The 57,671-nt window shown below is 40.1% G+C and carries 53 protein-coding genes and 2 riboswitches (2 of these 55 running past the window's edge); of the genes, 41 read left to right on the top strand and 12 right to left on the bottom strand.

Annotated features, from left to right (window positions below):
• The 10 genes from CPRO_RS13520 to CPRO_RS13480 all read left to right on the top strand — a co-directional run.
• On the top strand, positions 1-1,633 hold the 3' portion of the coding sequence (locus tag CPRO_RS13520) for a phage tail tape measure protein (RefSeq protein WP_066052964.1). 338 nt of this gene lie to the left of the window's left edge; 1,633 of the gene's 1,971 nt are visible here — the last part of the coding sequence; the start codon falls outside the window, past its left edge; it ends in the stop codon at positions 1,631-1,633.
• Between the two features lies 1 nt (position 1,634).
• The gene (locus CPRO_RS13515; protein WP_082754326.1) at positions 1,635-2,327 is read left to right on the top strand and encodes a phage tail domain-containing protein; all 693 of its coding nucleotides are present in this window, start codon (positions 1,635-1,637) and stop codon (positions 2,325-2,327) included.
• A 1-nt stretch (position 2,328) separates the two neighbouring features.
• Positions 2,329-3,384, top strand: coding sequence for a BppU family phage baseplate upper protein (locus CPRO_RS13510; protein WP_066051321.1), 1,056 nt, complete (start codon positions 2,329-2,331; stop codon positions 3,382-3,384).
• A gap of 9 nt (positions 3,385-3,393) precedes the next feature.
• Entirely contained in the window at positions 3,394-3,720 is a 327-nt protein-coding gene (locus CPRO_RS13505; RefSeq protein WP_066048777.1) for a hypothetical protein, read from the top strand.
• Positions 3,717-3,854, top strand: a complete 138-nt coding sequence (locus tag CPRO_RS15090) for an XkdX family protein (protein WP_236782342.1) — start codon at positions 3,717-3,719, stop codon at positions 3,852-3,854. The genes CPRO_RS13505 and CPRO_RS15090 overlap by 4 nt, the downstream gene beginning before the upstream one ends.
• Positions 3,854-5,113: a phage tail spike protein gene (locus CPRO_RS13500; RefSeq protein WP_066051318.1), complete on the top strand. Its 1,260-nt coding sequence runs from the start codon at positions 3,854-3,856 to the stop codon at positions 5,111-5,113. Before CPRO_RS15090 ends, CPRO_RS13500 begins: the two co-directional genes overlap by 1 nt.
• A 13-nt stretch (positions 5,114-5,126) precedes the next feature.
• The gene (locus CPRO_RS13495) at positions 5,127-5,402 is read left to right on the top strand and encodes a hypothetical protein (RefSeq protein WP_066051315.1); all 276 of its coding nucleotides are present in this window, start codon (positions 5,127-5,129) and stop codon (positions 5,400-5,402) included.
• Between the two features lie 426 nt (positions 5,403-5,828).
• Positions 5,829-6,134: a hypothetical protein gene (locus CPRO_RS13490; protein WP_066052962.1), complete on the top strand. Its 306-nt coding sequence runs from the start codon at positions 5,829-5,831 to the stop codon at positions 6,132-6,134.
• 159 nt (positions 6,135-6,293) lie between these two features.
• Complete coding sequence (locus CPRO_RS13485; RefSeq protein ID WP_066052959.1) at positions 6,294-7,481, top strand: methyl-accepting chemotaxis protein; 1,188 nt, start codon at positions 6,294-6,296, stop codon at positions 7,479-7,481.
• Between the two features lie 611 nt (positions 7,482-8,092).
• Complete coding sequence (locus CPRO_RS13480) at positions 8,093-9,319, top strand: diaminopimelate decarboxylase family protein (protein WP_082754374.1); 1,227 nt, start codon at positions 8,093-8,095, stop codon at positions 9,317-9,319.
• A 92-nt stretch (positions 9,320-9,411) separates the two neighbouring features.
• Here the strand turns inward: CPRO_RS13480 and CPRO_RS13475 are convergent, their stop codons facing one another.
• Positions 9,412-10,593 (bottom strand): MFS transporter, encoded by a 1,182-nt coding sequence (locus tag CPRO_RS13475; protein WP_066052955.1) that lies wholly within the window; start codon positions 10,591-10,593, stop codon positions 9,412-9,414.
• A gap of 18 nt (positions 10,594-10,611) precedes the next feature.
• A complete protein-coding gene (locus tag CPRO_RS13470) occupies positions 10,612-11,481 on the bottom strand; it encodes a methionyl aminopeptidase (RefSeq protein ID WP_066052952.1) in 870 nt (289 codons plus the stop codon).
• Between the two features lie 262 nt (positions 11,482-11,743).
• Here CPRO_RS13470 and cysK point away from each other — a divergent pair, with 262 nt between their 5' ends.
• Both cysK and CPRO_RS13460 read left to right on the top strand, forming a co-directional pair.
• Positions 11,744-12,673 carry a cysteine synthase A gene (gene cysK, locus CPRO_RS13465; protein ID WP_422664677.1) on the top strand — a complete coding sequence of 310 codons (930 nt, stop codon included), beginning with the start codon at positions 11,744-11,746 and terminating at the stop codon, positions 12,671-12,673.
• Entirely contained in the window at positions 12,673-13,299 is a 627-nt protein-coding gene (locus tag CPRO_RS13460) for a TraX family protein (RefSeq protein WP_066052947.1), read from the top strand. Before cysK ends, CPRO_RS13460 begins: the two co-directional genes overlap by 1 nt.
• 42 nt (positions 13,300-13,341) lie before the next feature.
• Here CPRO_RS13460 and ytvI read toward each other — a convergent pair whose 3' ends face one another.
• From ytvI to ribD, 5 genes are all read right to left on the bottom strand, one after another.
• Positions 13,342-14,412: a sporulation integral membrane protein YtvI gene (gene ytvI, locus CPRO_RS13455; protein WP_066052944.1), complete on the bottom strand. Its 1,071-nt coding sequence runs from the start codon at positions 14,410-14,412 to the stop codon at positions 13,342-13,344.
• A 257-nt stretch (positions 14,413-14,669) separates the two neighbouring features.
• Positions 14,670-15,146: a 6,7-dimethyl-8-ribityllumazine synthase gene (ribH, locus tag CPRO_RS13450; protein ID WP_066052939.1), complete on the bottom strand. Its 477-nt coding sequence runs from the start codon at positions 15,144-15,146 to the stop codon at positions 14,670-14,672.
• A 269-nt stretch (positions 15,147-15,415) separates the two neighbouring features.
• The gene (locus CPRO_RS13445; protein ID WP_066052934.1) at positions 15,416-16,621 is read right to left on the bottom strand and encodes a bifunctional 3,4-dihydroxy-2-butanone-4-phosphate synthase/GTP cyclohydrolase II; all 1,206 of its coding nucleotides are present in this window, start codon (positions 16,619-16,621) and stop codon (positions 15,416-15,418) included.
• Positions 16,622-16,632: 11 nt separating this feature from the next.
• Positions 16,633-17,277 (bottom strand): riboflavin synthase, encoded by a 645-nt coding sequence (gene ribE, locus CPRO_RS13440; protein WP_066052931.1) that lies wholly within the window; start codon positions 17,275-17,277, stop codon positions 16,633-16,635.
• Positions 17,278-17,380: 103 nt separating this feature from the next.
• On the bottom strand, positions 17,381-18,496 hold the full coding sequence (gene ribD / locus CPRO_RS13435; protein WP_066052929.1) for a bifunctional diaminohydroxyphosphoribosylaminopyrimidine deaminase/5-amino-6-(5-phosphoribosylamino)uracil reductase RibD: 1,116 nt from the start codon (positions 18,494-18,496) through the stop codon (positions 17,381-17,383).
• 310 nt (positions 18,497-18,806) lie between these two features.
• Positions 18,807-18,919, bottom strand: a riboswitch (FMN riboswitch).
• 238 nt (positions 18,920-19,157) lie between these two features.
• Between ribD and ispE the strand changes: the two genes are divergently transcribed.
• From ispE to uraA, 19 genes are all read left to right on the top strand, one after another.
• Entirely contained in the window at positions 19,158-20,072 is a 915-nt protein-coding gene (gene ispE, locus CPRO_RS13430; RefSeq protein ID WP_066052926.1) for a 4-(cytidine 5'-diphospho)-2-C-methyl-D-erythritol kinase, read from the top strand.
• Positions 20,053-20,727 carry a GntR family transcriptional regulator gene (locus CPRO_RS13425; protein WP_066052923.1) on the top strand — a complete coding sequence of 225 codons (675 nt, stop codon included), beginning with the start codon at positions 20,053-20,055 and terminating at the stop codon, positions 20,725-20,727. The genes ispE and CPRO_RS13425 overlap by 20 nt, the downstream gene beginning before the upstream one ends.
• A gap of 411 nt (positions 20,728-21,138) precedes the next feature.
• Positions 21,139-22,239, top strand: coding sequence for a G5 domain-containing protein (locus CPRO_RS13420; RefSeq protein ID WP_143148973.1), 1,101 nt, complete (start codon positions 21,139-21,141; stop codon positions 22,237-22,239).
• A 69-nt stretch (positions 22,240-22,308) separates the two neighbouring features.
• Entirely contained in the window at positions 22,309-23,643 is a 1,335-nt protein-coding gene (locus CPRO_RS13415; RefSeq protein ID WP_066052918.1) for a glucose-6-phosphate isomerase, read from the top strand.
• 286 nt (positions 23,644-23,929) lie between these two features.
• Positions 23,930-24,739: an MBL fold metallo-hydrolase gene (locus CPRO_RS13410; RefSeq protein ID WP_066052915.1), complete on the top strand. Its 810-nt coding sequence runs from the start codon at positions 23,930-23,932 to the stop codon at positions 24,737-24,739.
• Between the two features lie 11 nt (positions 24,740-24,750).
• Positions 24,751-26,019 (top strand): amidohydrolase, encoded by a 1,269-nt coding sequence (locus CPRO_RS13405; protein ID WP_066052911.1) that lies wholly within the window; start codon positions 24,751-24,753, stop codon positions 26,017-26,019.
• A gap of 142 nt (positions 26,020-26,161) precedes the next feature.
• Positions 26,162-28,837, top strand: a complete 2,676-nt coding sequence (locus CPRO_RS13400; RefSeq protein WP_066052908.1) for an S-layer homology domain-containing protein — start codon at positions 26,162-26,164, stop codon at positions 28,835-28,837.
• 221 nt (positions 28,838-29,058) lie between these two features.
• Positions 29,059-31,461 (top strand): stage II sporulation protein E, encoded by a 2,403-nt coding sequence (spoIIE, locus tag CPRO_RS13395; RefSeq protein ID WP_066052905.1) that lies wholly within the window; start codon positions 29,059-29,061, stop codon positions 31,459-31,461.
• A 304-nt stretch (positions 31,462-31,765) separates the two neighbouring features.
• Positions 31,766-33,127 carry a tRNA lysidine(34) synthetase TilS gene (tilS, locus tag CPRO_RS13390; RefSeq protein WP_066052903.1) on the top strand — a complete coding sequence of 454 codons (1,362 nt, stop codon included), beginning with the start codon at positions 31,766-31,768 and terminating at the stop codon, positions 33,125-33,127.
• Positions 33,127-33,657: a hypoxanthine phosphoribosyltransferase gene (gene hpt, locus CPRO_RS13385; RefSeq protein WP_066052901.1), complete on the top strand. Its 531-nt coding sequence runs from the start codon at positions 33,127-33,129 to the stop codon at positions 33,655-33,657. Before tilS ends, hpt begins: the two co-directional genes overlap by 1 nt.
• A gap of 225 nt (positions 33,658-33,882) precedes the next feature.
• Complete coding sequence (ftsH, locus tag CPRO_RS13380) at positions 33,883-35,739, top strand: ATP-dependent zinc metalloprotease FtsH (RefSeq protein ID WP_096348660.1); 1,857 nt, start codon at positions 33,883-33,885, stop codon at positions 35,737-35,739.
• A gap of 35 nt (positions 35,740-35,774) precedes the next feature.
• Complete coding sequence (locus CPRO_RS13375; protein WP_066052895.1) at positions 35,775-36,176, top strand: thioesterase family protein; 402 nt, start codon at positions 35,775-35,777, stop codon at positions 36,174-36,176.
• A 309-nt stretch (positions 36,177-36,485) separates the two neighbouring features.
• Positions 36,486-37,466 carry a biotin--[acetyl-CoA-carboxylase] ligase gene (locus CPRO_RS13370; RefSeq protein ID WP_066052892.1) on the top strand — a complete coding sequence of 327 codons (981 nt, stop codon included), beginning with the start codon at positions 36,486-36,488 and terminating at the stop codon, positions 37,464-37,466.
• Positions 37,459-37,809, top strand: a complete 351-nt coding sequence (locus tag CPRO_RS13365) for a DUF6145 family protein (RefSeq protein ID WP_066052890.1) — start codon at positions 37,459-37,461, stop codon at positions 37,807-37,809. Before CPRO_RS13370 ends, CPRO_RS13365 begins: the two co-directional genes overlap by 8 nt.
• Positions 37,810-38,041: 232 nt before the next feature.
• Positions 38,042-38,686, top strand: a complete 645-nt coding sequence (locus CPRO_RS13360; protein ID WP_066052888.1) for an ECF transporter S component — start codon at positions 38,042-38,044, stop codon at positions 38,684-38,686.
• 65 nt (positions 38,687-38,751) lie between these two features.
• Positions 38,752-39,549, top strand: a complete 798-nt coding sequence (locus tag CPRO_RS13355) for a type III pantothenate kinase (protein ID WP_066052885.1) — start codon at positions 38,752-38,754, stop codon at positions 39,547-39,549.
• Entirely contained in the window at positions 39,540-40,307 is a 768-nt protein-coding gene (locus CPRO_RS13350) for a type III pantothenate kinase (RefSeq protein WP_066052882.1), read from the top strand. The genes CPRO_RS13355 and CPRO_RS13350 overlap by 10 nt, the downstream gene beginning before the upstream one ends.
• Positions 40,308-40,608: 301 nt before the next feature.
• A complete protein-coding gene (dusB, locus tag CPRO_RS13345; RefSeq protein WP_066054078.1) occupies positions 40,609-41,616 on the top strand; it encodes a tRNA dihydrouridine synthase DusB in 1,008 nt (335 codons plus the stop codon).
• 661 nt (positions 41,617-42,277) lie between these two features.
• A complete protein-coding gene (gene uraA, locus CPRO_RS13335) occupies positions 42,278-43,534 on the top strand; it encodes a uracil permease (protein ID WP_066052878.1) in 1,257 nt (418 codons plus the stop codon).
• 143 nt (positions 43,535-43,677) lie between these two features.
• Here the strand turns inward: uraA and CPRO_RS13330 are convergent, their stop codons facing one another.
• Together CPRO_RS13330 and CPRO_RS13325 are read right to left on the bottom strand one after the other, a co-directional pair.
• Positions 43,678-44,148, bottom strand: coding sequence for a pyridoxamine 5'-phosphate oxidase family protein (locus tag CPRO_RS13330; RefSeq protein ID WP_157881686.1), 471 nt, complete (start codon positions 44,146-44,148; stop codon positions 43,678-43,680).
• Between the two features lie 244 nt (positions 44,149-44,392).
• Positions 44,393-44,836: a hypothetical protein gene (locus CPRO_RS13325; protein ID WP_066052872.1), complete on the bottom strand. Its 444-nt coding sequence runs from the start codon at positions 44,834-44,836 to the stop codon at positions 44,393-44,395.
• Positions 44,837-45,019: 183 nt separating this feature from the next.
• Between CPRO_RS13325 and CPRO_RS13320 the strand changes: the two genes are divergently transcribed.
• From CPRO_RS13320 to CPRO_RS13295, 6 genes are all read left to right on the top strand, one after another.
• Entirely contained in the window at positions 45,020-45,787 is a 768-nt protein-coding gene (locus CPRO_RS13320) for an EFR1 family ferrodoxin (RefSeq protein WP_066052869.1), read from the top strand.
• A gap of 22 nt (positions 45,788-45,809) precedes the next feature.
• Positions 45,810-46,187 carry an LPS-assembly lipoprotein LptE gene (locus tag CPRO_RS13315; RefSeq protein ID WP_066052866.1) on the top strand — a complete coding sequence of 126 codons (378 nt, stop codon included), beginning with the start codon at positions 45,810-45,812 and terminating at the stop codon, positions 46,185-46,187.
• A complete protein-coding gene (locus CPRO_RS13310) occupies positions 46,160-47,293 on the top strand; it encodes a polysaccharide deacetylase family protein (protein ID WP_066052865.1) in 1,134 nt (377 codons plus the stop codon). The genes CPRO_RS13315 and CPRO_RS13310 overlap by 28 nt, the downstream gene beginning before the upstream one ends.
• Before the next feature lie 157 nt (positions 47,294-47,450).
• Positions 47,451-47,885 (top strand): MarR family winged helix-turn-helix transcriptional regulator, encoded by a 435-nt coding sequence (locus CPRO_RS13305; RefSeq protein WP_066052862.1) that lies wholly within the window; start codon positions 47,451-47,453, stop codon positions 47,883-47,885.
• On the top strand, positions 47,869-48,717 hold the full coding sequence (locus CPRO_RS13300) for a pirin family protein (protein ID WP_066052859.1): 849 nt from the start codon (positions 47,869-47,871) through the stop codon (positions 48,715-48,717). Before CPRO_RS13305 ends, CPRO_RS13300 begins: the two co-directional genes overlap by 17 nt.
• A 28-nt stretch (positions 48,718-48,745) precedes the next feature.
• Positions 48,746-49,318 (top strand): nitroreductase family protein, encoded by a 573-nt coding sequence (locus CPRO_RS13295; protein WP_066052856.1) that lies wholly within the window; start codon positions 48,746-48,748, stop codon positions 49,316-49,318.
• Between the two features lie 300 nt (positions 49,319-49,618).
• On the opposite strand, the gene CPRO_RS13290 is transcribed toward CPRO_RS13295, so the two are convergent.
• The 3 genes from CPRO_RS13290 to CPRO_RS13280 all read right to left on the bottom strand — a co-directional run bounded on the left by CPRO_RS13290 (position 49,619) and on the right by CPRO_RS13280 (position 52,558).
• Complete coding sequence (locus CPRO_RS13290) at positions 49,619-51,661, bottom strand: bifunctional diguanylate cyclase/phosphodiesterase (protein WP_066052853.1); 2,043 nt, start codon at positions 51,659-51,661, stop codon at positions 49,619-49,621.
• A gap of 9 nt (positions 51,662-51,670) precedes the next feature.
• Positions 51,671-51,883: a FeoA family protein gene (locus tag CPRO_RS13285; protein ID WP_066052851.1), complete on the bottom strand. Its 213-nt coding sequence runs from the start codon at positions 51,881-51,883 to the stop codon at positions 51,671-51,673.
• Positions 51,884-52,180: 297 nt separating this feature from the next.
• Positions 52,181-52,558, bottom strand: coding sequence for a metal-dependent transcriptional regulator (locus CPRO_RS13280; protein WP_066052848.1), 378 nt, complete (start codon positions 52,556-52,558; stop codon positions 52,181-52,183).
• Between the two features lie 449 nt (positions 52,559-53,007).
• On the opposite strand from CPRO_RS13280, the gene CPRO_RS13275 reads away from it, so the two are divergent.
• The 4 genes from CPRO_RS13275 to recD2 form a co-directional block, all read left to right on the top strand.
• Positions 53,008-53,730 (top strand): DNA alkylation repair protein, encoded by a 723-nt coding sequence (locus tag CPRO_RS13275; protein ID WP_066052846.1) that lies wholly within the window; start codon positions 53,008-53,010, stop codon positions 53,728-53,730.
• Between the two features lie 14 nt (positions 53,731-53,744).
• On the top strand, positions 53,745-54,251 hold the full coding sequence (locus CPRO_RS13270; protein WP_066054075.1) for a DNA-deoxyinosine glycosylase: 507 nt from the start codon (positions 53,745-53,747) through the stop codon (positions 54,249-54,251).
• A gap of 98 nt (positions 54,252-54,349) precedes the next feature.
• Positions 54,350-54,454, top strand: a riboswitch (SAM riboswitch).
• A 151-nt stretch (positions 54,455-54,605) separates the two neighbouring features.
• Positions 54,606-55,784 (top strand): methionine adenosyltransferase, encoded by a 1,179-nt coding sequence (gene metK / locus CPRO_RS13265; RefSeq protein ID WP_066052842.1) that lies wholly within the window; start codon positions 54,606-54,608, stop codon positions 55,782-55,784.
• A gap of 541 nt (positions 55,785-56,325) precedes the next feature.
• Positions 56,326-57,671 carry the 5' portion of an SF1B family DNA helicase RecD2 gene (recD2, locus tag CPRO_RS13260; RefSeq protein WP_066052839.1) on the top strand. The gene runs 907 nt beyond the window's last position, so the window shows 1,346 of its 2,253 coding nt (coding positions 1-1,346); its start codon is at positions 56,326-56,328; its stop codon lies beyond the right edge, outside the window.

Raw genomic sequence — 57,671 nt, 5'->3', positions numbered from 1 at the left:
TGCCACAGCAATGGCAGAGGTGAAGAATCAAACGGGGCTGGCGGGGGATGAGTTGGAAGATATGACGGAAAATGCCATTGCCCTTCGTGATACTTTTGGGTATGAGGTGCAGGAAAGCACCAGAGCTGCCGACATGATGATGAAGCAGTTTGGTATTACTTCGGAAGAAGCTTTTAACCTAATTGCCCAAGGTTCTCAGTATGGCTTAGACAAAAATGGAAACTTACTGGATAGTATCAATGAATATTCGGTACATTTTGAACAGCTTGGCTTTAGTGCTGAGGACATGTTCAATGTATTCCATGATGGGGCAATGGAAGGCGTCTTTGACATTGATAAAGTTGGTGATGCTTTCAAAGAGTTTGGTATCCGTGTAAAGGATGGTAGTGACACAACAAATGAAGCCTTTAGCATTTTAGGGTTGAATGCACAGGAGATGCAGGACAAATTTTCACAAGGCGGTGAAAGTGCGCAAGAAGCCTACTGGAAAGTTACGGAAGCCCTAAATAGTATTGATGACCCTGTACAAAGAAACATTGCAGGGGTTAATCTTTTCGGTACTATGTGGGAAGATGTGGGCGATAAAGCCATATTAGGCGCAATGGAAATGTCAGATTATTTTAATGGTACAGTGGATACCATGAACCAAATCAAGGAAATTAAGTATGATAGCTTAGGAAATGCCTTCCAAGGTGTTGGTAGACAAATGGAAGTGGGTTTAATGATTCCTTTGGGGGAAAAGCTCTTACCAAAGCTGAATGAGTTTGCTAACTACATACAAGAAAATATGCCTTCAATTCAAGAAACCTTTCAAGGAATTATGGATAATGTAGGAGCTGCCATTACCTTTGTAACGGATAATCTGAATATTATTATCCCTATTTTAGCGGGTGCGGTGGCTGGGTTTGTTGCATTCAATGTGATTAATACAGTAATTCCTTTATTTACAGCAGTGCAAACCGCTATCACAGGTACAACAACGGTACAAGCAGCATTAAATGCGGTTATGGCCGCAAATCCGTTTGGGGTGATAGTAACTGCAATCGGGTTATTGGTTGCCGCTGGTGTTGCTCTGTATATGAATTGGGATACCGTAAAACAGAAATGTGAAGAGTTGTTTGCAAAAATTTCTGAGGTTTGGGAAAACATCAAAACTACAATCTCTACGAAGGTTGAAGAAATAAAGACAGCCATCCATGATAAGATTCAGGATTTCAAGAATGCAGGTAAGGCAATTTTCACAGGTGTTTGGGACGGAATTAAAGAAGTTTGGGAAAACATAAAAAAATGGGTGCAAGATACAGTAGATTGGCTGACTGATAAATTAACATTCTGGAGAAAAAGTAAAAGTGAAATGTCGGAGGACGATGACGACTCAGACGGCAGCCATAGAAACGGCTTGTCCTATGTTCCTTTTGATGGGTATAAGTCTATTCTACACAAAGGGGAAATGGTACTGACACAAGCCGAAGCCGATAGATACCGCAATGGAGAAAACGGTGGAAGCAAGACGGAAAACTTTATTGTAAACATTGAAAAAGTTGAGAACAGCAACGGCAGAACTACAGGGGACTTAATGAGAGAAATGGAATTTTACAGGAAATCTAAGAAATTAGCTACAGGAGGTGTTTAAGGTGTATCAATATTTTACGTTTAAAGGGATAAATTCCCTTGATATGGGTGTGGTTATGCTGAAAGCACCCTCCATTTATAAACCAACAAAAAGGGTAAATGAAATCCAAATTGCTGGGCGAAACGGTATCTTACATGAGGATACCAATACATATGAAAACTATACAAAAGAAGCCGAATGTCAGGTGATGGACAGAAGCCGTATTGATGATGTTAGCGCTTGGCTGAATGGTTATGGCGAAGTTATTTTCAGCAGTGAACCAGATAAAGTATATCGGGCATTCATCAAGAACCAGATACCTTTTAATAACATTCTGCTGAATTTGAATGATTTCCTAGTACAGTTTGATTGTTTCCCTTTTAAATATTCTGTGGATAAAGCAGATGAGGAATTGAGTCTTACTGCACCCACAACGATTTACAACCAAGGAACCATTTACAGCGAACCAATTATCACAGTTTATGGTACAGGGAATATCGCACTTACGATTAATGAAAAAAACTACACGATTACTGGAATTGACGGCTATGTCACTATCAACAGTGAGATTCAAGAAGTTTATAAGGATAGTACAAATAAAAACAATTCCTTTTCAGCGTTGGATTTCCCTAAATTTCAAGAGGGGGCGAATACAATCAGTTGGACGGGAAGTGTAACAAGATTAGAAATAAAACCGAATTGGAGATGGTTATAAGATGGCGCAAGTCTATAAGAAATTAGAAATTGATGTAAATAAAGAAGTAACAAGTATTATTACAGCCGTGCAAAATGATACCAAAAGCCGATATTTAGATGTTATTTTATTAGACGGCAGTACAGCAATTAACCTCACAGGGCATGAGGTTAGAATATATGGGAAAAAGGCTGATGGGACGGAGTTTTATAACAACGGAGCCATTACCAATGCAACCGCAGGAAGGTGCCAGTTTGAATTGACTTCTCAGGCGTTGGCCGTGGCGCAGGACTTGGAAGTGCAGATAATTTTGTACAAAAATAATTTGGAAGTTCTCAGCACACAGCCCTTTAAGATACATATAGTGAAAAGTCTGATTTCTGCAGGAGCTGTGGAAAGTAGTAACGAATATGGCGCATTGGTGGTGCTATATCAAAACCTTTACGAAGCCCATGACTTAATGACTACCATGGTGCAAAATATCGGTGTCCCCGGGGAGATTGCAGGGCAGCTTACCATTGATACCATGTGGGATGCTTGGGAATATCTTTGCAACTATGTTTCCAAGGATTTGACAACATTGCTACAAAATGCAATCAATAACAACTCTGTGGATGGGGTTGTGCAGAGGTTGGGGAATACTGCGGACACAGGTGGAACGGCAACGGCAGGGACGGTAATGGGGAAGCTAAATGCATTAATCAACAAAAAGCAAATGTTTTTATCAAGGAAGATGGCGTCTGTAACTGCAGGAGTAAGCAGTAACAACACAACAGTAATTAATGGGGCTGGTTTATTTTATAGCGTAACGGCATTATCAGTTAATATTTCTGACAGTATAACAATTAGCGTTGATGGTAAATCGTATACTAACACGATGGGTTATAGTTCTGGGAATGCAATGGCTTGGTTGTATTTGACTACCTCGATGAGCGATATGGAAATTCTAAAAGCAAGCTCATATTCAGGATACTCTGGACAACATTTTTCAGTTATAGAATTTAATAATAACTTAACCATAACTTACAACCCCACCTCAACAAGAAACATAAGAATTTTTTATGCTTTATACGAATAGGAGGCTATTATGTATTATAAAAAACAAGGAAATGTACTTCCAGAAATAAAAGCTGGATGCGTATACGAAGAAAGTTATTCTTATGAAGGATATATATTTTTGAAATATGAAGTAAACAATATTCCGTCAGAGGAAATAGTGGAAATAACGAAAGAAGAATACAAAGCAAATAAACCTATTATTCCAGAATTGGAGCCAGACCCAATGGAACTCATAGAAGATGAAGTCCTACAAGCTGAAATGCTGTTAAATCAGCAATTGATTCTAAGCAAGCAGACAGAAATTGATATAACATTAGCAGAATTACTGCTGAATCAACAGGGGGTGGTGAGATGATTTATAAAATTGTAAAGCGGTATTTTGATTCTCAGATTTATTCTGCTGAGAATGTAGGCATGTTCGTAAAAAGTGGCAAAATCACAGCAGAGCAGTTTGCAGAAATCACAGGGCAGGAGTATGAGGTGGTTTAATGATTACCATACATGAAAAGAATAGCACAACATTTGATACTTTGGGCTTGGGGGCATTGCTTCCGAGCCTTTGTACTGTAAAAGAGGAGTTAAACGGCCTGTATGAATTGGAGATGGAACACCCTTATGATGAGTGGGGGAAATGGGAGGACATTGAAAAGGGACGTATTTTATGTGTAAGTACGCCAAGGGGAAAACAGCCTTTCAGGATTTATAACATTAAGCCTACTATGGAAAGTATTGCAGTGAATGCCCGTCATATCTTTTATGATTTACTGGATAACTTTATTCAATCATGCGGTATCACAGCACAGACACCACAAAGCACATTGAATAGCTTGAAATCAAGTTTTAATTATTCTATGCCATTTACATTTAATACCACACTGACAGGCACAGGAAGCATGGCAGTATCTAGTATCAATCCTATAGCTGCACTTTTAGGAGATGGGAAAGACAATGATAGTTTTGTTTCTGTTTTTGGTGGTGAGATATTAAGGGATAATTATAATATTTCCTTCTTACCCTCCATTGGCAGTGATAAAGGGGTTTCTATCCGATATAGTAAAAACCTTATAGGCTTAGTGATTGAGGAAGATATTAGCGAGGTAGCCACAAAAATATTTCCTATTGGTAAGGATGGCTTAATAGGTTCGCCTGTGAGTAGTTCACATATCAATGACTATCCGTATCCCAAAGCAAGAAAGTATGAAGATTCTTCCCTTACCACACAGGCACAACTTACAGCTTTTGCCCAAAGTATATTGAATAGTGGGGTAGACTTGCCAACGGTAAATATTAAGGCTGATTTTCAGCTATTGGCAAAGACAGAGGAATATAAGAACTTTGCTATCCTTGAAGATGTTCAATTAGGGGACGTTGTGACAGTGGTAAATAGTAAGATGAACTTTAGTAAGAAAGCGAAGGTTATCTCTTATGAGTGGGATTGTTTATTGGAGAAATACAGTACCGTTGAATTAGGGGATTTTGTGGCAGATATTACAAGCAGTATTACCAGCGGAGAGAAAAGCCTTTCAACTGCTTTGGGTGCAAGCACTGAGGTAAAACAGGTATTAAACCTTATCAGTGGTAATATTACCATAGCAAACAATACACTTTATATCAGCATGGATAATGTTAATTACACACAGGCAACAAAATTGTTTCGCTGGGGTACTGGTGGCTTGCAATTCAGTAGCACAGGGGTTAATGGTACATGGAAAACAATAATAGATAGTAATGGAAATTTAGTAACATAAAGGGGTTGATGGAATGAATCATGATGAAATGTCAGTAAGAATTGAGAATGTAGAGGTACGACAGGATAAGTTAGAAAAACGTCAGGATAATTTAGAGCAGCTTACAAATGCTTTCGCAAAAATGGAAACTGAGCAAAGTTACATAAAGAAAGATGTTGGAGAAATTAAAGCAGATGTAAAGGCTTTAGCTGAAAAACCAGCTAAGAGATGGGAAAGTATTGTTGAGAAAGCAATTACTTTTATTGTGGCTGCTGTGGTTGGGTTTTTGTTGAGTGGGGGAACGATGTAATAAATTTTAGGGTATATAGTTTAATAGCTATATACCCTTTTTTTGTTAATGGAATATTCTTTACTTTTTTAAATTTATTCGTTATAATTTTATATGTACTTTGATAAGTAATCTAGCGAGTGAAATTAGAAATAATCTAGCGAATGAGTGTTGTAAAGGTTGATTTTTAGGGGTTCTTTGCGGATATTAAATGTTAGAAATTATCGGCTAGATTCAGGTTCTAGTCGGGGTTTCCTGGTGCAGGTTCAAGTCCTGTCATCCGCATCAATGAATAAGTGAACTCAACAGTCGAAAGATATGTTGGGTTTTTTTGTTTTTAAAAGTTGAAACAACGGGAAGCTAATGCAGTATGTTATCAGAATTTAGAGTCAAATTCTTTTAGCGAAAGTAATTTTTCTGAAAATTGTGGAGAAAAAATGTAAAATTATGTTATACTGGTTTATAGATACTTTAGCTTATCGGATGGGGGCGTTGAAAATAAAACGTTTTTTTGAGACATTTGTAATATGTTTTATTATGTGTATAATTCTTCTTTTCTTCGGTGCGCTGATTTTTCAAAGTGTAATTGCAACAATTGCAACAGTTGCTTTGTTCTTTACAATTTTGATTTCTATCTATATTGAATTACAGACCAAAATAGAAGAACTGGAAAATCGAATCAAAGCACTTGAGCCCTTAGAGGAGCAAGACGAAGCAGTAGTAATGCAAGAAAACGAAAATAAACTTGTTTGAGGTTCTGATATTTTTTCAATGAATTATTTCTTGCAATATGGAATGTTATATGGTAATATCTTCAATAAAATATTTTGTCGAGTAATGGGGCTCCTCTCAGCGCAAATTTGTTTACACAATGAAGCGCTGAGAGGAGTATTTTTTTAGGGAGGATTGGTTATGAAAAAATATGGAGTTGTGGTTATTCATGGAATATGGACCCTTGTTTTAGTTCTCTTGTGTTTTGTAGTTGAACCAAATCTATTCAAGGTCGTCAGCATAATCGGTTGTGTTTTCGTGGGGATTATTGGTCAATTCATATGGAATCGAACCTTGATTGAAAATAAGCATGACAAAAATAAATTGTCTCAGGAATTAGCAGTGGTTTCAGGGAGTATAAAATCGGTCTCAGCAGAAATTGAACTTACTGTGGATGAAAGCAATACATATTCAAAAACTCTTTTTCAGCAGTCCACCCAAATGGCAGGTCAAATGACAGAGGTGAATCAAATTATCACCAAATCATCTGCCGCAATTAAAAATTTGGTTTCATTGGCAAGCACCACCAGAGAAATGGCTTATCAGCTTGATGAAAATAGCAGAAATTCCGGACAAACCATCTCCAATAGCAAAACAGAAATCATGAATATTGTTGAGGTGATTGGAAAAATAAAGCTCACAAGTGGCAATGCCGCAAACGCCATAGAAACTTTGAAGGAAACATCAGAGAAAATTTCGGGAATGTTGAAAGAGATAACTGCAATTTTGTCTAATATGAAGCTGATTTCTATTAATGCGTCCATTGAAGCGGCCAGAGCCGGTCAGGCAGGGCAGGGGTTTACTGTAGTTGCATCTGAATTTAAGAACCTTTCACATATGACAGAGGTATTTGTAAAGGATATTGAGGAACAGATTTTGACCATGAAAAGTGATGTAAACAATGTTTACTGTGATATTGCACAAAATAACGAAAGCGTAGATAGGGGCGTAGCTTTTTCAAAATTAATAGAAGAAAATCTCCAAAATATGAGTCAATCCTTTCAAAAAGTGATTATCATGGTTGAAAAAATCAACGCCATTAGTGATGAACAGAATAGAATTTCTGATATGGTTGGTGATCAAATGGAATCTATGGAAGATTTGGTAATTATAACGAGCCAAAATGCAGATGCGGTCTATCATTCTGCCCTAAGTCAGAAGAATAGGGTGGAAAATATTGCAAAGATGAGTATGAAACTGGGCATTGCTTCCGATGAATTATCAGAAATTTCCGATAGCACCATCCAACTGCCTGCGCGATATAAAACGAAAAAATTTACGGAAACCCTTAATGAGACTGCACGAACCCTATTATTCGAAAGAGAATAAACTTTTTGGGGTGATAGGGGTGGACCTTAATTTAAACGGATTAGCCGCGAAGTGAAAGAAATAAAATTTCCCTTTCTTTTAATCTGGAGTAAAAATGCTTGCTTTCTGTGAAACATGCTTGAAAGAGTTTCTCAAGATATAAAGTTTCATCAATGTAGTAAATTCCCAGATGGTATAGAAAAACAGGATTTTTCGTTTCAGAATCTATTTGAGATAATCTGTTGAAAAGAATCACACAAAGGAAAGAAACGCTAGCTTTGGATTGGTATTTCAGATTTTAGTCAAAGCCCCTTTGTGTGGTGGAGAAAAAAAGAAAAATTTTTTTCTAGGAGAAAAGATTTCGTTTCGTATTTATGTTTTTGAAATACATTCATAGTGGGCTTGCTCAAACAATTGAAATAGGAAGTTTTGGTGTCAAAACTGGTTGAAAATAACTGAAGGGACTGAATATTATAAAGATTGGTATTGCGGATTTCTTCTATTGTTGATATAGTTTTCTTCCTTGCATTCCTCTGAGCCTTCTATGTTATAATACCCTTATAATTAGAAAAATCAGGATATCTTGTAAACAGTACAGCTTTACATGCATTTTCATTCAGGAGGTGAAGTAAGTGGAAAATAAGGAAATCATGTTAGAACAGGCAAAAAAATATAATAGCTTTTATTTCTATGATGAGAGGAAAATTATTTCAGCTGCAAATCGATTAAAAGAGGATTTCAAGGGAATCGAATTTCTGTATTCGTTGAAGTCCAACCCTGCACCGGCAATTGTTGAAACCATATTCTCACAAGGGTTTGGTGCAGATGCAGCCAGCCTTGGGGAAGTGAGATTGGCCAAGAGGTTTGGCTTACCGCCCGAAAAGATACAATATTCAGCACCGGGAAAAAGCAAGGAAGATATTGAAGGAGCTTTGGATCTTTCTACAATTATTGCGGATAGCATCAATGAGGTTTCTTTGATTCAGGAAGTGGCAAAGGAGCGAAATATGACCGCTGAAATTGGAATTCGGATCAATCCCAATTTTACTTTTTTTGGAGACGAAGGTGTTTCTTCAAAATTCGGAATAGATGAGGAACAAGTATATGAATGGATTCCAAGGTGGAGGGCTCTATCCCATATAAAAATAGTGGGTATTCATGTGCATTTACGCAGTCAAGAATTGAAGGCACAGGTTCTTGAGGCGTATTATAAAAGGATGCTTTTATTGGCAATTAAGTTTCAAGAGGCGATTGGTTATAGGCTTACCTTTATTAATATGGGTTCTGGGCTGGGGATACCCTATGCAAAGAAAGAATTGCCATTAGATACCAAATATTTAGGAGAAAAAACATCCGCTTTTATGAAAGAATTTCAGGAGAAGTTAGGAGGAGTAAACCTTATTTTGGAAACAGGTCGCTATGTGGTAGGAGAGAGCGGATATTATATTACACGGGTATTGGATAAAAAAGTATCTATGGGAATCACCTTTATTATTCTCCATAATACATTGAATGGCTTCATCCGTCCGTCCTTAGCACAGCTTGTGTTGCATTATGCCAAGGAAAATACTCTTGATGGCAGTGAGCCTTTGTTTACAAGCAAAGATGCCTTTCAATTTGTTCCGCTAACTAACGAAAAGGAAGAGGAAGAAGTAACCCTCATGGGAAATTTGTGCACTGCATCAGATGTTATTTCAAAGAATATCATAATGCCCAAACTCAATGTGGGGGATTTGATAGCAATTTCCAATGCGGGGAGCTATGGAGCCGTTTTAAGTCCCATGCAATTTTCATGGCAATCGCCTCCGCCACAGCTGATTTTGCGTTGTGATGGCTCTGTAGTGGATGCTTACAATTAAGACGTTCAAATACAATAAAAAAGCCCGATTTTGCGTCATTGTATTGACATAAAACGGACTTTTTTTATTTTGAAATTAAAAAGCATGAAAACCTAGACTTGGCAGGCAATATCCTCCCTGGGGGTGCGGTTCACACCCATAAGGAAGAATACCATACCAATGATACATAGTGCTGAGAATAGCCACAACATAACGCCTACGTTGAAAAATTGCAATAGATATCCTCCCACAAGACTGCCAAGGATATTTCCGATGGTGATGCCAATGGTGATTAGAGATTGGCCTTTCACCTGATCATGTTTTTCTAAGGCAGTGCTCACATAATATACAATTGCTGCCGTAAAGGGTGCAAAGGAAATAGCTTGAAAGCTTAATGCAATATACAGCAAGGAGATATTGGAAGCAAGGGTTACACCAACTGCTTTAAACACAAAAAATATGGCTGTAACCTGAAGCAGCTTTCCACAATCCCATTTACGAATGATCTTTGTGCACAAAAGCATGGTTGGAACTTCCAATAGGGCGGTAAATGCCATAATCTGCCCCAAAGCTTCGTTACCTTTTCCGATTCGCTTTAAAATATGTATCATGTAATTATTGATTGCACTATGAGATATAAAAATACAGGCAATGCCCAATACAAGTAAGGCAAAACGGGGATTACTTTTTAAAACGGTAAGGGTACCTCCCTGTATAGGATTTACGGATTTCTGGGAATCCATTTCTGGGAATTGCTTTAAAATAAGCAAAACCACAACGATTAATCCGCAAGCAATCACAGGGATGCACTTGGTGGAAAAAAGTACAGTCAATGTTCCTAAAAAGAAGGTTAATACGGAGTAGGCGAAGGAACCAATGCCCCTTGCAACACCAAAATTCAGGGGAATTCCGTTTTGTATCAATTGCATGCCGAATGCGCTCAGGATTGGCTGCATGGAAAGCCCCAATAGGATAATCAGCCCATATAAGACAGCTACAATAATCATAGGAGGGCTGAATACAGACAGGAGCACAAAAGGTACAATTTGTGCAAGGCACAAAATGACAAAAGCTCCCTTTACCGTAAACCGTGTACCTTTATCCGCCGCTGAAGCAATGATGGGTTGTAAAAGAACTGAGAGAAAGCTGGAAATCGCAATCAATAGTCCAATACTGCCATCGTTAAAGCCTTGGTCTAACAAGTACACCGCAGCAAAGCTGGCGATACATCCATAGCTCATCCAGTAGGTTCCTTGTAGTGCCCCGTAAAAATAGACTAAATTATCCTTTTTCATATTTAAACCTCATCAAATTTAATGGGTAATTATCTCTGCACCATCTTCTGTTACAAGGACGGTGTATTCCCACTGGGCTGATAAAGAGCCGTCCTTTGTGTAAATAGTCCATCCATTTTCTTCATCTTGGAAAAACTCTTCTTTTCCTGCGTTTACCATGGGTTCAATGGTAAAAACCATGCCTGGAACCAAAAGCATACCCTTTCCTCGTTTGCCAACGTGGCAAACATAAGGGTCTTCATGAAAATCATTGCCAACACCATGACCGCCGATATCCCGCAAAACGGTGTAGCCGTTGGCGTGAATATACTCGCTGATGACAAAGCCGATGTCCCCTAAGAAGCCCCAAGGTTTTACTTCTTTTAATGCTAGATCCACGGATTCTTTTGTTACCTGCACTAATTTTTTTGCCTCTGGGCTGACTTCTCCAATGCAGAACATACGGGAGGCATCAGCATAATAGCCATTTAATATTGTAGTAACATCAACGTTAATAATATCTCCATCCTTTAGAACTTCATCAGGGGAGGGGATGCCATGGCAAATGACATTGTTTACGGAGGTGCACACGCTTTTTGGATATCCGCAGTAGCCCAAGGGTGCTGGTGTGCCTCCGTGGGAGATGGTATATTCGTGTACAAGGGTATTGATATCCTCTGTAGACATACCGGCACAAATTTTTTCTGCCACCATATCTAAAATTTCTGTATTTAATTTTCCGGCCTTTCGAATACCCTCAATTTGTTCCGGTATTTTGATGATCTTATGTGAGGGAACGGTTGCCCCTTTTGCTTTGTACTGTGCAATTTTATCATCCATTGCTCCATGGCATTGCTTATATTTTTTACCGCTGTTGCACCAGCAGAGGTCGTTACGACCGAGTTTCATAAGTAGTCAGATCCTTTCTTTAAATTCAATTCGAGTGCTGAACAAATTGCTTCAAGGCTTTTCTTCAAAAATGAGTGTTGAAACATTACAAGAAAAGGATATGAAATGTTATTTTTTTTCAGAACATCGAAAAAAATGATTTACAAATTCATTTTTCATAGTAGCATAAAAGGAAGGGAATAACAATAGAGATATTGCTTGATGAGAATTTGCATCAGTGGTACCATTTGAACAATAAAAGGAAGCAGAAAGGATGAAAAAGATGATTTATCAAAGCATTGAACAGTTAATCGGAAAAACGCCATTATTGGAGTTGACACAATTTGAAAAGAAATATAATCTGCAGGCAAAATTGCTGGCGAAGGTTGAATTTATGAATCCAGGGGGCAGTGCCAAGGATAGAGTGGCGAAGGCTATGATTGAGGATGCAGAGGAAAGGGGAATTTTGCAGGCGGGTGCCACAATTATTGAGCCTACCAGTGGAAATACAGGGATTGGCTTAGCGGTTGTGGCTGCGGCAAAGGGGTACCGTGCCCTTATTGTTATGCCCGATTCCATGAGCATGGAGCGGTGCATGCTGATGAAAGCCTTCGGGGCGGAGTTGGTGTTGACGCCGGGGGCAAAAGGGATGGCTGGTGCCATTGAGAAGGCAGAGGAATTGCAAAAAGAAATCCCCAATTCCTTTGTGCCTGGGCAGTTTGATAACCCTGCTAATGTAAAAGCCCATTATGAAACAACAGGTCCTGAGATTTTTCAGGATACAGAAGGTAAGGTTGATATTTTTGTTGCAGGAATCGGTACAGGGGGCACAATTTCCGGGGTAGGTAAGTATTTGAAAGAGAAGAACCCTGAGGTTCAGATAATTGCCGTTGAACCTGCATCATCCCCCTTGTTGTCTAAGGGTGTGGCAGGTTCCCATGGGATTCAGGGGATCGGTGCAAACTTTGTTCCTTCCATATTAAATACTGAAATTTATGATGAAATTATTGCTGTGGAAAATGAGGAAGCCTTTCGATTTGGAAAAGAAGTAGCAAAAACAGAGGGACTTTTGGTGGGTATTTCTTCTGGTGCCGCGGTTTTTGCCGCAATGAAGGTAGCGGAACGTCCTGAAAATGCAGGGAAGAATATTGTTGTATTTTTGCCTGATACTGGCGAGCGTTATCTTTCCACTGCTATGTTTGGGGATGAGTAATGGAGAAGCGAAATCATTTTACTGCGGCACTGGCGGCGGTTTTGATGCTGATAGATCATATTGGAGCATTGTTTTTCCCTGAGCAGATTGGGTTTCGCCTCATAGGGCGGCTGTCCTTTCCGCTGTTTGCATATGGCATTGCCCAAGGGGTAGAGCATACATCAAATTTTCAAAGGTATCTTTTTCGCATTCTGGTGGCGGCAGTGATTTCTCAGCCCATTTACAGATTGGCCTTTGATAATACCAATTTAAATCCACTTTTCACCTTAGCCTTAGGCGGTGTGGTGTTATGGCTATGGAGAAGAGAGGGCAAAGAGAGGTTTTTGGCAGGAGGATTGCTGATTCTATCCTATTGGGTAAAATGCAGTTATAGCTGGTATGGCGTGGCTACCATTTTTTTATATGGGTTTTATGAATCTGCTCGGGCAGTTTCGTTTTATTGGCAGAGCGTTTTACAAGTAGCGTATGGCTATGTTACAGGAACCTGGTTGCAAGGCATATCCATTCTTGCTTTTCCTTTGGCTGGGATGGACTGGAAAAAAACAATACATTTACCTAAGTATTTTTTCTATGTTTTTTATCCATTGCATCTGATGATTTTAGTTGGAATAAGAGAATTGATTTAAGTTAGCTCCGGAAAAAAGGGTGTCGACATAGTCGACACCCTTTCAATGATTAGAAGATAAGTCACGGTTATTTTTTTGTTGAAACAAAAGGATGGTTCGTAAAACAACAGCAACAATGGGCCCAAGAATCAGCCCCCAAAAGCCGATACAGCGATATCCAAAGTACATGGAAAATAGAGCCAGCAATGGATGCATTCCAATTTGGTCACCAAGTATTTTGGGTTGCATCAACTGACGTACAACTTGAACGACACCGTAAATAACAAGATAACCGATTCCTAAGACGTTATTGCCCAATACAAAGTGAAATACTGCGCCAGGCCAAAGAATAAAACCACTTCCAAAGAATGGGAGAGCGTCTATGATGGCGATGGCTACACTCAACAACAAAGCATAAGGGGAATGAAAAAGATATAAACCAATGATACTAATGAGAAAAATATAGCCCATGAGTATCAACTGTGTTTTTGCATATCCCCAAAGGGAGGTGGCTAAATCTCGCTTGGTAGCCTCTAAAGAACCTCCCAGAAGTGGTTCAACATGGGTTTTAAATGCCCTATGAATGCCCTCTTTATCCTTCGTGAAGAAAAAAGCAGAAAATAAGGCAATGAAAAACCCCAGCAAAATCTTTGGAACGGCGGCAATCATTGAAACAGAGCCACTGCTTTGAACCAAGGAAAGCAAAATACTAAATATTCCATCTTGTAAGTTTGCGGTTATGTTTGTGAATTCATCAGGCAAATCCATAAGAAGGTTATTTATCTCTATCCAGAATAGAGTCAAGCCTTCCTCCATCTTTTCTAGATAATAGGGTAGGTCATTCAGTAGGTTTTGAAGCTGTTGGTAAAGCTGATTCCCAGCAAAATACCCTAAAAACCCTAGGATAGAAATAAAAATAAGAATTCCCACAAGAGCCCCTGCCCAACGGGGAATGTGATATTTCTCCAACTGATCCGCCAGAGGAATAAACAATAAGCTTAATAACCAGCCTAAAATAAAAGGCAAAAAAATCGGAAATAAATAGCGGAAAAACAGAAAACAGGCCAGTATTCCCCCGCAAAGGATGATTAAGTTTTGTACTGCTTGTTTATTTTTTATATAAAAATCCTCCATTGAATCCCTCCCATCAGGATAAATTGTTGTATTATGTATATTGATTATAATACAAAAATACGATTCAATACAGATTTTCTAAATAATTAAAGAAAATTTAACCATTGGCGGATTTAGAGATAAGGCTCTCTAAAAAAGGCTGTTTGATTTGTAATCCGGTATCTGTTGGTTTATTTTAAAAAGGGGATTCATATGGCAATTCTCAATGAAGAATCCATTCCTGTTTGGAAATCCCCTTATTGATTCTAAGGGTGAATTTATTTTCCTATCTTTTTCATTTCGCCAGAAAGGTTTACCATTTCAATGGCTGCCAATGCGGTATCATATCCCTTATTTCCGGCTTTTGTTCCTGCCCGTTCAATGGCCTGCTCAATATTTTCCGTGGTAACAACACCAAAAAGAACAGGAGTGTCGGTTTCCATGGAAAGATGGGCGATTCCTTTGGACACCTCACTGCAAACATAGTCATAATGGGTGGTTGCGCCGCGAATGACAGCACCCAGGCAAATAACCGCATCATATGCACCGCTGTTTACCATAAGCTTTGCCGCAGGGGGGATTTCAAATGCCCCTGGAACCCGCACCAATGAAATGTTGTCTGGGTCAACACCGTGACGTAGAAGCGCATCCTCCGCTCCGTCTATGAGCTTTCCAACGATAAAATCATTAAAACGAGATGCCACAATGGCCACCTTCATATCTGTTGCAATTAAATTTCCTTGAATCAATTTCATGGTAGTATTCCCTCCTAATATAAAATATTCCGTAGTACAAATTTTTATCTAGAGCACATATTACTTGTAGTTATTACTAGTAGTTATTACTTTTCCCTTTTTGACAGTACTGCATAAATGAATGACAGTTTCTGTTTATAAAGCTTGGGTTATGCCTTTTCAATTGTACCTTCCAAGATTGTTGGATACAAACGAGTAACTCACGAGGAGCTAAAGTGTTGCCCCTTTGCAGTGCTTGGGACAGTGTATCAGGAATTTATCCTGAAATTTTAAAGAATAGTGGAAAAAATATGTCCCATCTTTTCTTGCTTTGTTCTTAAATACTCCAAATCGTATTCTTGGGGCTGGATTTCGATGGGCACCCGCTTCGTAATTTCCACGCCAAAACCCCCCAAACCATAAACCTTTTCAGGATTGTTTGTAAGAAGATGTAACTCCTTGACACCTAAATCCTGCAAAATTTGTGCACCAATCCAGTATTCTCTTAAATCAGGTGCAAAGCCAAGGGCAATGTTTGCCTCTACTGTGTCCTGACCCTGTTCTTGCAGAGCATATGCCTTTAATTTATTGATTAAGCCAATGCCTCTGCCTTCCTGACGCATATATAAAAGAATCCCTCTGCCTTTTTTCTCAATTTGTCTCATGGCGGCGGCAAGCTGCTGACCGCAGTCACAACGGCAGGAGCCAAAAACATCTCCGGTTAGGCATTCTGAGTGCACACGGCACAGGATGTCCTTTCCATTGCCGATTTCCCCTTTCACTAAGGCAACGTGATGCTCCCCGGTGATATCGTTTACATAGCCATAGATTTTAAACTCTCCATAAGGAGTCGGCAGGTTTGCCACTGCTTCGCAACGTACATGTTTTTCATGGCGGCGGCAGTAGTTTTGCAAATCATGTATGGTAATAAATTTTAGATTATGTTCCTTTGCAACCTTCCACAGCTCTGGTGTCCGCATCATGGTGCCATCCTCTGCCATAATTTCACAGCAAAGACCACATTCCTTTAAACCTGCAAGACGCATTAAATCCACTGTGGCTTCGGTGTGACCTTCTCTTTTTAAAACCCCGCCTTTTCTGGCAATTAAGGGGAACATATGCCCCGGTCTGCGGAAGTCCTTAGGTTTTGCATCCTCCTCCACACATTTAAGGGCTGTGATGGAACGTTCTGCGGCTGAAATTCCTGTGGTGGTATCCACATGGTCAATGGATACGGTGAAGGCTGTGGAGTGATTGTCTGTATTTTCCGATACCATTTGGGGCAGGCCTAGTTTATGCCCCAATTCCTCACTCATTGGCATACAGATTAAACCTTTACCGTATTTCGCCATAAAGTTTACATTTTCCTGGGTGGCAAATTCTGCGGCACAGATAAAATCTCCTTCGTTTTCACGGTCTGGGTCGTCAGTGACAAGAATGATTTTTCCTTGCTTCAGTTCTTCCAATGCTTCTTCAATGGTGTGATAATTGTACATTTTTTCTCCTCCTAAAATCCATTCTCTCTTAGAAATTCTAAGGTTAAAGGTTTCTCCTGATGTTGACTGTTGTTTTCAAAAAAACGTTGTATATATTTGGCGATAACATCTGTTTCCAGATTTACGCTATCCCCGATTTTTTTATCCAATAAAATGGTCTGTGTACTTGTATGGGGGATAATACCCACGGAAAACTGGGACTGTTCCACGGAAATGACTGTTAGGCTGACACCATCAATGGCGATAGAGCCTTTTTCAATCATTTGTCGCAAAAGCGGTGTATCTGCGGTAATGAAAAGACGGATTGCATTTCCTTCCTGCTTTTTCCCCGAGATTATGCCCGTACCGTCGATATGACCGCTCACCATGTGCCCGCCAAAGCGTCCGTTTGCCGCCATCGCACGTTCCAAATGAACAGGAGAACCTTTTTGCATTTTGCCAAGATTACTCCGTTTTAGGGTTTCCGGCATAACGTCGGCAGTAAAAGAAGTTTTCGTTACATTGGTTACAGTGAGACAAACGCCATTTACTGCAATGCTATCTCCCAGTTTTGTGCCTTCCTGTATTGTTTTTGCGTGAATCAACAACTGACCACTACTATTTTGTGAAGTTATTTTTTCGATATAACCGATTTCTTCAATCAAACCTGTAAACATACAGCATCTCCTTTTCTTAGGTTTACTCTCGGGGAATTACACTGCAACAAATCCAAGAATATTCGTCCACTTTATGCAAGAATTTTTCAAAGGGTGAAGAAGGTTAGAAAATTGCCTTTTTGTTCCCTTGTTTTGATTCTATTTCATATTCTAATAAAATGTCCCCATTCAGCACTTGACTATGCAAAAGTTTTAGCCTGAAGGCATCATCCGGGTGAATAATACCTCTTCCTCCCACAGGAGTTTTTGCATCCTTACCACCAAAGATTTTAGGGGCAAAATAAATATATAGTTTCTGGGCTAGGTGAGACTGCAAAAAAGAAAAGTGTATACTTCCGCCACCTTCAACCAAAACGCTGTCAACGCCATTTTCTCCTAATTTTTTTAAAAGATTGGGCAAAGATACCTTGTTGTTTTCATCAGGCAACTGCCATAATGTAAGACCAAGGCTCTCTAAAACGCCTTTTTTTCCCATGGTATCATTAGCATAAGCGATAATGGTTTCATATACTTTTGCTGTTTTACAAATTTGACTTTCCAAAGGTATACGCAGGTGACTATCGCAAATAATACGGATAGGCTGTACTGCATGTTCGAGTCTGCAATTTAGCAAAGGATCATCCTGCAAGACCGTTTCGATGCCCACTAAGATACTGCTGTACTGATGGCGCAACTTGTGCGCGTGTTGTCGCGAGGCCTCATTGCTAATCCAACGGGAAGCACCTGTTACAGTAGCAATTTTGCCGTCGGCAGTCATGGCATATTTCAGTGCCACATAGGGCATTTTTGTTGTGATGTAGTGAAAAAATACTTGATTTATTTCGTCACATTCCTTTTGTAAAAAATGAGAGGTTACAGTGATGCCCCGTTCACGCAATGTTTTTATGCCTTTGCCCATGACTAAAGGGTTGGGGTCAGAAGATCCGATGACCACATGCTGAATGCCTGCTTCAATAATGGCATCCGTGCAAGGGGGCGTACGCCCTTGATGGCAGCAAGGCTCTAGCGTGACATAAATCGTTGCCCCTTTTGGGCTTTCCTTACAATCAGCAAGAGCCATGCGCTCGGCATGGGGTTCGCCGGCTTTATGGTGATAGCCTTCGCCAATGATTTTATTGTCTTTTACGATAACTGCTCCTACCAATGGGTTTGGACTGGTATAGCCCAGTGCTTTTTTTGCCAAAGTGATAGCGCGTTTCATATATTTTTCATTTACCATAGGGATAACTTCCTTTCCTTCAGGGGAAAGGCGGGAAAGAGTTCCCAAAGAAGTGGATAGAGAAAGAGACCTCTGTATAAGAGGGGAAATGCGATTCTTTGTATTCAAAGTACACACAAAATGAAACCGCAAATTCACAATAAAAAGCCCTGTATGTGCCAAAAAAGCTCATACAGGGCATATCAAACATTTTGAAACAGCAAAAGAAGCTCCATAAATCCATGAAAAGGAATTTATGGTATGCCAAAAAGGCATAGAAATATTGCTGTAAAAAGGGGCAATCGAAAAGAAATAAATTGCCATTTTTATGTTTGCTCTTCTTCCATCCAGACTATACTGTCGGTTTTGGAATTTCACCAAATCCTGCTTTCGCTCGCGGACTTTACCGCCGATCGGGAGTTTCACCCTGCCCTGAAGAGGTATTATGTTTTACGACACCATTATACACCACTGTCTTTAAATTGCAAGAGGAATTTTTCGGAAAGGGACTTGTCTAAATTATAAGGAAGAAAGGATCAAAATAAGCCATTATTTTTTTATTAGCGTTTTTCATAGTGGAGTTACCAGTTTTTTTGTATAAGATGGCAGTTGTAACTTTGTCGAAAATATTGTACAATAAAGAAGACAATGTATACAGTATTATTATTCATGAGGGTGTATTTTGAAAGACATTAGATTAAGAGCAAGAGCAAAAATCAACTTAACATTGGATGTAACAGGCAAGCGTGAGGACGGCTATCATCTTATTCAGAGCATTATGCAGACAGTTAGCTTGTACGACGGAATTTACATGAAGCGAATCCAAAAAGATGAAATTATTTTAAAAAGCAACCTCTCTTGGTTGCCCACGGATAACCGCAATTTGGCGTACCGTGCGGCAGAGCTGATGAAGGCCAAATACGGCATCACGGAAGGCGTTTTTATCGAAATTGATAAGCGCATTCCTGTGGCTGCAGGCTTAGCAGGGGGAAGTGCGGATTGTGCGGCTGTATTGGTTGGAATGAATCGCTTGTTTGATTTAGGGCTTTCCATGAAAGAATTGGAAAGCTTGGCTTTTCTTTTGGGGTCAGACATCCCATACTGCGTTCAAAGGGGAACAGTAGTATCTGAGGGTGTTGGAGAAATCTTGACGCCGGTGAAATGCCAATGTCCTATGTGTTATGTTGTACTGGCGAAGCTTCCTGTCAGCGTTTCTACGGCGACGGTATACCGTGGATTGGATTGGCAGAGTGTCCAGGATCATCCCGATACAAAAGGGATGATACAAGCTATGGCTGAGGCGGATATTACAAAAATGGGGAGGCTTCTGGGAAACGTTCTGGAGACTGTGACTATACCCATGCATCCGCAAATTGCTCAGCTAAAGGAGGAATTGGTTCATCTTGGTGCGGAAGGTGCCTTGATGAGCGGGAGCGGTCCTACGGTTTTTGGGCTGTTTAAGGAAGAAGAGAATGCAAAGAAGGCGGCATCGGCAATCCGGAAAAAATTCGGTTTGAAGGAGGTTGTAGCCACCAAGATTTACCACAGTGACAGTGGTAAGAGAGGAGAACAAAGAAATGGAAGAAACAAAATTTAATATTAATACCAATGAGTACCTGCCACTTCGGGACGTAGTTTTTCATACCTTGAGAGAGGCAATTTTAGTGGGGAAATTAGTTCCCGGCGAAAGACTGATGGAGAATCAGCTGGCAGATAAGCTTGGTGTTAGCAGAACTCCCGTCAGAGAGGCATTGCGTATGCTGGCATTGGAAAATCTGGTGGAGCTTGTGCCCAGAAAGGGAGCCCAGGTGCTGGATATGAGCGAAAAGGATATTGTTAATATTCTTGAGGTTAGAGGGGCTTTGGAAAGTCTTGCCACCAGCATTGCCTGCGTGAAGATGAAGAAAGAAGATCTTCAACAGTTGAAGAAGTTGGAGGGCGAGTTTGAGCGTGCCATTGACGAAAATGATTTGGAACGAATTATTCAGCTTGATGAGGATTTTCACGACCTGATACTAAAGTCAACAGAAAATGACAAATTAGCTCAGATTTATCAGAATTTACGTATTCAGCTTTACCGCTATCGTATGGCACATTTAAAGGCAGACAGTTCAATCCCTGCCGTTGTTGCCCATCATAGAGGGATATTACGAGCAATCGAAAATCATGATGCTGATGAAGGTGCAACAGTTGCCCATGGTCACATCAAATATCACACAGAGTTTATTTTGCGTTCTATTCGCAATAAATAATTAATAATGCTCCCGGAGAGCATGGAGGAAGGGTGTCGGCAAAGCCGACACCCTTTAAAATTCAATTTCTTTTTACCTTTCTTTCGTGTAAGAAATTTTTTATATCTAAATAGCAGTGGCTCTTGAGTGCATTGCTTTCCTTAGTTGTATAACAATCACTTTGTCCGGCATTAAAGCCATAGGGAACCCTATGGTTTTTTATATGCCTTTGCAAATTATGAGCCGGAATTCGGAGTTTACAAAAGGCAATACTTACTTTTATCAAGGAATACTATTCTAATAGCAGAGTAATTTTATCGTTGGGGCACAGTTTTTCGGTTATGCTGTCTTTTACTTGCAATCCGCTGTTGAATAATTTACAATAATATTAGTTTTAGTCGAATGAGATAAGGGAAAGTGGGTGGTACCAAGGTGATTGATGAAAAGGAAAATTTTCCCCGCAGAGATGAGCGGGTAATATACGGAGTAAAAAAGAGAAAGGCATCGAAGCAGAATAACGAAAATCGAACAAAAAGGTTGCAAAAGCCCCAAAATGGGCAAAGGAGAAGGCCCAAAAGTCGAATATCATTGCCTAAAAAACAAATGCTTTTGGGGATAGCTGTACTGATTTTTGTGGTGATTTTGTTTCTTTTTGTGCGAAAAGATGGCACTGAGGTTTTCGTTGGAGCAGAAAGTGTTGGTGTACTGGAGGGGCGTGGGGTGAGCGCAAAAACCATTACGGGCACAATTGAAACGCAGCTTGCAGGGATTGTTGGTGCCCAGGTTAAGCTAAACGAGGAAATAAAAACAGTTGGCATTCATATTGGAAGCAGCCGAAAAAAGGATGTCTGCACCCTGGAGCATTTGATACCGAAAATTCGGAATATGGTTACATATAAAGTCAATGCGGCCATTATTATGATTGATGGAGGCAAAGGAGTTGTTTTGGCCAATGAGGAGCAGGCAAACAACGTTTTAAAGGCCATAAAGGAGCCTTACCTTCCTGCTGAAGGAGTTGAGGCAAAGACGGAGTGGTTGGAAACTGTTACTGTTGCCACCGACTATGTGGATTCTGATGAGGTTCTTTCAGAAAAAGATGCCATAGCATCCCTGCAATCCACCACAATGGTTACAGGGACTTATACCGTAGTATCGAATGACGCATTATTTAAAATTGCCAAAAAGTATGAATGTACTTTGGAAGATTTGCTGAAATTAAATCCAGGGATGACCGTACAAACAGGCATCCATGTGGGTCAGGTGCTTAATGTTCCCATCAGTAAGCCCAAAATTTCTGTAAAGACAATAGAAACTCAAGTTTTAACCACAGTGGAACCCAAAACTTATGAATATCAAACGGACAACACCCAACCCAAAAGCTATCAAAAAGTGAAGCAACAGGGTCGCGCCGGACAGAAAAAGAGCACAATTCAAATTACGAGGATAAATGGCTTTGTTCAGGAAGAAAAAGAAATTTCCAAAGAAATTATCACTCAGCCTGTTCCAGAAATCATCGTAAGAGGAACCTTATAATATACTGCAAAGAGGGCATACTTTCCAAGTCAGGAGGTATGCCTTTCACAGAAAGAAGGAGGAATTTAAATGGGAATTAAATTCACAGTGCAAGGGGAAGCAGTACAAAAAACGGAGATTTTTGCTCTTTCGCCAGAGGTTCGCCGTTGTCATGAGGCGCTCCACAATAAAACAGGCAGAGGAAATGATTTTGTTGGTTGGGTTGATTTACCGGAAAATTATAATAAAGAAGAGTTCGCCAGTATCAAAAAGGCCGCTGCAAAAATCAGACGGGATAGCAGTGTGCTGATTGTGGTTGGCATTGGCGGCTCTTATCTGGGGACAAGAACTGCCTTGGAATTTATCAAAAGTCCATATTATAATCAACTGAAAAGGGATACACCGGAGATTTACTTTGCAGGAAATAATATCAGCTCAGCTTATTTGAACGACATCTTGCAGATTTTAGGGGATAGGGATTTTTCTATCAACGTGATTTCAAAATCAGGAACCACAACGGAGCCGGCTATTGCCTTTCGCATTTTCAAACAGCTTTTGGAGAAAAAGTATGGAAAAGAGGAAGCAGCTAAACGCATATTTGCCACCACTGACCAGACAAGAGGTGCACTGAAGGAAATGTGCAATGAACAGGGGTATGAAACCTTTGTAATCCCCGATGATATTGGCGGCAGGTTTACAGTGTTAACGGCGGTGGGTTTATTGGCTATGGCTGTGGCTGGCGTGGACATTGATGCAGTGATGGATGGTGCAAAGGCGGCAATGGAGTCATATAGTAATCCAAATATTCAGGAAAATGAATGCTATCAATATGCAGCAATGCGTCATTTGCTTTATAAACAAGGGAAGACCATTGAAATTTTAGCAAATTATGAGCCCCATCTGACCTCCTTTGGAGAGTGGTTTAAACAGCTCTTTGGGGAAAGTGAAGGAAAGGAAGGTAAGGGTATCTTCCCTGTTACAGCAAATTTTTCAACGGATTTGCATTCTTTTGGTCAGTTTATTCAAGAGGGAGGAAGGTATTTCTTTGAAACGGTTTTGTGGTGCAAGGAGCCGAAAACCCCTGCAATCATTCCATATGACGAAGCAGATGGGGATGGATTGAATTTCTTGGCAGGAAAGGAAATGCAATTTGTTAACAATAAGGCTTTTGGAGGAACCATGCTTGCTCATATGGATGGTGGGGTACCCAACATGGTTATCCAGATAGACCGTATGGATGAATGGCATTTTGGTGCACTGATTTATTTCTTTGAAAAAGCCGTTGGCATCAGCGGGTATCTCTTGGAAGTAAACCCTTTTGATCAACCCGGTGTTGAGGCTTATAAGAAAAATATGTTTGCTTTGCTTGGTAAGCCTGGTTATGAGGCGCTAAAGGTTGAGTTAGAGAAGAGACTCGCTGATTAATCTATATAAATTAACATCTAAATGGAAAAAAGTTTCGAAAAGAGTGCATTTTTTTGTACTCTTTTTTTGGGATACGGGTTTTTATATAATGATAGTTATGGTTGGTTCAATAATAAATAAATGGAAAAATATAAAAGGCATTTTTCTAAGAACATTGCAGAAAAAAGTAGCAATGCAGGAACTTTTTTTCAAAAATCTTCGTCACAATAATGTATGGCTTACCTATCCTTGTGTTTCTTTGATACTTCACGTATAATGGTAGGGAAAATAAGGAAGGTGAGATACGATGCGTGTAACTGTATTGATGGATAATAATACAAATATTGACGTTTACTATTTAGGGGAGCCGGGGGTTTCCTATTGGATTGAGGCAGAGGGAAAAAACTTTTTGTTCGATGTTGGCTATTCTTCTGCATTTTTAAAAAATGCTTTGGATATGTCCATTGATGTGACGAAGGCAGATGGAATTCTTCTGTCCCATGGCCATAATGACCATACAGGGGGCCTGGTTCCTCTGTCCGACATTTGTGAAAAAAGCAAACCACGGCTTATTTGCCATCCATCAGCGCTGAAACATCGTACTTACGATGGACTGTCTATCGGATGCCCTTTGAATAGAGAAATGGTTCAGGAGCATTTTTCTCTTTTTGAAACCAAGGAGGCATATTGGCTTACGGAAAACCTTGTTTTTTTGGGGGAAATTCCCAGAACCCTTTCTTTTGAAGAGCCGTACCCCATTGGAGTATTGGAAGAGGAAGACGGCAACCAAGAGGATATGATTCTGGATGATACAGCGCTGGCATATCGTACCCAAGAGGGAATCTATATTATTACAGGCTGTTCCCATGGAGGAATTTGCAATATCATCGAGAATGCTAAAAAAATTACGGGAAAAGAAAAGGTACTGGGGCTTTTGGGCGGCTTTCATCTTTTTGAAATCAATAAGAGAACAACGGAAACCATTTCCTATTTGGCAAAGGAACAGATTAAAAATTTATATCCTTGTCATTGTACCTCTTTTCAGGTAAAGTCTGCACTGCATCAACACAACCCTGTGAAAGAGGTTGGCGTTGGCTTGGTTCTAAATTGGGAATAGGGGGTGATATAATGATTACAAAGGAAGAACTTCTGCAATATTTAGAAAAAGAAAGGCAGGCTATTTTCCAAAGAGGCGATGCATTTTTTCAATGTGCTGAATTAGGTTTTCGTGAGGTGGAGACAGCAAGGAGAATTACGGATTTATTGGAAGAATGGGGCATTCCTTATGAAAAAGAGGTTGCCCTAACGGGCGTAATTGCCACCCTTGGGAAGGGAGATGGCTATCATATTGCCTTTGTTGCCGATATTGACGCCCTGCCCAGAAAGGATGGCAAAGGAAACATTCATTCCTGCGGGCATAGCATTCAGACGACCATGGGATTATCCCTTTTAAAGGCACTGCATGATTCGGATATGTTGGAGCAGACTGATTGCAAGGTTCGCTTTTACTTTACACCGGCAGAGGAATATATTGATTTTGAATACCGAGATGAGTTAATTGCCGCAGGAAAACTGGAATTTCGTTCAGGAAAACAGAATATGATATCCTTAGGCTGTTTTGACGGGGTGGATTGTGTACTTTCTGCTCATGCCAATGGTGATGAGAGAACAAAATTTGATGTGAGCTCTACCTTGGCTGGATTTATGGCAAAAAAAGCGGTTTTTATGGGACGTGCTGCACATTCTGGAGCGGCACCTCACTTAGGAAGGAACACCTTGCATGGCGCAACTTTAGCCATGAATGCCATTTCTTTTTTAAAGGATCAGTTTGCTGTGGAAAAGGGATTAAGACTAAATCCGGTTTTGACCATAGGTGGTGGTAGTGTGAATACCATTCCTGATGAAACAGTATTGGAAACTTATGTGAGAGCCAACGACAACGAAACACTATTTGAGGCTTGCCGACGGTTTGATGGATGTGTGGAGCACTGTGCCAAGGCTTTGGATTTGGAATATAAGATTTCAAACACAGCGGGTTATTTACCATTGGCCCAATCCAAGGGATTAAACAAATTGGTGAGGGAAAATATGCTTCTCCACTGTTCTTCGGAAGAAATTGTGGAAAGCCCTGTTTCTGGGGCTTCAGGGGATGTGGGAGATTTGGGTTTCCTGATTCCCACAATACAATTTGGGTTTTCAGGTGTGAGAGGCAGATTTCATGATGATAGCTTCGAAATATCCGATTATGAAAATTGTTATATTACCTCTGGGAAGGTAATGCTGGGGACAATTTACGATTTGATTATGAAACCCAATTGCCGTGTGCAACAGAATAAGAAGAAATATGATGTAAAAAAGTTGGAATATTTTGGATGGTTGCACCAAAAACCTGAATAAAAAGGAGAAAATTTTAGTAAGATTAATATTTTTGAAAAGATTTTTCAATTTTTCTATGATATAGTAAATTTGGTAACTATAGTATAAGTATCTTTTACTTGTACGTTTTTAATGAATATAAGTTGAATGGGGGCATTTACTTATGAAAAGATTTTTAGCGGTTACATTGGCCGCAATGTTCACTTTTGGAAATATGGGCGTAACAGCCTTTGCCGCTAACTTTGCGGATATAAATAAAGTACCTTGGTCCGGGGCGGCACAATTTATTAATCAAGCCCAATCCTTGGGATTAATGAATGGTTATACAGAAAATGGTAAGAAGTATGCTAAGCCAAGAAATAACGTGACTTTGTGCGAATCTGTGCAGATGATTTATTCTATTATGAAGGTATACACCAAGCAGGATGTTTCATCTGACACTGTAACAAAATGGTCTACGGTAATGAGTGCCTATAATATTCCCACATGGGCTTATAGCGCCACAGCTTATGTGCTGGAAAATAAAATCATTGAAAACAGTGACTTGGTGAAATTGAAAAATGGAACACAGAATGCCACCAGAGAAGAGGTAGGCTTGATGTTCGGTAAGGCACTGGCCACAATTTATACAGCAAACAACAGCGCAACACTGTCTTATAAAGACAGTAGCAAAATTTCAAGTGACGCTGTACCTTATTTGGCCCTTTTAAACAGTAAGAACCTTATGGTTGGGGATCCCAATAATAAATTTAATCCCAGTGCAAAAATCAACCGTTCCGAAATGGCTGTGTTGTCAGTTAAAACTTATAATTTCTTAAATGATTCTAAGTCACAAACACCAACCACACCCACTACACCAACTACGCCCACAGCACCCACCTCGGGCACTGTAAGCGGAACTGTTGTAAACAGTATGGTGTTGTCCAATGGGGATGTTTTCTTAAGTGTGGCAACGGATAATGGTTCAGGGGTGAATCTTTTTGGAAAGAAGTCTTCCGTAAAGGTAACTTTTGAAAATGAAACCGTAGCGCTGAAAGATATCGGCAACGGGGATACCGTTACGGTTACATATGCAAATACAGATATCAGTACGGTAGTCATCAATAAATCCAAGGCAGGAATCATTTCTACAAAGGTTTTTCCTTTGAAGAAATTAACCAGTAGTAAAATTACTGTGAAAGATGGCAGCAACGAAACCTCTTTCCGTTTGTCAGATAGTGTTAGTGTAACAATTGGCGGAAGTAAGTCCTCCGTTTCTAAATTAATGAGTGAAATGGAAGACTATGATTATACCGTAACACTTACCTTTGATAAATTAAATGAGGTTACAAAAATTGAGGCTATGAGCAGCAAAAACAACCCTCTGGCTGGCAAATTGACCTATATGAGCAATTCAAAGCTAAGGATCCAGGTGGGTAGCAAAGACTACGAATATCCTCTTTCTGATGCGGATGTAACAATAAAATATGATGGAAAAACAGTGCGTTTCTCTACATTGTTAGACGAGTATAAAAGCAATAACTATACAGTAACCCTAAAGCTGGATAGCAAGGGTTATGTTACAACGATTACGATAGACTTCATGGAAGATGAAACCCATGGAACCTTATCGTTTATTAACAGCCGTCGTCTTGATTTGAAGGCTGCCGGTAAAACCTATAGCTACTATCTTGATCCGGATGTGGAGGTTGAGATAGACGGAAAGAGCAGTAAACTGTCCACGTTAACTGAAAAATATGACAGTACACCTTATTCTGTGGCTTTAACCTTAGACAGATATGATTCGGTTACGAAAATTTCCGTAACTTCTAAGAATTCTGGTTTGTCAAAAGGTACTTTAAAAGAAGTATCTTCTTCTACAATCAAAATTACTGTTGACGGTAAGAGCTACGAATATGATTTGAAGGATCCCACAATAAAGATTGACAATAAATCAGTAACGCTATCCTCTTTGAGAAGCAGTTATAAGGACTATACCTATACTGTGGAGTTGACCTTTAACAGCAAAGGCGAGGTTACTGATATTGTAGGTAAAAATACCGCGGCAACAAAGGGTACGTTAAGATATGTTGAGACGAAAAGGGATCAGATTGCTATCACTGCCGGCGACGTAAATTATACCTATGATTTGGATGAGGATGTGAAGATTACGTTAAATGGCAGTACCACAACGGCTTCTAAATTGGATAGTGAAAACGAAACTGCAAAGAACTACAAAGAGAAGATTACCGTTACCTTGACGTTGAACAGCAAAGACAAGGTTACAAAGGTTGTGGCAACTACAGAGGATGAGAGCTCCAGCGAGACCAAAAAAGGAACACTAAGTAGCCTTGATAGATGGTCCATTAGAGCGAGGATTGATTCTAAAACCAAGGAATATAATTTTACTTCGGGTGAACCAACGGTTACACTGGATGGTAAAAGCAGCAGTGTGGATAAGCTTATCTCGGCATTGGATAATCTCTACAGGGATGAGAGTATTACCGTTACCCTTTATTTCAATTCCAAGGATGAAGTTACAAAGGTTGTTGCAAAAATTGTGAATGGTGATGAGAGTGAAGATAGACCGAAAGAAGGAAAGTTATACAGTGTTTCTACTTCCAGTGACAAGATTGAAATAAAAGACAAATCTGGAAATAGATATACATGGTCTGTAGATTCTGATGTTACCATTTCTTATAACTTGGGCAGAAGATATGATTCGAGTAACTACAGTGATAGTTTGAGAGGGTTGAAAAATCTTCTTGAGGACTGTGAGGACAAGGGAAATACTTGTTATGTTACCTTAAAAGTCAACAGCAAAGATAAAGTAACAAAGATAACTGCGGAAGACCAATAAATAGCAGTGGAACTTCATTTTTACAGAATCTTAACAGAAAGGATTTGTAGTCTATGGACGGCAAATCCTTTTTTATATGTTTTCAACGCGTTGACCTGGCCGATTTCTAGATAGAGGAATATTATAAAAGAATTTGCCGAAATAAACTATACGATACCTCCAGCAAATGACAAAAAAAGCAGTCATATTTTCCTACAATAAGGAATATGGAGGGAAGACGCATGGAAAAAACAGAAATCATCTTAGAACAAGTAGGACAGGGCTCTGGGGTAACCCCTGAGTTGCCACTTTATGGGGAGAAAACGCCAAAGCTGATTTGTGGCAAAGATATTTTAAAGTTTGCGCTCTTATGTGGAATGGGTGTTTGCTGGGGTAAAGCAGAAATGCTGCAGTTTTTACGCCCCATGGGCATAGCATATATTTCTTTGTTTTTTGGCGAAGGAATTTTATTCTGGGGCGCATTGATATCTGTGGCAGCGGCCTGTATTGTGGATATGCCTTTGAAGGCAGGGGCAGCACTGGCGGCCGCATGTGCGATTCAGTTGACCTTGGGAAGATTTACAGAGCGGGAGGAAATGCTGAAAAAAGCTATTCTTGGCGCTTTTGCCATGGCGTTGGCCGGTGTTTTTTATGCAATCAGTAAAGGTGGTTTGACATTTTATTATGTTGTCGCCGGTGTGGAAAGTGCTCTGGTCATTGGAATTTCTTTATTGGCACAAAAGGGAGCTATGTTTTTATGGGAGAAAAGGCGAGTTCCGGTGCCTAGTAGAGAGGAAACCTTAGGGATGGTACTGCTCTTAGGGGGAGCCTTAGCCGGTCTTTCGGGTATGGAGATGCCATATTTACGACAAGGTCTGCTTCCGTTTTTTATAGCGTTCTTTTTAGCCGCCTGTGCATGGCGTGATGGAATGGGAGGCGGAGCCGCAGCAGGGACGCTGTTTGGTTTTTTGCTTTATCTTTGTGGAGGTATTGATTTGTTGCTTTTTACGGTTCTTGGTGTTAGCGGGCTGATTGCAGGGTGCCTGAAGGATATTGGTAGGTTTCCCCTGGTGCTTGCGCTGATTTTATCTCCTTTGCTGTTTTTGTTTTATACGGATGCTTCTTTAATCGTGCCTTTATGGGCAGCGGGGTGGGCATTAGGAGCCACCACATTTTTACTTACTCCAAAAAGCTGTCTCGTTTGGTTATCAGGCGGTTTACGTGAGCAGGAGGGAAGCAAAGACAAATACATCAGAAAGAAAGAACTGCTGGAAGAGCGACTGCTTGGTTTTTCTCAGGCCTTTGCGGCTTTATCAAAGACTTTTGTTCAACAGGAGGAAGTACAGGATAAGAAGGATGTTTCTAAATTGGTGGACTCCATTGCGGAAAAAGCTTGTCAGGGATGCGGTATGGCTCATTATTGCTGGAATGAGGAGTTATATCGTACATATAGCATGACATTCTCTGCATTGTCCTATTGTGAGGAACGGGGGCACATTACATCGGCACAGCTTCCTGATTATTTTTGTCAGATGTGTGCTAGAAAAGAAACTTTTGTGGATGCGGTAAACCAATCCTATGAGGGTTACCGTAGAGATCGCCTTTGGCTGGGGCGCTTAGCAGAGTGCAGGGAGCTGGTCAGCCAGCAAATGACAGCGGTAAGCGATATTTTAATGGGTCTTTCCGGTCAGCTTGAAGTAGGTTGCGTCTTTTTGGAGCAGGCAGCGCAATTGTTGAAGGAGGAATGTGCAAAAGAGGGCATTCGCTTACGGGATGCGCGTGTCGTGGAAGAGAAGAATCGATATGGCAGACAGGTTCAACTTTCCTTTCGTGGATGCGGTTGTCGGGGTGTTTGCAAAAGCAAGCTATTGCCATTAGTGAAACGTACCATGAATCGTCCCATGATTTTAAAGGAGCCAAATACCTGTCATTGCCAGAAAGACGGTATTTGTACCCTTTGCTTTGTGGAAGTACCCTCTTTTAGTTTGACAACGGCAACTGCCTTTTCTTCAGCCGAAGAGGATCAACCCATTGGAGATAGCACGGCATTTTTGGAAACGGATAAGGGAATTGCCATGATGGCACTGTCTGACGGCATGGGACAAGGCAAGGGTGCTGCTGAGGAAAGTCGAACTGCCATTGAGCTCTTAGAGCAATTTACAGAAGCGGGGTTTGAACGGGATTTAGCGGTGAAAATGATTAATTCCGCCTTGCTGTTACGAAAGGGAGCAGAAACCTATGCGACCCTGGACATTTGTGCTGTGGACTTATTTGATGGACGAGCGGAATTTATAAAGCTTGGTGCAGTTTCATCTTATATAAGTCGTGGCGGACGTATTTTAACAATCACCTCCCACACCTTACCGGCAGGAATATTACAGCAAGTTCAGATTGTAAAAAATGAAATGCTATTAAAGGATGGGGATATGGTATTTTTGCTCAGCGATGGCATCACGGAGGCTTTGGGTGGGGAAAATATTGCAGGAGGATGGTTAAAAGATAAATTGGAGAGTATGGCTCTCTCAAATCCTCAGGATGCGGCGGATTATATTCTCAAAGAAGCTCAAAAAGAAATAAAGGATGTCCCGAAGGATGATATGACTGTGGTTGCAGGGCGCTTTTGGAAAAAGAGGAAAACTGCATAAAAATGGCTGTAGCTTGGTATAGATATGAAGGAGAAATGGGAGAAGATAGGTAAACAGAAATGGGCATCAAAGAAGATGCAGAACCTTCCTTAGCTTAAAAAGCTGGGAAGGTTCTTTTTTGATTGATGATTGCAATAGAAGAATTGTGTAATCTATCGTGTGGATATTGCTATTACATAAAATTTCGTGTAAAGTGAATACATATTTGTTTTTGATACAAGAATTACAAGGTATATTTCATAGATTAGTTTCCCCTTGATATAGGGGCTCATAATAGCAATAGTTTTGAATTGGAGCGTTGCATATGCAAAGTAAGGTTTGGCAGACCATTGAAAAATATCATATGTGCCCACAAGGCGCTCATATTGTGGTAGGGGTTTCCGGTGGTGCGGATTCTATGGCATTACTGCACTTATTAAATGGGTTTGCCGGTGAGCAAGGCTGGAGCATTACCGCTGTCCATGTGCATCATGGTTTGCGGGGAGAAGAAGCTGATAGAGACAGAAACTTTGTACAGGAGATTTGTCAAGAATGGAAAATTCCCTGCAAGGTTTATTATTTTGATGTGTCAAAAGAAGCCAAAGCCCGCCGATTGGGAACGGAGGAAGCTGGTCGACTGTTGCGGTATGAGGCTTTTGAGCAGGAAAGACAGGGAGGCATGATTGCCGTCGCCCACAACAAAAATGACCAAGGCGAAACCGTATTAATGCGCCTTTGCCGTGGAGCAGGTGTTTCGGGATTAACAGGCATACGCCCTGTAAGAGAGTTTATTATTCGCCCTTTATTATTTTGCACAAGAAAAGAAATTGAAGAGTATTGCCAAGATAAGGGGCTTTCCTATTGTGAGGACAGCACAAATCGGGAAAACAACTATACCAGAAATCGCATTAGAAATCAGGTTTTACCTCTGCTTGAGGAAATCTATCCAAAAGCCACGGAGCATATTGCCCAAACAGCGGAGATTATGACAGAAGAAGAAGAATTTCTGCAAGAACAGGCAAGAGTGTTATTTATCAAGGCTTTGAAAAAATCTGATGAGAATGAAATCGTTCTGGATGCGGAATGCTTAAAGAGCATGCATCGGGCTATGGGAAAAAGAGTATTGGCAATGGCTTTTGATGCGTTGGAAGGAAAGAAAGATATAGGCTCTGTTCATTATGAATTGTTGGTAGGTTTGTTGGGGCAAGAAAGCGGAAAAAGCTTGTATTTACCCAATCATATTATAGCTGAATTAAGCTATGGTGCACTCATTCTGAAAAAGGTACGTGAAATGAGCAGCCATTTTTCCTATCCCTTGCCTTTGAATCAGGAAATTTACGTTCCTGAAGCAAAGCTTTTTGTAGGAACCTATCTTTGTACAAAAAAAAGAACACAAAAAAGCCAAGATAGCTGTACGAAAGTATTTGATTATGATAAAATAGGCTGTGCACTTTTTTGTCGAACCAGACAAAATGGAGATCGCCTTGCCATTAAAAACGGACGAAAAAAGCTGAAGGATTTTTTGATTGATGAAAAAATTCCAAGGGAAGAGCGGGACAGGCTGCCCCTAATTGCCACCGAGGACGATGTTCTTTGGGTGGTGAATCAGCGGGTTTCTGCGGCATATCTGCCGGATGAAAATACGAAAAAATTTTTAACAGTTCAGATACGGAGGTTCATTGAATAATGAAAGAAAGAGTAGAGGTAATGATCAGCGCTGATGCAATCAGCAAAAGATTGGAAGAAATGGCAGAGCAGATTTATGAAGATTTTGGTGGAGAACAGGTTGAGCTGGTTTGTGTTTTAAAGGGCGCGGTAATGACCTTAACAGAGCTTTCCAAAAGATTGAAAATGCCCGTTACAATGAGCTTTATGGATGTTTCCAGTTATGGGAATGGCACAGAAAGCACCGGAAAAATCAAAATTTTACGGGATTTGGATGAAGATATTTCAGGAAAGAATGTCCTTTTAATTGAAGATATTATTGACAGCGGAAGAACACTGAGCCATTTGAGAGACCTTTTATTGAAAAGAGAACCAAAAGCCTTCAAAATTTGCACGCTGTTGGATAAACCCGACAGACGTGTTGCAGATGTTCCTGTAGATTATGTTGGTTTTACCATTCCTGACGCTTTTGTGGTAGGTTATGGCTTAGATTATGCACAAAGATACCGTAATTTGAATTATGTAGGCGTATTACACTTTGACGAAGAATAGAATGAAAGAATGAGGAGGAGTTCTAGTAAGGAATTCTTCTTCTTTTTTGTAGGAAAAGGCAGTGTTTTTGATTAATCTTTTCTAATCCTGCGTTGCCTTTTCTGTGGAAATGTGATAAAATTATAAACTGATACGAATTAATTAGGTGAAAATTTATGACTGAATTATGAATCAACAGGAGGGAATCGATTGAATAAATACTGGAAGGCCATTGGGCTGTATGCGATGATTTTTGTTCTGATTTTGGCTGTACTGGCCTTCAATAGCGAGGCAATCACCGCTCCCCAGAAGGAGCAAAAGGCGTATAATTATACTAATTTGTATAATGAGCTAGAAAATGACAATATTAAAGAGCTGGAAATTACCAGAAGTAAAGAAGTTGGAGATTTTGGTTCTGCAGAGGCGACGTTGAGTGATGGAAGTGTGATTACCATAAATCTTCCCAGCGTTTCTACATTCCAGAAGCTTGTAGATGAAAAAATAGCCCAGGGCAGTAAGATTGAGGTTACAACGAAGGATGTGCAGAAGGAAAGCTTGCTTTCCACAATACTTCCTTCTCTGATTATGATGGTTGTTATGGTTCTGTTCTTTATCCTGCTGTTTAACAAACTTCAGGGTGGCGGCGGAAAGATGGCATCCTTCGGTAAGAGCAAGGCAAAGATGAGCGTTGAAGGGGAAAATAAAATCACCTTTGAGAACGTAGCGGGCTGTGATGAGGAAAAAGCGGAGCTGGAAGAACTTGTGCAATTTCTTCGTACACCACAGAAGTTTACAAATTTAGGTGCAAGAATTCCTAAGGGTGTGCTTTTGGTAGGCCCTCCGGGAACAGGTAAAACGTTGCTTGCAAAGGCAGTTGCCGGCGAGGCTGGCGTTCCTTTCTTTAGCATTTCCGGTTCCGATTTCGTTGAAATGTTTGTTGGTGTGGGTGCGTCGCGTGTAAGAGATTTGTTTGATCAGGCAAAAAAGCATGCGCCAAGTATTGTTTTTATAGATGAAATTGATGCCGTAGGTCGCCGCAGAGGTGCTGGTCTTGGTGGCGGGCATGACGAAAGGGAGCAAACCTTGAATCAGTTGTTAGTTGAGATGGACGGTTTTGGGATTAATGATAGTGTTATTATTATAGCGGCTACCAACCGTGCAGATATTTTAGACCCTGCTCTTTTACGTCCCGGTCGTTTTGATAGACAGGTTTATGTTGGCAGACCAGATGTTAGGGGTAGAGAGGCAATTTTGCGCGTACATTCCAAGGGCAAAATCTTATCTCCGGAGGTAGATCTGAAGGTGGTTGCTCAGACAACAGCCGGCTTTACCGGGGCTGACTTGGCGAACCTTTTGAACGAGGCTGCTTTATTGACTGCAAGAGTGAATAAAACGGAAATTGATATGGAAGAAATCCAAAAAGCGTTGATAAAAATTGGCGTAGGAACGGAGAAAAAGACGAGAGTTATTTCCGATAAGGAAAAATATATCACTGCTTACCATGAAAGCGGTCATGCAATTTTGTTTGAAGTTTTAAGCGAGTTGGATCCTGTGCATAGCATTTCCATAATTCCCACAGGAATGGCAGGTGGTTATACCATGCCTTTACCTGGCGAGGATAAAATGTATTACACAAAGCTTTTTATGGAGCAAGAAATTATCAGCTTACTGGGTGGTCGTGCTGCCGAGTTCATTGTAATTAAAGATATTACCACAGGTGCCTCTAACGATATTGAACGGGCAACGGCAATGGCAAGGAATATGGTTACCAAGTATGGCATGAGCGATATTTTGGGTCCTATTCAGTTTGGTGGAGAAGAGGGCAATGAAGTATTTATCGGCAGAGACTGGGGACATCAGCGCAATTACAGCGAGGCTGTTGCCACAACCATTGATAAAGAAGTAAACCGTATTGTGACCCAAGCATATGAAGAGGCGATACGTATTTTGAAAGAAAATATTGAAGTTTTGCATGCTTCTTCCAAGCTTCTTGTAGAAAAAGAGAAGGTTACAGGGGAAGAATTCCGCAAATTGTTTGATCAAGAGGTGCGTAACGAGGTTTTAGGCATCTCAAATGATGTAACAAAGGGATTTATTGATTGATAAAACATAAGAGAAAATAGAGAGGAGTAAGTATAATGGAGTTTAACAATATTGTACCCGGCATTACCTTTGAGAGAGAATATTTCGTAGAGGAGGCAGATACAGCCACAGTATTCGGTAACGACAACGTTCCTGTTTTTGCCTCCCCCAGGTTATTATCTTGGATTGAAGGCACCTCTATTGGTGCGGTGAAGCCCTTTCTACCCGAAGGTTGGGAAACAGTTGGTACTTCTTTTGACTTTAAACATATGGCAGCAACTCCCGTTGGAATGAAGGTTCGGGTAGTTGTTGAGGTGACAGAGGTAAACGGTAAACTTTTAACCTTCCAGATTAAGGCTTATGATGAAGTGGATAAAATTTGTGAAGGAACCCATGGCCGTGCAATCATTGATTTGAAAAAATTTATGAGCCGTGTAAATAGTAAGTCAAAAGGATAAAATTAACTTAGAGCGTAAGCAAACCTTAGTGGTTGTCCAACCCACTAGCTTTTCAGCCTTGTGTTCGCTGAATTTTGCCATTGTGGGTATTTGTGGGCAAGTCCAAGATTTTGACTTATCTTTAAGCATAGGATAAATAGATACGTTCTTGTGACCAAAAGGTCATGAAACGTCCTATTTTCCTTGAATGAGCAAAGCCTATTCTGAAGGATTTTGCTTGGGGAACCAAGACCTTCCGTTTTAAAAATAGGTTTTTCGACAGTCTAAGAGCGTCTCACAGGCGCTCTTTTTTTAGCGGAGGCTATGATTATGTATCGAATTTTAGAATTTTTACGTCAAGAAAAAGGTTTTATATCCGGTGAGGAAATTGGAAAGAGATTGGATATTAGTCGGGCGGCAGTCTGGAAAGGCATTAAAAAGCTAAGGGAAGAGGGCTATGTCATTGAGGCGGTCACCAATAAGGGATACCGTTTGATTTTACATGATACCATGTATAATGAAAAAGAGATCGCCCAAGGGCTGGCTACAAAGAAGCTGGGGTATCCTGTATACTTTTTTAAGGAAACAGATACTACCAATGGTCGTCTGCGGGATATTGCCGCAGGGGGTGAAACTGAGGGTGCCATTGCCGTTGCGGAGCAAATGACTGCGGGACGGGGGAGACGGGGGCGACCTTGGGAAGCACCGGCAGGTTCCGGCATCTGGATGAGTATATTATTACGCCCCAATATTTTTCCTTCCCAGGCATCGGTTTTAACTCTTTTGGCGGGACTAGCCGTTTGTCAGAGCATTGAGGAGGAAACAGGTCTTACCCCTTCCATAAAATGGCCCAATGATATTATGCTCAATGGAAAAAAACTGGTTGGCATTTTAACAGAAATGGAGTGCGAGATGCAACAGACCCATTTTGTCATTGTAGGTATTGGAATTAATGTCAATACTACAGAATTTCCAGAAGGACTTATGGATGTTGCCACATCTCTTTATTTGGAAAGTGGACGAACCTTTTCCAGAAAGAATATTTTGCAACGGGTGTTGTTAAACTTTGAAAAGCTGTATATGGAGCTTTTGGATTCCCATTGCAGTTTTGCCCCTTTCCTTGATCGGTACAAAGAAAAATGTTCTACCATTCATCAGGAGGTTAAGGTTTTGGGGAAGGAAACCTTTTTTGCCCAAGCGGTGGATATCACTCCTGAAGGAGAATTGGTTGTAATTAGAAAGGACAATGGAAAAAAAGAGGTTGTTTTTTCCGGAGAAGTATCTATCAGAGGAGGAAAGACCAGTGAATGATTTGATTTTGGCGGCGGCTAGCTATGAAAAGCAGAAATACTATTTGGAACAGAAATTTCAGGCACTTCCTGAGGCGATTCAGGAAGATGTGCGTATCATTTGCGTTACAACGGCACAAAAGCTTGGCTGTACTTTTTTAATGGGTTTTCATCAGGACGGGGAAATTTACTTTGAAACGGTAAAACAGGAAGATGATTTCAATTTTGACGAGATTGGTGCAGAGTTGGAGATTAAAGAAATTATTCGTACCCAAAAAGAGCTGATTGGCGCATTAAAGGTATGGTATACTGTGTTTTTTACAGAAGACGGGGAACAATTAAAAGATACACTCCTGAATGGGTAAAAAATGACGAAACATTGTACAAAAATTAACGAAAATCACAAAAATATATTGTAATTCTCTCATTAACTGATATAATGGTGCATGGCAACCTTTCTGGGAAAAGCCATTAAAGATGTCATGGTAAAAAGCCAGATATACTTGAATGCTTGGAGAGTCTGCCAAATGAAAACCTAGTAATCTTATATCTTCCGCAATGCGGGGCATAAGAGTGAGAATGAAAGGAGCAATTACAATGAGTGAACAAGCAGTGGCAGTAAAAAGCGGAGAAAGGCTTTCAGTAAAGGATTTAACCACCACAGGGATGATGATCGGCATTATTTTGCTGATGTCCTTTACCCCTTTGGGATATCTGCGAACGGCAGGACTGGAGGTTTCTTTGATTACCATTCCCGTTGCCATAGGTGCAATGATTATCGGGCCCAGAGCTGGATTGCTATTAGGCACAGTTTTTGGATTAACCAGCTTTTATCAATGCTTTGGGATGAGCCCTTTTGGTGCGGCTCTTTTGGGAATCAATCCTTTTTTGACATTTCTTGTTTGTGTGCCTACAAGAGCCATTATGGGATGGCTTACAGGTATCTTATTTATTGCAGTTGAAAAGCTGGATCGTTCTAAAACAATTTGCTTTTTTGTAGGCGGTATCATTGCCGCAATATTAAATACGTTATTGTTTATGGGGGCATTGATGCTGTTTTTCTGGAATACGGAATATATTCAGTCTATTAATGCCGGCATCGGCAATTTGAGCATTTTTGCGTTTGTACTTACTTTTGTTGGTGTGAATGGTTTGTTGGAAATGCCGGCAACCTGTATTGTAGGTGGCGTGGTTTCTAAGACACTGAGAAAAGTATTATATAAGAAGATTCGATCAAACTAAGGGAAATCACAAGGGTACGGGTTATCCCGTACCCTTTTAGGCTTTGGTTTTGAGGAGAGGGCAAAATGATATTAGTAATTGATGTGAGCAATACCAATACAATAATGGGTGTTTTTGATGGAGAAGCCCTTGTGGCGAATTGGAGATTATCCACGTTAAGCACTCGAACTTCTGATGAAACAGGAATACTCATCCGCTCTTTATTTCAGCATTCCGGAATTTCGGTGATTGAGATTGAAGCAGTGGTTGTTTCTTCTGTTGTTCCAAATGTAATGTATTCCCTGACAAACGGTATACGCAAATATTTAAAGCGAGAAGCCATGATTGTTCGTTCGGGGATGAAAACCGGAATTAACCTTCGCATGGAAAATCCCAAAGAAATGGGTACAGATCGTATTGTGAATTTGGTTGCGGCCTATGAGAGATATGGTGGCCCCGCCATTGTAATAGATTACAGTACGGCTACAACCTATGATGTGGTGAATGAAAACGGCGAATTTGTAACAGGTATTACAGCACCGGGGCTTCAGGTTTGTGCCGAGGCCTTGTACCAAAGGGCAGCAAACTTGCCTAAGTTTGAAATTATCGCCCCCGATAGCATCATTACCAAAACAACGATTGAGAGTATGCAAGCAGGCCTTGTGATTAGTCATATTGGCGAAACCATCTACATGATTGAATGTATCCGTGAGGAGTTGGGATTTCCCGATTTAAAGGTGATTGCCACAGGTGGTCTTGCAAGAATCATTGATGAAAAGGAAGAGATATTTGATGTTTATGACCCTGTTCTTGCACTGCATGGGTTACGGCTCATTTACGAAAAGAACAAGAATAGGCGACAGGGGGAAAGTAAATGCTTTTAGTAATTGATGTTGGGAATACGAATTATGTTTTGGGAGTATATCATGGTGAAAAGCTGGTGAAATGCTGGCGTATGGCAACAGGCAGTAATAAAACCGCCGATGAGACAGGAATTTTCTTGTATAATCTTTTTGAAGCATCAGGTTTTGACGTGAGTCGCATTGAAGCTGTGATTATTTCCTCTGTTGTGCCAGATATTATGTATTCTCTGACACAGGGAATTCGAAAATATTTTAATATTGAACCGATGATTGTCACTGCCGGTATGAAAACGGGTATTGTCATTAAACGGGACAACCCTAAAGCGGTAGGGGCAGATCGTATTGTAAATTTGGTTGCGGCAAATGAGATTTACGGGGGCCCTGCGGTAGTCATTGATTATGGAACTGCCAATACCTTTGATGTAATTAACGAAAAATCAGAATTTATCACAGGATTAATTACGCCAGGCATTTCTATCTGTGCTGAGGCATTATATCAAAGGGCGGCACAGCTTCCCAAAATAGAAATCAAAAAGCCCAAATCAATTATTGTGAAGAATACTGTGGGAAGTATTCAGGCGGGATTGGTCATTGGGCACATCGGGCAAACAAAATATATCATTCAGCAATTAAGAGAACAGCTAGGCATTCCTGACATGAAAGTGGTTGCAACAGGGGGGTTGGCTAGAGTGATTGACCCCAATAAGGAAATATTCGATATTCTTGACCCTGTTTTGACCCTAAAGGGGCTGAAAATTTTATATCAGAAGAATAAATAATTTCAGCGGCGAGAACCCCATTTTAAAGACGAATTACTGGGAAAGGTACCAAGGATATTTCGTTCCTATTGAAAAGGTCCCGCTAGCTTCTAGAGTATCTCAAGACCTTTGGTGACAGATGCCATTCATTGTAATATGCAAAAGCTTATTTAATTAAGCAATAAAAGGGTGTCGAGTTTATCGACACCCTAACACGGGCTTGCCCGTTTTTTTATTGCATATAAACCATGGGCTTTACTTTCATGATAACTGGAACAAACCCTAAGAATAGTTTTCCTTGCAACAAATATAAATGTTTGGTATGATAATAAACCGAGAAGGATTTGAGGTGTTTATCGTGAAAATTGGAAATGTGGAACTTATGAATAATGTCTTTTTAGCGCCAATGGCAGGGGTGACAGATTTGCCCTTTCGCTTGCTGTGCAAAGAAATGGGCTGTGGCTTAGTCTATTCCGAAATGGTAAGCGCCAAAGGCATTTTATATGACAATAAAAACACAACGGAGCTATTGACGGTGGAAGCGGCAGAACGTCCCACGGCAATACAGCTTTTTGGTTCGGATCCTCAAATTTTAGGGGAGATGGGGCGGAAAATTGAAGAGTACCCATTTGATATTATTGATGTTAATATGGGCTGTCCTGCCCCCAAAATAGTGAAAAATGGTGAAGGCAGTGCGCTGACAAAAGATCCCCTTCGGGTGGGTGAAATCGTGAAAGCTTTGGTGGAAGGGCAGAAAAAACCTGTTACCATTAAATTTCGCAAAGGTTTCGATGATATGCATATTAATGCACCTGAAATTGCAAAAATTGCTGAGGTAAACGGTGCTTCTGCGGTGGCAGTACACGGGAGAACCAGAGAGCAATATTACAGTGGCAAGGCTGATTGGGATATCATTCGTCAGGTAAAGGAGTCTGTGTCTATTCCTGTAATTGGAAATGGGGATGTATTTACTCCTGAGGATGCAAAAAGCTTATTTGAGCATACCGGTTGTGATGCCATAATGGTAGGACGGGGGGCTCAAGGTAACCCTTGGATTTTCCAAAGAATTCTTCACTATCTGAAAACAGGGGAGCTGCTACCAGAACCTACTGCAAAGGAACGGGTTGAAAAGGCCTTGCGTCATGGCAAAATGCTGATTGATTATAAAGGGGAATATGTGGGCATCAGAGAAATGCGTAAGCATATGGCATGGTATTTAAAGGGGTTGCCCGGTGCTGCGGAGTTCAGAGGGAAGTTAAATTATACGGAGAGTTTGAATGAAATGGAAAGCCTGCTAAAGGAATATTTAAAGAAATTTGGAGAACAGTGATCTGTAGAATTGAGGATATCAAGAAGATATACGTTTGGGAATGAACTGGGAACAGTAAAAAGGATTTTTGGATTTTTTATGGGTATTCAAGATAATAGAGCCGATTTAGAAACAGTGTTTATTCAACGTTTTTAAAATTGAGTATGAATGGGATAAAAGCAGTACATCATCAAACAGATTATTTCTTATCCACTTTCCAAGGAAGAGTTAGACCTGAAAAGAGGCTTCCTGAGGGAAAAAGCGGTATAACGGCAAACTATGTGTTGTTGTTTTAATGGGAACAATAGAAAATAGGAGCTCCCTTTTTTGAATGGTCTTTTTTGTTAGAAAAGGGTTTGTTTTTTTATAATAAATTAGGAAGTGAAGTACCAAGATTAGGTAAATGTTTATCTTTGCTATGAAGTTTATAAATATTTGCTTATAAAATTGTTGTAGAAAAATCACCATATCTTTGTATTTTTTTTGAGATTTTACAGCATATCGACAATTTCGCATGTATTTCAATTCTTTTCATTGCAAGGGAAAAAAGAGAGTGCTATAATCTTTCAGGTGCTAAATTCTAATTATTGGTTTCCGACCAATAATTTTTTTTGGAGTTTTGTACCGAAAGGTCATTATACTGTTATGATTCATTTCATTATTACTAAAGGAGGTCATTATTTTGGAAAACCGTAAGATTATTCAAGTGGATGAAAAGGTACCTTTTTCTCTTCTTGCACCCCTATCTTTACAGCATATGTTCGCTATGTTTGGCGCAACGGTGCTGGTTCCATTCCTTTTTGGCATCAATTCAGCTGTTGTTCTTTTTATGAATGGTTTCGGCACACTACTCTTTATTTTCATTACAAAAGGTAAAGCCCCGGCTTATTTAGGATCCAGTTTTGCGTTCCTAGCACCGGGACTTTTGATTATAGAGAGATTTGGTTATGCCTATGCATTAGGCGGTTTTGTCGCTGTTGGCTTTTGCGGCTGCATTGTTGCCTTAATCATCAAGAAATTTGGTTCTGATTGGATTAATATCATCCTTCCTCCTGCGGCAATGGGCCCTGTGGTTGCTTTAATTGGTTTGGAATTGGCGGGCACTGCAGCAAATACAGCGGGACTTTTGGCGGAAGGCGGCCCCTCCAGTGCAGATGTTACTGTATTTATGGTTACTTTAGGCGTAGCTGTTTTCGGTTCTGTATTATTCCGTAAGTTTTTTGCGGTTATTCCCATCTTGATTGCCGTTGTTTGCGGTTACATTACATCCTATTTTGTGGGACTTGTAGATTTCGGCGCTGTTGCAGAGGCAGGCTGGTTTGCACTTCCTAATTTCTCTACTCCCAAGTTTAGTCCAGAGGCAATCTTAATTATGCTTCCCGCTCTTTTGGTTATCATTTCTGAACATATTGGTCATCAGATTGTTACAAGCAAAATTATTGGTCGTGACTTATTAAAGGATCCCGGTTTACATCGTTCCTTATTTGCGGACAACTTCTCCACTATGCTTTCAGGGTTTATTGGTTCCGTTCCAACAACAACCTACGGCGAAAATATTGGTGTTATGGCAATTACGAAGGTGTACAGTGTTCGTGTTATTGCAGGTGCGGCAGTTCTTTCTGTCATTTGTTCCTTTATTGGGAAACTGACTGTACTAATCGGCACAATACCCGGTGCGGTCATTGGGGGAATTTCCTTCTTGCTTTACGGTATGATTGGTACATCCGGTTTGAGAATTCTTGTTGACTCTAAGGTTGATTTTGATAAATCCAAAAATATTGCTTTAACATCCGTTATCTTTGTGGTTGGTTTATCCGGAATTTCAATTAATCTAGGCACAATTGCATTAAGAGGGATGTCTCTTGCGGCTTTGGTTGCTATGGCATTAAGCTTACTCTTCTATGTTTTTGACAAAATGGGTATAATGAACGATAATTAATTACAGAGGGAATTTAGCAAGTATCTATGCATATAAAATGTATAAATTTAGGTCTTTATTCATTTGTAGTGATTGAATCTCGAATATAAAAACCGGCGGTTTCTTTGATGGAAGCCGCCGGTTTCTTTTCATATAATTAAGTACTATCTGCTATTTACTTTTCCTGAAATATGTTCAATATCAATGCGGCATACACCGGTGCGCTTTAGTCTGGGTTGGATGTAGTCTAGATGATTTTCAAGCATATCAGGGCTGTAACGCTGGCAAATTAATTTCAGAGCAAACAGTTTTTCGTCTTCATCTTCAATCATTTTGGCCATTCCTTCCGCAACAGCGCTTTCAAATCGAACGGTATAATGCTCTTGTTCAACATCGGCTTTACTGACGAAGCTCATGGAGACCTTAGGGTTGTCTTTTATATTTTCAAGCTTTCGTCCTTCCAATGCACAGTGAAAATAAATACAGTTTTCATGCACAACATGACTGACAGCAATTGCATAGGGATACCCGTCGGAACCTACGGTACACAGCATGCCATATTCGCTTTTCTGCATAATTTCTCTTGCGATATCTTCTGTAACTAATCTGTCTTTACGACGCATTTCTTTTCTCATAAAATCCCTCCTTGTCTCCATATCTTAACATAATAAATATATAAGTAAAGTCGGTTTTCTGAGAAATTTTCAGAGAGTAAAAATAGATCAAATTGAATCATGCCCAAAGCATCGAAAAGGGGGTATATTAACTGCATAAAAGGATTAAATGCCAAACAGACAGTAATCCTTTTTTCATCAAAAAAGTCATAAGCTAGTGATATTACGCTAAACCTAAATTGAAGAGTCTAATTTCTTCAATGCTTCAGATGTCATTCAAGGCCCAGTTTTTCTGGGCTTCCTCCAAAATCAGCTTAGCACGCAAATATCGCTCCAATCTTTGAAAATCTTTAGGGGTTAAGCCTGGCAGGCGGTTTAAGTCCATATTATCCGCCAAATCGGAAAGCTTAACAGTGGTAGCCAGAGGGTTTTTTGCAACCTCCTTAATGTGTTCCATATAGTCTTGCCCTATTTTTCTGGTAAGACAAACTACAGCATCAACAACTTCTCTTGGGAAGCCTTCCTTTAAAAGATCATCAGCCGTTAAATTGCTATCTTCTAAGGTATCATGAAGCATTGCCACAGTTTTTTCCGTGAGGCTATTACATCGAAGCATAACACGTACAGGATGCAGAATGTATGGATTTCCGCCTTTATCAAGCTGACCCATATGGGCCGTTGCAGCTAGGATCATTGCTTTTTCAAGCATAATATGTCTCCTTTTTGTAATTTTGGTTAAAAAAAGTGTAACATAAGGAACAAAAGAAAACAATAAAACCAAGCATAAAATGGAAAAAATCGTCAGCGAAATGTTACAAAATTTAATAAAATCTTCAATTACTCCTTATAAAAATATGTTATGATAAAACAAACAACAAAAGGGGGCAAGGAAATGATTTTTTATTTCAGCGGAACAGGAAATTCCTATGCAGTTGCTCGTTTTTTTTCCGATCATTTGAATGAGGATTTGGTTGATATTGCTCAGGCCATGAAGAATAAAGAAACAGAATTTCAGTTGCGAGAGGATGAGAAGCTGGGGTTTGTGTTTCCTGTGTATGCGTGGGCACCGCCCAAAATGGTCCTTGATTTTATAAAGAAGTTGGTAATCAATTGTGACAAGCTGCCTTATACCTATGGGATATGTACCTGTGGTGGTACAGCTGGGAATACCATGGATATTTTAGAGGATGCTTTAAGCCAAAAGGGCATAACCATGGATAGTGGATATTCCGTGGTTATGCCGGATAATTTTGTGATTATGTTTAAAGTAGACTCCTTGGCAAAGCAGAATGCTTTTTTGCAAGAAGCACAAAAAACCATGGAGCGAATTTTAGATTCGGTGATACAACAAAAACGAAAGTTCTATCGTATAAAAAGGGGTAAGGTAAGCAGACTTTTAACTGTATTGGTTAATCCAAGCTTTCAGCGTTATGGAACAAAGACAAAACCTTTTTATGCCACCGATGATTGTATTCACTGTGGCCTTTGTGAAAAAATATGTACAGCAAATTGTATTGAATTAATCAATGGGATTCCTCAATGGACGAAAGCGCAATGCAATATGTGTTTGGCTTGTGTGAATCGATGTCCAAATGGTGCCATTCAATATGGCAAAAAGACAAAAGATAAAGGACAGTATGTTCACCCTTGCTGGAAATAAAGTTTAGATGGGAGAATGAAAAATGAAGAGAAGAAAATGGACAATTTGCCTTTTGGCAATGGCGGTTGCCCTAGGGGTAAGTGGCTGTGGACGTGGAAATACTGTTGCGGCAGCCGAACCGCTGATGTTACAGGCCGGGCCGATACAGCCTGTGGAACCCAAAAGGTCTCAACTTATTGGTGAGAAGGAATCGACAATTGAATATGCAGCACCCCTTGCTTATGTTTTAGCATATCCTCATTTGTCTAATGAAGTCATTGATAATCAGATTCTACAATTTATTGATGGGCTTAAGACGGATTTTGCACAGAAGTATGACCTGAAGGATGAGAAGGAAAAAAGAGACTATCACAGGAAGACTGTAATTCCTTTTTGTATTTGGATTATGATAGTTACATAGTCAGTGAAGATAAAATCTGTATTATTTTTTATGAAACACAAGAGTTGGAGCAGAAGATTTCTCCCACAGAACAGAAAACCAATACGGTAGAGCGTGTTCACATTTTCCATTTTAATACCAAAACAGGAGAACGGATTAGTGAGGATTCTTTGAGAAAAGATGGATTTTTAGAAGCCGTTTCTGCATATGTCATACGATATTTTACAGAGAATGAGCCTTACAAAGACAGAATTTTTGGCGATTATAGAAAAACCTTGGCACCGGATGCTGGGCGTTTTAATCGCTTTGCCTTAAATGATAAAGGTGTGTTATTGTTCTTTGAACGTTACGACATTTTTCCAGGGAGTCTTGGTAGAGTTGAGCTTTTGGTTCCCTACAGTGAGCTGGCAGGTTTGCTGAACGGAGTTGGCATAGAGGCACCGCCTGTGGTGGAGGAAAAGGAACCTGAGGTAAAGGAGCCCACAGAAAAGATTGATCGGGTTATTGATCCTACCAAGCCTATGGTTGCATTGACCTTTGACGATGGCCCCAAACCGAGTTCTACCGAACGGATATTAGACGCCTTGGAAAAAAACCATGCCGTAGCTACATTTTTCGATTTGGGCAAACTTGTTGAGGCATACCCAGATACGGTAAAAAGGGAGCTGGCATTGGGGTGCGAGGTGGGGAGTCATTCCTACTCCCACAAGAACTTCAATACGCTATCCCCAGAGGCGATAAATGAGGATGTAAAGAAGACAGCAGCAGCATTTCAAAAAGCCGTGGGCTTTGAACCTACCTTATTCCGCCCTCCCTATGGCAATTGCAACGATACTGTGAAGAAGCATATTCCTATGGCCATGGTAACTTGGTCTATTGATACACTGGATTGGAAAACAAAGAGCCCAGATGCAATTATGAAGTTAATCCGCAGTGAAGGGAACTTAGATGGAAAGGTTATTTTAATGCATGGGATTTATGAAACCAGTGCCGAGGCCACAGAAAAGCTTGTGCCCTATTTAATAAAACAGGGATATCAACTTGTGACAGTTTCTGAAATGGCTAAATATCGCCATGATGGTAAGCTGGAGGACGGTAAGCTCTATGGATATTCCTATTTTCAATAGGCAGAAGAGATAATATAGATGAAATAGCCGCCGTAAGGCGGTTATTTTTATATAGATGGATAATCTAAATAAAAATAGAGATAAATATAAAAAGGTATTGCAAATTATCTCTACATAGAGTATTATATATCTACATAGAGATATTAGAGGTGAGAAAATGGCAAAAGCAGAGTTGAAAATCTTAATCGGTCTTCATCGGGCAGTAAACTATATTGACCGCCAATCCGCTAAGATTTTCACAGAGTATAAGCTTTCCATGGGGCAGTTTGCCGTATTGGAGGCTTTATACCACAAAGGTGATGCAACGGTTGGAGAAATTCAGGAGAGAATATTGAGTTCCAGTGGAACCATGCCTCTTATTATAAATAATCTTGAAAAAAGGGGTTACCTTATTCGAGAAACAGATAGGAAAGATAAAAGACGATGCATCCTTCATATTACTCCTCAAGGAGAGGAACTCATTTGTGAGGTTTACCCAAAAAATGAGGCCAAAATTTTTGAGATAATGTCCTACTGGACGGAAGCAGAAAAGGACCAATTGGTCACTTTATTAAAAAAGTTTGGAGATGAGATCAATGGAGAGAAAAGTTAAGAGACAGATTACAGGGTTTCCAACACAGGATGGAGCTGGGGTGAAGTTGGTTCGGGTTTTGGGTTTAGAGACAACAGCGGAATATGACCCTATTTTGATGTTAGATTCCTTTGATAGCACAAATCCCCAGGATTATATTGCCGGATTCCCCATGCATCCACATAGAGGAATTGAAACCATCAGCTACATATATCGTGGGAAGATGGTGCATAAAGATAGCTTAGGAAACGAAGACTCTATTTCTGACGGAGAGGTTCAGTGGATGACAGCAGGCTCAGGTATTCTTCACGAAGAAAGGTTGCCAGCCTCGGAGAGAATGCTCGGGGTACAGCTATGGCTGAACTTACCTGTAAAGGATAAAATGACAGCTCCAGCCTATCAAAGCATCAAGAGTCATGAGATTGAGGAAATTGCAATTGAAAATGGAAAGCTGAGGCTCCTTGCAGGGCAATTCAAAGGCAAACAAGGTTTCAGCAGTAAACATTTACCTATAGATTATTATGATATTCATCTTTCTCCCAATGCTTCTATATCCATTGATACTGAAACAGACCGCTCGGTTTTGGTTTTTACATTAGTGGGAGAGGTTACAATAGGCGGTGAGTTGGTGAAGGAGAAAACAGCGGCAAAACTTACCTCTGGCGACAACGTAGAAATAAAAAGCGTCGACAAGGACGCCCAAGTATTATTTATCAGTTCAAAGGCATTGGAAGAACCCATCGCTTGGGGTGGTCCTATTGTAATGAATACAAAGGATGAATTGCAAAAAGCATTTGCAGAATTAAGACAAGGAACTTTTTTGCAACAAGAAATGAAATATGACAAAAAATAAGATATTAGAAAACCAAGGAGGAATTGACATGAGTATGATGCAAGCATTGGAAAAAAGAAGAAGTTATTACAACATCAATAAAGAACTTCCCGTTGATAGTGGAAAAGTAATTCAAACAATTGAAACTTTAACAGAGCTGGTGCCCGATGCATTTAATATGAAGAGCTCTCGAGTGGTGGTAGCCTTAGAAGAGAAACAGAATTTATTGTGGGATACAATCTATGATGTTTTTGAAGGTAAGGTTCCCAGAGAAAAAATTGATAGTTTTAAAGCAGGCGCCGGTACAATTCTTTATTTTTACGACCAAGAGGTGGTGAAGGGGCTTCAGGAAAAATTCCCCTTGTATGCAGCAAACTTCCCTTCATGGGCAATGCAAGCCAGTGCCATGCTTCAAATTAGCATTTGGAGCGAGTTGCGGGAGATGGGGATCGGTGCATCTTTACAGCATTATAATCCTGTTATTGACCAAAAAATGCGTGAACTGTTTGATTTACCTGAAAGTTATTTGTTGATTGCCCAAATGCCTTTTGGTGGCATTGGTGAGGAACCTGCACAGAAAGAAAAAGAAGATATCTCTAAAAGAGTAAAAATAGTAAGATAGTATTTAATTAGGGAAAAAGCCTCAATTCTAATATAGGATTGAGGCTTTTAGTCTGTCAAAAGAGAGTTTTTTATAACGGAAGGTTTAGGAAAAGAGAGGCTTTCCAATGGAATTCTAGGATGAAATTTGTTTATCTCAGGCAAATATGGTGATTTAACGCCTTTTAGGGTAGAAACATATTATTTGACCGTAAGAGCTGAGTTATTTTCAAAGGGTGTCGATTTTATCGACACCCAAAGTATTCAAAAATGACGATGTTTTCCTATGTGTTTTTTCGGGAAAGAGAACCATGGATGAAGCTTATAGGCTTGGGGCAGCCTGTTGGGATAAATAAACAGATTCCAATTCCTCAATGGGGAAAGGCTTGTGATAGAAATAGCCTTGGAAAATATCGCACTGGGATTGATCTAACAATGCTACGTTTTCGGCGGTTTCCACGCCCTCGCAAACCACAGCAGTATTCAAACTTTTCACTAATTTAATGAGTTGGAGCAAGAGCGTGGCTTCTTTTTTTGTGATATCTGTTTTTAAGAAAGCCCGGTCGAACTTTATTTCATCAAATATCATAGGAGAAAGTGCCTTTAATGAGGAATAACCACTACCAAAGTCATCCAGAGAAACACGATAGCCCTTTTCGTGGAGACCAACCACAAACTTTTCGGCGGCATCAATTTCTTGGATGTAAGCACTTTCCGTTAGCTCAAAAGTAATGAGGGAGGGTGGAATGGGATAAGCTTCCTCTAGGCTGTGTAATTTTCTCCAAAATAAATCCAAGTCATAAAGATGCAAACGAGAAACGTTGACAGAAATAGGAAGGTAGGATTTACCTGCAAGCTTTCTTTCATGAAGGTAGGCGAATACCTTATCATATACATAATGATCCATCTCAACAATATCCCCTGTTTCCTCTAAAATAGGAATGAAGGCATCAGGGGAAAGGAATGTTCCATCGGCATTTTTCCAGCGAATCAGTGCCTCTGCGCTGCAAATTTTTTTGTCAGCATGGAGAACTTTTGGCTGAATATATACATGGAATTCCTGATTTTCTAACGCTGACTGGAACGAATGGATAATTTCCCAGCGCTTTTTTATGGATTGATTGATTTCATGGGAAAATACTACAATATTGTGGTAGGGCGGGAAGGAGGACTTTCGGGCACAATCCGCATTTGTAAGCATTTCCTCCACCGACATATTGGTATTGCGAATAAAATAAATTCCGCTTTTTAGTACAAATCTGCTTCCTGAATAAGCGCTGTTAAGCTGTTGGGAAAATTCTGTGTTCCAGTTTTGGATAACCTTTTCTGCCTCTTCCTCAGAATATTCAGATAAATCTGCCAGAAAAGCAAAGTTATCTGAATAAAGCCGGCAGGAGCATAGGCAAAAAGGTTCTTTGCCCAACGCATAGGCAAATTGTTTCAGGATATTATCCCCTTCTTTATGACCATATAAGTCGTTGATGTACCTGAAATGATTCATTCCTGTGCAGACAAGGGCAAGGTGGGTTTTTTCTTTGTAAAGGCGTAGAACCTTTTCCACGGTTGCAAGAAAGGCGTCAAAGGTTAGCATCCCTGTCAAGGAATCCCTTTCCCCAAGGCCTACTCTTTCTAAATCCAGCATTTTACTAATTTGTTCTATCTCTAATAAATTACCCGATTTTATCATACGTTTGTTTTCATACATTCGTTTGTCCGCCTCCTGTAGGAGCTCGTCCATTAGGTAATAATTTTCTCGGGTACTGATGGCGTACCCCTGGGCATAGCTAATTTGAATATCTGCAAGCTTATTTAAGGCTTCCGTCGCGGAACGAATGCGTTCTAAAAATGCTTCCATCAGCTTCACATTGCAGTTTTGTATAATTACGATAAATTCGTCACCGCCAAAACGGCCTAAAAAGAATTTTTTCTCCGCACTTTGACGCAATAGTATTACAAATTGCTGGATAAGCCGATCTCCTTTCTCATGGCCGTAAAAATCGTTTACTTTTTTCAAGTTATTTAAGTCAAACATGGCAAGGCCAATATGTAAGGTGCTATCCCGACAATCTAATATGCTCATTTGCTCCAAACAAGCATGCTTGTTCATAATTCCCGTGATGTCTGTATAAGCATTTTTCTTGAGCATTCGATTTACACCTAACTGGAAGAAGAAAATGATAATTGCCGTCAGTGCTAAAATCAGAGCGGCTACGTGGCTGCGGTAGGAGAGGCTATTCCATTTAAGAATATTGTTTTGCCTTGAAAGGGTGGCATTTTCCAGTAAAATATAAAGTTCCACGGCACCAATGAGGACAATGATGGCAGCGTTTATATATGATAAAATAACAATACGTTTCTTATTCATGGGATAACCTCACTTTAAAATAACTTTCTTTGCCAAGTCTTCTCCAATTCCGATACGGGAATCTTTTACGTTGATTAAAATGTAATTGTTAAATTTAGATACAACTGTAATCACAGTATTGGGGATAAGTCCTAAGCTTTCCAAATGGTGGCGTTCCTTTTCCCTTCCTGCAATGCGTACAATTATGTAAGGAATATCGATTTCTGCTAAAAGTAACGGCATAATACCCCTCCTACTGATTATTAGTTAGTTTATACTAACTTCATAGGCAATTGTATCACGCCGCTTTATAATATTCAAGAGAAGATTTCCTATAATAACCAAAATATTTTTTTGCTTTCGTTGTGCTAAGTTAAAATTAAAGTCGCCTAAAAAAGAAGAGATCAGACAAAAAGTGAGGGGGAAGAGTCTGAAGAGATACGATTTACGAGAAATAGTAAAGGGTGCCAATGTATTTGGCACCCTTTACATCTATTGGTTGTCCCAAAGTGTAGTTCTTTTCATTTGGGATTGAAAAACCTATTTGTTCGTGTTTTTTGATTTTAGGTAATTCTTTAGGCAGTGAAAGGTTTCCTCGCTAATGACGTGCTCAATGCGGCAGGCATCCTCCAAAGCGGCTTCCTTTGAAACCCCAAAAGAGACCAGTAATTCGGAAATAACACAATGTCTGGCATAGGTGCCCATTGCAACTTCTTTCCCTTTTTCTGTCAACCTGATGCTGCCCCGCTCTTCCATTTCAATATATCCGTTAGATTTTAATTTTTTCATAGCGTTACTGATACTGGGTTTGCTAAAACCTAGGGCGGTAGCGATATCGATTGAGCGTACATAACCTGTTTGCTTTTCCAACACATAAATTGTTTCTAGATAGTCTTCCATTGATTCTTGAACCTTCAAATGGATCTCCTCCCTAAGCTGTTTTTTATTATGGTAACAAAAAAAAAGAAAATTGACAATGGTTTTAGTAAATTCGCCTAATTATTGTAAAAAAATTTAATTTGAAAAATTTTTCATTGACAAGAACGGAAAAATGAGGCAATATAAATGTGTGGCTACGACTAGGGCGTCGCAAGACAATAATATGTTTTGACGCCTTTTTTAGATAGTTTGCCGTTTTTGGCAAAAATTGGTTTGCTTGCTTCTGTAGTTTGATGCTTTCTCCTAACGTCAAACTATTTTGAATCAAACTTTTCATCTCTTCTTGTTGTTGCCTTACCGAATATAGCGAAAACGCCCCCCAATTGTTTTCGTTATATGGCAATGACGACCCTTAAGGACAAGCGGCTTTCTCCCACAAGAAAGCCGCTTGTTCTTTGTATAAAAAAATAAACGGAAAGGGTGGTTTTATGACTGAAACAAAATGGACAATTGAAAATTATGAGGCTTTTTACAAGGAGTTATTGGAATTGCAGGATGATAAATATCGTTTGTTTCAAGAAAAGCTCCTGCGCACTTCTTTGCCTGTTATTGGAATACGTACTCCCCTTTTACGTCAAAAAGCAAAGGAAGTGGCAAAAGTGGCGGGAAGGAATTTTTTTGACACATGTGGGAAGAATACTTATGAAGAGCGCATGTTATATGGAGCAGTAGCAACGGAAATTCCCATGGAGTTTGAGGAGTTTTTGGGCTATTGTGACACCTTTTCCTATGAATTTGTGGAAAACTGGGCTCATTGTGATGGATTTTGTGTTTCCTTAAAGAAAATTGCAAGGAAAAATGAAGAGGCCTTGTTTGCTCATGCAAAAGGATATTTTTTAGCAGAAAATCCTTGGGTTGTACGGGTGGGGCTGATTATCATGCTGAATTATTATTTAAAAGAGCCTTATTTGCAGGAGGTTTTACAGTTAGTGGATGCTGTGACTTCTGATTTCTATTATATAGAGATGGCACAGGCTTGGCTATTGGCAACGGCATGGGCAAAGAATCCAGAAAGGGTACGGCAATATCTGGGGGATACGAAACTATCTTTTTCAGTTAAGGCGAAATTTGTACAGAAGGCCTGCGAGTCTTTTCGGGTTTCCCCTGAGGATAAAGCATGGTTACGAGAATGGAAAAAAGCACAGGTGTAAAGGGAGGCAGGCAAATGAAAGAAATTCCGTGGGAGCGGGTAACTCAAAAATTTTTACCTGTTTGCAATCAAAACAGCAAGGTACTGATTCTTGGAACGGCACCTTCTTTGAAATCTCGGGAAAATCAATTTTATTATGGGCATCCTCAAAATCGTTTTTGGAAGGTTTTAGCAGGGGTAACGGGAGTTGCGCTCCCTCAAAGTAATGAAGAGAAAAAGGCTTTCTTGTTAGCACAGGGAATTGCCCTTTATGATGTAATTCTAAGCTGCGATATTCAGGGGAGCAGTGACAGCTCCATACGCAACGTTGTTCCTACGGATTTGAGCACCATTTTCCAAACTACAGGAAAGATTCCTATATTTGGGAATGGAGGGACAGCTTTTCGTTTATATCAGAAGCATCAGCAGAAAATAACAGGGATTCCAATGGTTCAATTACCATCCACCAGCCCTGCCAATGCAACTTGGAATTTGGAGCGATTAATAGAAGCTTGGGGGAAGGAATTGCAGGTATTTCTGTAATTCATATCAAAATGATAGGAAATTTAATTTTATGGTCTCATTCTTATTGACATATGTTAAAAAGGATGCTATAATCCGGATTACATAAGTGAATAGAGAACTTATCAAGAGTGGTTGAGGGACAGGGCCCTATGACACCCGGCAACCGGCGTTTCGACGCATCGGTGCCAATTCCCCCGTTTGGTTCAAACGGAAGATGAGAATGTAATCACAAACCCTGTTTAGGGTTTTTTTTATACCAAAAATTTGGTAAGGCATGCGACTTTTGTTGAACGATTGTTTGTATAGCCAAGCATCTCTCCCTGCACTCTATTCACAAAGACAATTATTCATATTTAACAGGAGGGAATAGAAATGAGTAGAAGATTATTTACATCCGAATCAGTTACGGAAGGGCATCCCGATAAAATTTGTGATCAGATTTCCGATGGTGTTTTGGATACGCTGTTGGCAAAGGATCCTAATGCCAGAGTTGCCTGCGAAACAGCAACAACAACAGGTATCGTTTTTGTAATGGGTGAAATCACCACAAGTGCATATGTTGATGTAGAAAAAATTGTTCGGGAGACCTTGAATGAAATTGGTTATAACCGTGCAAAGTTTGGTTTTGACAGTGAAACCTGTGCGGTAGTTACCTCTATCCATGGTCAATCCCCTGACATTGCAATGGGTGTTGACAAGGCTTTGGAGCAAAAAACAGGCGAAGATGACAGCGAATTTGACACTGGTGCCGGTGATCAGGGCATGATGTTCGGTTTTGCTTGTGATGAAACAGAGGAATTGATGCCTTTGCCCATCTCTTTGGCACATAAGCTGACAAGAAGATTAACAGAGGTAAGAAAAAATGGAACGTTGAAGTATTTACGTCCTGATGGAAAATCTCAGGTTACCGTGGAATATATTGATGATAAGCCTGCTAGAGTTGATACAGTGGTTATTTCCTCTCAGCATGACCCTGAAGCAACCAACGAGCAGATTCGTGAGGATATTATTGCTCATGTTGTGAATAAGGTAATTCCTGCTGAGCTTTTGGATGAGAAGACAAAATACTATATTAACCCTACAGGTCGTTTCGTAATTGGCGGCCCCATGGGTGATAGCGGTTTGACAGGCAGAAAAATCATTGTGGATACCTACGGCGGTTATGCAGCACACGGCGGCGGCGCATTTAGCGGTAAGGACCCCACAAAGGTAGACCGTTCCGCTTGCTACGCAGCAAGACACGTTGCAAAAAATATTGTTGCTAGCGGTATTGCGAAAAAATGCGAGGTTCAGCTTGCTTATGCAATTGGCGTGGCAAAGCCTGTATCCGTTCTTGTGAATACCTACGGAACAGGTAAAATTTCTGATGAAGAAATTACAGAAATTGTTCACAAAAACTTTGATTTGCGCCCTGCGGCAATCATCAAAAATTTTGATTTAAAAAGACCTATTTATAAGCAGGTAGCGGCTTACGGTCATTTTGGTCGTACCGATTTAGACCTTCCTTGGGAACAGTTGGATAAGGTTGGGGTTTTCAAAGATAAGTTTTAATAAATTAAGATTTTAAGGGTTAATCCTATAACTTCAAAGGGTTTCCTACATGAAAATCCACTTGCTTTATATTTATTAAGGTTGGATTATTAAAAACGCTTCACCACATTCTGTTAATTTGGTTGGGCATGGATGTTGTAAGGAATGAAAATAGTTATGTTCTAAAGGATGCTGACAAAAACGGCATCCTTTTTTATGGAAAAATGTAGGAACGGAAGTTCCCTTTTTATTTTTGGTGTGATATACTAAAAGATATTTGTAAAATAATTTCTTCAGAAAAAGTATTTGAGGATTTCAAATTTGAAATTAATATAATCGAATGTTTAAGATGTAATGTAAAACTGCATTATAGGCGTGGAAGTTGAGCGTTAATCTGATTCAATAAACCTAAAAAATAAAATAAGGTTCTGAAGCACTTTCAAAATGATACCACTAAAGGCAGGGTGGTTGCGAACTTACAGCTTTTGCAGAGCAAAATACTTGCAAGGTTGGGATAGAATTCTGAAATTTAAACTTCATTTCACAGAAAGGAGGGGTGCGTATGGAGGATATTCTTTTAAAGGGTGAGGTTGGAGACATTATTTTTCAAAATAAGGAAAACGGATATACGGTTTTTACGATGGAGATACAGGAGGAAGAAATCACCTGTGTTGGCGTGGTTCCGCTGATTCATTCGGGAGAAAGCCTTTCAGTCAGAGGTAGCTGGATTAATCATCCTGTTTATGGAAAGCAATTGCAGGTTCAGTTTTATGAAAAATTCATGCCCACCTCTCAAAATGGTATGGAGAAATATTTGTCCTCGGGCTTAATTAAAGGGCTGGGGCCAAAAACATCAAGAAAAATTGTGGAGCGTTTTGGTGACGCCGCTTTTTATGTAATTGAGGAAAAACCAGATTTACTTACAGAAATAAAGGGAATTACCCATGAAAAGGCACAGCGGATTTCGGAAATATTCAGAGAACAGCATGAATTGCGAAAGGTTATGATGTTTTTACAAGGCTTTGAGGTTTCTCCAGCCTATACCATGCGGATTTACAAACGGTACAAAGGCAGAACCTTTGATATCGTGAAAACAAATCCCTATCGCTTGGCAGATGATATTTTTGGAATCGGCTTTAAAATGGCGGATAAAATGGCGGCAAATGCAGGAATCGCTGAGGATAACCCTAACCGAATTAAGGCGGCGGTGAAATATGTTCTAAATCAGGCAGCTTCAAACGGAGATTGCTTTTTGCCAAAGGATAAGCTGATTGCAGAGTCTGTAGAACTTTTGGAATTACATCCTCTAGCCGTTGAAAATGCCATCAGGGAATTGCAGGTGGAAAGTCAAATCTGGCAGGAAAATTTGGCAGGATTGGACGTTGTTTACCTCAATTTTTATTATTATGCTGAAATGGCAGTGGCAAAGCGTTTTATTGAACTATCCATGGATTGTGAGGAAACAGACCCTGAAATCCTTGAGAGACAAATTAGCCAAATGGAAAAAGAGACGGGTGTGCAGTTGGCACCGGAGCAACGGCAGGCTGTGCGGGAGGCTATGAGCGGCGGTGTTTTGATTATTACAGGTGGCCCCGGTACAGGAAAGACCACTACCATAAACACCATTCTACGTTTATTGGAAAAGGAAGAGAAGGAAGTGGTTCTTGCCGCACCCACAGGCCGTGCCGCAAAACGAATGACTGATGCAACAGGGGTTGAGGCAAAAACCATTCATAGGCTGTTAGGCACAACCTTTGTCAGCGATGACAATCGTAGGCAGGTTTTTGATAAAAATGAGGATGATCCTATTGAAGCCGACGTGTTGATTATTGATGAAACCTCTATGGTGGATTTGCATTTGATGCATGCACTTCTTCGAGCCATAGAAAACGGTACATCTGTGATTTT

It is taken from the genome of Anaerotignum propionicum DSM 1682, assembly GCF_001561955.1.
GTDB lineage: Bacteria > Bacillota > Clostridia > Lachnospirales > Anaerotignaceae > Chakrabartyella > Chakrabartyella propionicum.
This window is presented reverse-complemented; position numbering and strand designations above follow the sequence as displayed.

What these genes read in the sequence shown, in the direction of transcription:
- CPRO_RS13415 (WP_066052918.1), top strand. Translation starts at nt 22,309, where the DNA reads ATGGGAATTAAATTCACAGTGCAAGGGGAAGCAGTACAAAAAACGGAG.
- CPRO_RS13505 (WP_066048777.1), top strand. Translation starts at nt 3,394, where the DNA reads ATGTATTATAAAAAACAAGGAAATGTACTTCCAGAAATAAAAGCTGGA.
- ribH (WP_066052939.1), bottom strand. Translation starts at nt 15,146, where the DNA reads ATGAAATTGATTCAAGGAAATTTAATTGCAACAGATATGAAGGTGGCC.
- hpt (WP_066052901.1), top strand. Translation starts at nt 33,127, where the DNA reads ATGAAAGAAAGAGTAGAGGTAATGATCAGCGCTGATGCAATCAGCAAA.
- CPRO_RS13495 (WP_066051315.1), top strand. Translation starts at nt 5,127, where the DNA reads ATGAATCATGATGAAATGTCAGTAAGAATTGAGAATGTAGAGGTACGA.
- CPRO_RS13270 (WP_066054075.1), top strand. Translation starts at nt 53,745, where the DNA reads ATGAAAGAAATTCCGTGGGAGCGGGTAACTCAAAAATTTTTACCTGTT.
- CPRO_RS13410 (WP_066052915.1), top strand. Translation starts at nt 23,930, where the DNA reads ATGCGTGTAACTGTATTGATGGATAATAATACAAATATTGACGTTTAC.
- ytvI (WP_066052944.1), bottom strand. Translation starts at nt 14,412, where the DNA reads ATGGAGGATTTTTATATAAAAAATAAACAAGCAGTACAAAACTTAATC.
- CPRO_RS13300 (WP_066052859.1), top strand. Translation starts at nt 47,869, where the DNA reads ATGGAGAGAAAAGTTAAGAGACAGATTACAGGGTTTCCAACACAGGAT.
- CPRO_RS13490 (WP_066052962.1), top strand. Translation starts at nt 5,829, where the DNA reads ATGTTATACTGGTTTATAGATACTTTAGCTTATCGGATGGGGGCGTTG.
- CPRO_RS13400 (WP_066052908.1), top strand. Translation starts at nt 26,162, where the DNA reads ATGAAAAGATTTTTAGCGGTTACATTGGCCGCAATGTTCACTTTTGGA.
- CPRO_RS13285 (WP_066052851.1), bottom strand. Translation starts at nt 51,883, where the DNA reads ATGCCGTTACTTTTAGCAGAAATCGATATTCCTTACATAATTGTACGC.
- cysK (WP_422664677.1), top strand. Translation starts at nt 11,744, where the DNA reads ATGATTTATCAAAGCATTGAACAGTTAATCGGAAAAACGCCATTATTG.
- CPRO_RS13320 (WP_066052869.1), top strand. Translation starts at nt 45,020, where the DNA reads ATGATTTTTTATTTCAGCGGAACAGGAAATTCCTATGCAGTTGCTCGT.
- dusB (WP_066054078.1), top strand. Translation starts at nt 40,609, where the DNA reads ATGATAATAAACCGAGAAGGATTTGAGGTGTTTATCGTGAAAATTGGA.
- CPRO_RS13325 (WP_066052872.1), bottom strand. Translation starts at nt 44,836, where the DNA reads ATGCTTGAAAAAGCAATGATCCTAGCTGCAACGGCCCATATGGGTCAG.
- CPRO_RS13375 (WP_066052895.1), top strand. Translation starts at nt 35,775, where the DNA reads ATGGAGTTTAACAATATTGTACCCGGCATTACCTTTGAGAGAGAATAT.
- CPRO_RS13315 (WP_066052866.1), top strand. Translation starts at nt 45,810, where the DNA reads ATGAAGAGAAGAAAATGGACAATTTGCCTTTTGGCAATGGCGGTTGCC.
- ribD (WP_066052929.1), bottom strand. Translation starts at nt 18,496, where the DNA reads ATGGTAAATGAAAAATATATGAAACGCGCTATCACTTTGGCAAAAAAA.
- CPRO_RS13355 (WP_066052885.1), top strand. Translation starts at nt 38,752, where the DNA reads ATGATATTAGTAATTGATGTGAGCAATACCAATACAATAATGGGTGTT.
- tilS (WP_066052903.1), top strand. Translation starts at nt 31,766, where the DNA reads ATGCAAAGTAAGGTTTGGCAGACCATTGAAAAATATCATATGTGCCCA.
- CPRO_RS13460 (WP_066052947.1), top strand. Translation starts at nt 12,673, where the DNA reads ATGGAGAAGCGAAATCATTTTACTGCGGCACTGGCGGCGGTTTTGATG.
- ribE (WP_066052931.1), bottom strand. Translation starts at nt 17,277, where the DNA reads ATGTTTACAGGTTTGATTGAAGAAATCGGTTATATCGAAAAAATAACT.
- CPRO_RS13405 (WP_066052911.1), top strand. Translation starts at nt 24,751, where the DNA reads ATGATTACAAAGGAAGAACTTCTGCAATATTTAGAAAAAGAAAGGCAG.
- CPRO_RS13425 (WP_066052923.1), top strand. Translation starts at nt 20,053, where the DNA reads ATGGAAGAAACAAAATTTAATATTAATACCAATGAGTACCTGCCACTT.
- CPRO_RS13475 (WP_066052955.1), bottom strand. Translation starts at nt 10,593, where the DNA reads ATGAAAAAGGATAATTTAGTCTATTTTTACGGGGCACTACAAGGAACC.
- CPRO_RS13350 (WP_066052882.1), top strand. Translation starts at nt 39,540, where the DNA reads ATGCTTTTAGTAATTGATGTTGGGAATACGAATTATGTTTTGGGAGTA.
- CPRO_RS13445 (WP_066052934.1), bottom strand. Translation starts at nt 16,621, where the DNA reads ATGTACAATTATCACACCATTGAAGAAGCATTGGAAGAACTGAAGCAA.
- CPRO_RS13295 (WP_066052856.1), top strand. Translation starts at nt 48,746, where the DNA reads ATGAGTATGATGCAAGCATTGGAAAAAAGAAGAAGTTATTACAACATC.
- CPRO_RS13305 (WP_066052862.1), top strand. Translation starts at nt 47,451, where the DNA reads ATGGCAAAAGCAGAGTTGAAAATCTTAATCGGTCTTCATCGGGCAGTA.
- CPRO_RS13330 (WP_157881686.1), bottom strand. Translation starts at nt 44,148, where the DNA reads ATGAGAAAAGAAATGCGTCGTAAAGACAGATTAGTTACAGAAGATATC.
- CPRO_RS13290 (WP_066052853.1), bottom strand. Translation starts at nt 51,661, where the DNA reads ATGAATAAGAAACGTATTGTTATTTTATCATATATAAACGCTGCCATC.
- CPRO_RS13275 (WP_066052846.1), top strand. Translation starts at nt 53,008, where the DNA reads ATGACTGAAACAAAATGGACAATTGAAAATTATGAGGCTTTTTACAAG.
- CPRO_RS13485 (WP_066052959.1), top strand. Translation starts at nt 6,294, where the DNA reads ATGAAAAAATATGGAGTTGTGGTTATTCATGGAATATGGACCCTTGTT.
- spoIIE (WP_066052905.1), top strand. Translation starts at nt 29,059, where the DNA reads ATGGAAAAAACAGAAATCATCTTAGAACAAGTAGGACAGGGCTCTGGG.
- CPRO_RS15090 (WP_236782342.1), top strand. Translation starts at nt 3,717, where the DNA reads ATGATTTATAAAATTGTAAAGCGGTATTTTGATTCTCAGATTTATTCT.
- CPRO_RS13470 (WP_066052952.1), bottom strand. Translation starts at nt 11,481, where the DNA reads ATGAAACTCGGTCGTAACGACCTCTGCTGGTGCAACAGCGGTAAAAAA.
- CPRO_RS13370 (WP_066052892.1), top strand. Translation starts at nt 36,486, where the DNA reads ATGTATCGAATTTTAGAATTTTTACGTCAAGAAAAAGGTTTTATATCC.
- metK (WP_066052842.1), top strand. Translation starts at nt 54,606, where the DNA reads ATGAGTAGAAGATTATTTACATCCGAATCAGTTACGGAAGGGCATCCC.
- CPRO_RS13500 (WP_066051318.1), top strand. Translation starts at nt 3,854, where the DNA reads ATGATTACCATACATGAAAAGAATAGCACAACATTTGATACTTTGGGC.
- ftsH (WP_096348660.1), top strand. Translation starts at nt 33,883, where the DNA reads ATGATTTTTGTTCTGATTTTGGCTGTACTGGCCTTCAATAGCGAGGCA.
- CPRO_RS13360 (WP_066052888.1), top strand. Translation starts at nt 38,042, where the DNA reads ATGAGTGAACAAGCAGTGGCAGTAAAAAGCGGAGAAAGGCTTTCAGTA.
- CPRO_RS13510 (WP_066051321.1), top strand. Translation starts at nt 2,329, where the DNA reads ATGGCGCAAGTCTATAAGAAATTAGAAATTGATGTAAATAAAGAAGTA.